Origin of the sequence: Pseudomonas sp. StFLB209 (genome assembly GCF_000829415.1) — a bacterium.
In the GTDB taxonomy this organism is placed as follows: domain Bacteria; phylum Pseudomonadota; class Gammaproteobacteria; order Pseudomonadales; family Pseudomonadaceae; genus Aquipseudomonas.
On record NZ_AP014637.1, the window covers coordinates 1,099,604 to 1,157,274 of the forward strand.

Below are 57,671 nucleotides of genomic sequence, written 5' to 3' on the forward strand. Positions count from 1 at the left end.
CCATCCGCAGGCGCTGGAAATCCTCAAGAACTACCGTTTTCCCGGCAACGTCCGGGAGCTTGAGAATATGCTGGAGCGCGCCTACACCCTGTGCGAAAACGATCAGGTACTCGCCTCGGACCTGCGCCTGAACGACAGCGCACCCACTCAGGACAGTAATGCCCCGAGCCTGGCCAATATCGAAAACCTTGAGGATTATCTGGAGAGCATCGAGCGCCAGCTGATTCTTCAGGCGCTGGAAGAGACCCGCTGGAACCGCACAGCGGCAGCGCAGCGCCTGAACCTGTCGTTTCGCTCGATGCGCTACCGGCTGAAAAAGCTGGGGCTCGATTAAGCCAGGCGGCCTGCCGGCGCATAAGGCGCAGGATCGATCACCGGTTGCTGGTCCAATAACAGGTCGGCCAGCAACTGGCAGGAAGCCGGGGCCAGCACCAGCCCGTTGCGAAAGTGCCCGCAGTTAAGCCACAACCCGGCAAAGCCAGGCAGTTCACCGATAAACGGAATGCCTTGCGGCGAGCCGGGCCGCAAACCGGCCCAGTGGCCGACCACCTCGGCATCGGCCAAAGCAGGCAGCAACTCGATGGCCGACGCCTTGAGACTGTCCAGCGCCGAGCCGGTCGGGGTTTTGTCGAACCCTTCATATTCCAGGGTACTGCCGACCAGAATATGCCCGTCACGTCGGGGTATCGCATAACGCCCCTTGGCCAGCACCATGCTCGGCAAAAAATCCGCCGCGCACTTGAACAGAATCATCTGGCCCTTGACCGGCTCCACTGGCAGCTCGACACCCAGCGGCTTGAGCAACTCGCCGCTCCAGGCACCGGCGGTCAGCACGACACGATCACTGTGGATAACGCCGTCGGCAGTCGCGACGCCGCTGATTCGGCCCTGCTCATGCAGCAACCCGCTCACCTGGCAGTGCTCGCGAATTTGCACCTGAGGCATCGCCTGCAAGGCCGCCCTGAGGGACTTGACCAGCCGGGGATTGCGCACGTTGGCCACGCCACTCATATATATGGCGCGGCGATAACCTGGCCCGAGCACCGGCACGGCATCGTAGACCGCCGACCTGTCGGCGCGGCTCAGCGGCCGTTGCTCACGTTGCGCCCAGTCCAGCGCCTGCTGCTCATCGTCCAGGTCCAGCCAGTACAGGCCGGTCTCGTGAACCTCAGGGTCCAGGCCGGTCTGTTCGAACAACCGGGCGGCCAGTTGTGGATAAAAGTCCTGCGACCAGTGCGCCAGCGCGGTGACCGCCTGGCTATAGCGCCAGGGATAGAGCGGCGAAACAATACCGCCCCCGGCCCAGGAGGACTCGCGGCCCACCTCGGCACGCTCAAGCAGCAGTACCGACTGCCCGGCCTGCGCCAGATTGAAGGCCGTCAACAGGCCTATGACACCACCACCGACCACCACCACTTGCTGGGACATGTTGTTCTCTGATTATTGTGAACGGAGCCGTCAGCGGCTCCAGCATTCTTTGGGTGTTGCCCCGCCGGTTGCGCCGGGATTGGTCCGCGCCCCGGTGTTGGTCAAGGTAAAGACCCCGCACTTGTCGTTGGCCATCATGCCTTTGCCAGTGGCAGCCAGGGTGAAATCCTGAGCGTTGAGAGCGGCGGCAATGGTGTAGTAATCATTGCCGGCCGACACGCTGGGCGGTGAACCGGCCACCGTGTAGGCACCGTTTCTCGAGTAATACCGTTCAAGCGCCTGCGCCTGCTCCGACAACAGCGTGACAATCGCCGAGCGCTGGGTACGCTTCACGTACTCGGTGTAACTGGGGTAAGCGATGGCTGCCAGAATACCGACAATCGCCACGACAATCATGAGTTCAATCAAGGTAAAGCCGTTATCTCTTGAGCGCATGAGTCACCTTCTCTACTGAATCTGTCGCCACATGATGCGTTGAAATACGTTGGCCGGGCCACCGCCAAGCGCGTCATTGCGGATCATGCCGCTGCTGTCAGTGGTTACCATAGCGTCGTTACCACCTGCTGTGCTCGATAGCAACGCATTGACAATCGGGATCCCGCTGCCGACCGCCAGACCACCCACCATGGCATCGGCGCTGGTAATCATCCCGTCACCTGTGGTGTCGAGCACCGGATAGTTGAACATGCCGCCGCTGGCGGCATCGAGCACGAACACCCGGCCGGTACCGGTACTTTCACAAGGATCGGTTGAGTTCACGGCTGCCGTGCTGAAGATGATCCTGCTGCGGCTGCTCTGCGCAGGAAAGATGACCCGTTCCCCCAGATAGGGGGCAGCCGTGGCCAGCGGCAGATACCAGCCTTTGCGGGTCGACCAGTCGACGTTATTTCTGCTGACACTGAAATAGGTCGCGTTGCTGCCAGTCACCGTGCCGGTGATGTTCTGCACCTGCAGGTTGGCCTGGACAAAATTGCCGGTGCCACCGCTGGCATCCCAGATGGCATAGAACGCCTGTTGCGCGGTGGTTTGCTTGTCAGTGGTCTCGCTGAATTTGCCGGTGCCGAAATAGATCAGCTTGCCGTTCTGCGGATGATCAAGAATCAGCGGCTGCACGGTAATAGGCTGGGCAGCCCCTAACGGCGCAGTGAACAGCGGCTGACCGCCAAAAGCCAGGCTCCAGCTGGAGGGGTTGGCAGCGCTCAGGTCGAACTTCCACATACGGCCTTTGAGGTCGCCAGCATAAGCGGCCTGCACCACATTCTGGGCGTTGACCACCAGCTTGACCGACGACAGGCCGTTATCGGTCTCGTTATTCAACTGCGGGGTCTGGATTTCAGCGATGAACGCACCGGTATTGGCGTTGATCACATACAGCGAGGCGCGCTCGGTGAAGCTGCCGTAGCCATTGCCGACCACCATGATGCCCGTGCCATCGGCCATCCGTGCCACCTCAGGCCGGGAATAGGCGTAGCCCAGGTTGTTGAAGCGGTTGCTGGGTGTGGAGGTGTCAGGGGCCTTGACCTCCCAGAGTGCGCTGATGGCGTTGCTGATGCCCTCGAACAGCTTGACTGCAAAATAACCTTTGCCACCGGCCCCGGTACCACCGTAGGCCACGGTGCGCCAGGAACCACCGGCCTGGGTATCGAATACCGCCACCTGACCGTCAACCGTGAACTTGTGCACGCCCGAACCATAGGACGTCGAGGCGATGGTCGACAGTGAAGGCAGCACCGTCGAAGGCATGAACGCATAACGGCGCTGGCCCGAACCGGCATCGAGCACGTTGAAAAAACCGTCGTTGGCATTGACCAGCACGCTGCTGCTCATGTTGGCTGACTTGAGTTGCAGGTAGGCCGTATACGAGGTATCGCCGAGCAGGTCACTGGCGGTCTTGTCACCGGGCAACGCCACCGCCAGCGTGGAGTTGACGATATCGCCCAACAGCAGGCTGCGACTGCGCAACGACGCATTGGCCGTACCCTTGGCCCAGTTGATCAGGTTGGCGCCCGTCACGCCGCTGGGCAGGTTGGCGTTGAGCACCGCCTGTTGCGCCGGCGAGAAGTTGGCGTAATCCAGGCTGATCCGCGCCGGCGTTGTACCGGTACTCCATGACTCAAAGGTCGTCGCGGCGGTGCTGCCGGTCATGGTGGTGTCGGTGGTCCAGATCTGCGAGCCCCGCGCCCCGGTGGTGGCATTGAGGTTGTAGGCGCGCACGGTGCCGTGCCAGTCGGTCGGGTCATAGAATGTCTGGTAGAAGCGGGTGCCGGCCTGCAGTACCGCTGAGTTGGCCGAGGCGCCGCCCCCCGAGCCGACCTTGGCATAAATATCGCCCAGCGCCAGACTCAGGGCGCTGTTCAGGCCAGCGCTGTCGTTGGCCTGGAAGTATTTGCCGCGCCCGTGGTTCTCGTCAGCGGCATCGATCAGCATCTGGTTATCCAGGGTAAAGCCAATCGTATAGGTGCTCATGTTCTGCACCGGGAAGCCGCCGGTGTCCCAGCTCTTGCCGGTCAGGTCGCCACCGGGGGTGCGCGAGTCGCGGCGCATGTCGATGTCATAGGCAAACTTGGCGATGTCATCGAGGTACAGGGTATCGCCCTCGTCATCCCCGGTCAGGTTCGGCCCGTCGTTGCTGATCCGGTCCCAATTGGGCAGCCAGCCGCTGGGGTCATCAGGATCGTTGCTCGGGAAGGTCCGGTCGTAGGTGGGCAAGCCATCAGTGATGACCACGCCATAGTTTTTCTGGCAGCGGTACTGGATGGGGCTGGTGAAGGTCGTTGGCGCCCCACTGTAAGACGGCGAAGGCGACAGGCCGCGCATGTAGCGGGTGACCTGATAATAGGTTTCGGCCAATGGGGTGTTGGCCTCGGCGCGCAGGGCGCCGATCGCATTGCGCAGGTTGTTGTAGTTGGTGTCGGCAGTCTGTTGGCTCACCGCGCTCTGGTAGGCTGTGGCCGGCACCGCTGACAAGTCGGCCACCGATTGCTTGATACTGCCGCCAGGGCCGGGGTCGCCGCTGATGGGCGGGTTGTAACCGGCCAGGCCGATGCGCAGGGCACGGTTGTTCTGCACCAGCCCCTGGGCCACGGAAATCGCGCTATTGAGGCGGCTCTGGGTCGGGATGCCGGAAACGCTGCGGCCGGCGTTGAGTTCCGACACCAGATACGACAAGTAGGTGATCGGATAACGGGTATTGCCCGACCCTGCCGGGTCAGCCAGGGTGATGCAATGGATGGAGTTGGCATTACGGTAGAACGCGTAGGCCCCACCGCTGCAACCGGTTCTGCTCAGGTTGCCGACAAACACGTAATCGGCAGTGCCGTTACTGATCGGGTTGCCCTGGCTGTAGCCGCAGAAAATCAGAAAGCAGCTGTACACCGGTGTGTAGACCGGCCCCCATGTTGCCGAGGGGTTGTAGCCGGACGCCGTGATAATGGTGTCCATACTGCCCGAATTGTCGACCTGAAGCATGACGTTCGGGGTGACCGCAGGCGCACTGAGCAGCGGTACCTGGGCCGGGTTGAATGCGTAGACCGGGGCAGCTACGTATAACCCCAACAGCAGGCCCGCCAGGTACTTACCGGCGCGCGACACCGCCTCAACAATTGGCATAGATACTCTCCAGCACGGTTCGCGAAGCGCCCTGAATGACCACCGCAGTGACCCGGTACATGGTTACCGAGCTACCGGCCTGGCAGGTCGGCGGGCGGCTGATCGGTGTGGTGGTAGTACCCAGGTTCTGAATACCGTAGAAGCCACCACCGGCCGCCACCCACAGCACCCCCGATGCGCCCGTGCCGGCAGTGGTGAGGCTGGTTGACTCGGCTGGCGGCAGACAATTGGCGGGCGAGTTGCACTTGGCCATGCTGAAGTTGCTGGCCATGATCGCCGTCTCCCCCAAGCGCAGCACTGCCTCGGCGGTCTGGAACGAAGTATTGCGCAGGGTGACACTGCCGGCCATCTTCTCCTGCAGGGTGGCGCTTTGCATGGAGGCAATGCCCAGCATCGTCAGCAATAGCAAAAAGATCAGGCTGACCAGCAAGGCCATGCCGTGCTGGCGCTGGATAAACCGGGGCATGCGCTGCAAGCGGTTGGTGTTCATCGCATCCCCCCTCAGAACCGGTTACGCAAGTAGGCGACAGCGCTGTAAGTCTGATTAGCGACCCGCGCCTCCGGGTCTCTCAGGGTCAGGCTCAGGCGCACGCTGCGGATCTCGGCAGAACTGGCCGCGCTAATGACCCGGGTGTAGCTCATGGGGCTGCCGGTCATGCCGAACGATACGTCGAAAGCCACAATATTCTGCAGCAAGGGCTGGGCAGGCTGGGTAGAGGCAGTACCGGCCTTGATGCTCAGGGTGCCGTTATTGGCACTGTAGCTGTAGACCAGTTGCCGCAGCGGGAACGCCGTCTGGCCGGCAGCCGGCGCCCTGGAACCGGCATAAAGCTGAGACGAGGTTTGGCAATCGGAAAGGATGGTCCAGTTCGGCGCGACCCCGGCCGTACCGATGTCGGCGGTGACAATGGTCAGGGTGTTGGTGGTGTTGTCCCAGAGGATCGGGGTGTTAAGCGCCGTCGGCCACTCAATCGCTGGCGGTACCGGGATGTAACTGCCAAAGCTCAGGCAGCCGTACATGCCGGTCATGCGCAGTTCCTGGATCATCTTGCTCAGCACGAAGCGGGCGTCTTCCTGCAGGCGCGCTGCCGAGTTCTGACTGGAAAAGGTCGTGCGCGCGGCAATGAAAATCTGCACCACCCCGAAACTGACCACCAGCCCGAGCGCCAGCGCCACCATGATTTCGATGAGACCGAACCCTTGTGAACGGCGCTTCATGGCGTCACCCCGACCCCGATGCGCGAGGTAAGTACGAAGCTGCGTGCAGCCGCCGCAGCAGGCGTTGCTCCGCTGGCCAGGTCTTCAGGTTGCTGGGCACGGCGGTCATTCCAGTAAATGGTGATGGTGACCTCCTGGCCGTTAATGGCAATCTTGCTTTGCGCGCCATCGGTGCCGGCAAAACCCGTGACATTTTCGCGGAAGTCCGACAGGTCTCTGGAGCGCGCATCGTTTCCGGGCGCTGGCGCCGCCGACAGGCTCGACAACCCATAGCTGGCGAGCACATTCGCGGTGCCATTGGAGGTGGCGTTGCCGATCACGTTGGCCCGGATGCGATCCATCATGTCATAGGCAATGAAGCTGGCCTGGCTGGTCATCGCGGCACTGTCGGTGTACTTGAGCGCATTGAGCTGAATAGCAGCGGCGCCCAGCAGACCGATGGCCAGAATCAGCACCGAGATCAGCACCTCGATCAGGGTCATGCCCGCCTGGGCAGCGCGACAGGTCTTGGTCATCCGCAGCTTCCATTCAAAACGATTCTTCCGGTCAGGCAGACATACAACGCCTTGCTGATCGTGCCGCGAGTGTAGGTCATGGTCACCTGGCTGGCCGGTGTCGCCACCCCGCCGAGGTTGTTGAATTCGATGGCTGCCACATTGCCGGTGGCCAGCGCCGCACCGGCACTCATGCCGCTCAGGGTCCTGAGGGTGGTCGGGTTGGTTTTTGTGTCAGTGATTCGCAGGTCGGCGGTCCAGTCGGCGCCGCTGACCGGCGCGATGCGGATCGTCATGCCACGGTTGATCGCCTCCAGCCGCGCATAATTGAGCGCCCGCTGCAGGTCGCTGACTTCAGTCTCGGCGCGGTTGTTCTGGATCATGCTGCTGAACCCCGGGATGGCAACGGCCGCCAGAATTCCCACCAGAGACACAGTGACTAACAATTCGATCAGGCTGAATCCCTTGGCGGAACGAGGCATTAAGTGTCTCCTTGACGATACGACTATAAAGCGGCTGCAACACCGAACAACCGTTACAAGGATATACGGTCATTTACGACTGACGAGTGTCAGCTTTTCTTCCAGGGAGGGAAGATCGATGAAACAGAGCGGTTTCACGCTATTGGAGCTACTGATTGCCCTGATTGTTCTGAGCATTCTGAGCGGGCTGGCAGCGCCGGGCCTGAGCGACCTGTGGCAAGCGCAACAACGGCTGGTGGCGGCCCGCGAGCTGGCCGGCGGTATACGCGCCGCAAGGGTCGCGGCAATCACCCGCCATCAGCAGGTCAGTATTCAGGCACTTGGGGAGGACTGGAGCCAGGGCTGGCAGATCATCGCCGAGCACAATCAACAACGGCCGGATGGGCCGGTGCTGCTGGAGCGGGTGCTCAATGGCAAGCTGCGGATCGTGGGCAATAGCAAGGTCGCACAGAAGCTCACATTCAGCGAGTTGGGCGGTTTGCGCGGCGGCGGCAACGGCACCATCCACGTGTGCCTCAGAGACCAGCCGGTCAGCCACTACCGGGTGGTGGTGGCGATTACCGGGAATGTGAGGGTGGTGGAGCGGCAAACCGATCAGCCGCTATGCGGCTGAGCTGTACTTTGAGGGCAGACCTTGAGGGCGTATCAGGTCACCGACTTGACCCGCAGCTCTTTAGGCATCGAGAAGGTGATGTTTTCCGGGCGGCCATCGAGTTCCTGAGCGCTGCTGGCGCCCCACTCCTGCAACTGCTGGATCACACCGCGCACCAGCACTTCCGGCGCCGACGCGCCAGCAGTAATACCGATGTTGTGCACCCCGTCGAACCAGCTGCGCTGCATGTCTTCGGCGCCATCGATCAGGTAGGCCGGGGTCGCCATGCGTTCGGCCAGCTCGCGCAGACGGTTGGAGTTGGAACTGTTGGGGCTGCCTACAACCAGCACCACATCGCATTCGTCAGCCAGTTGCTTGACCGCATCCTGGCGGTTCTGGGTGGCGTAGCAGATGTCATCCTTGCGCGGCCCGCCGATAGCCGGGAAGCGCGCCCGCAGGGCGTCGATCACCCGGCTGGTGTCATCCATCGACAGCGTGGTCTGGGTCACAAATGCCAGGCGCTCGGGGTTGCTGACCTCAAGCCTGGCGACATCCTGCTCATCTTCCACCAGGTAGATGGCCCCGCCATTGCTGGCATCGTACTGACCCATGGTGCCTTCGACTTCCGGATGGCCGGCGTGGCCGATCAGGATGCACTCACGGCCATCGCGGCTGTACTTGGCCACCTCGATGTGCACCTTGGTGACCAGCGGGCAGGTGGCATCAAAGACCTTCAGGCCGCGGTTGGCCGCCTCGCTACGCACAGCCTGGGATACACCGTGGGCACTGAAGATGACGATGACGTTATCCGGAACCTGGTCCAGTTCTTCGACGAAAATGGCCCCACGCGAGCGCAGGTCCTCGACGACGAACTTGTTGTGGACCACTTCGTGGCGCACATAGATCGGCGGCCCGAACACTTCCAGGGCCCGGTTGACGATTTCGATCGCACGGTCCACACCGGCACAAAAGCCGCGGGGGTTGGCGAGTCTGATTTGCATGTTGGCCTCGGCAGCCTGTGGCTGTATAGGGTGCGCAGCTTTTGCCGCTCCCGCAGGAGCGGCTTCAGCCGCGAAAAACGTTACGAATCCAGCGCCACGACTTCGAAGATCTGCACTTCGAAATCAAGGGTCTTGCCGGCCAGCGGATGGTTGAAATCGATGGTCACCTGCTGCTCATCGAAGTCTTTCACCACACCCGGCAACTCGGTATTGGCGGCATCGTTGAAAATCACCAGCAGCCCTTCGGACAGTTCCATGCCCTCGAACTGCGAGCGTGGCATGATTTGCACGTTTTGCGGGTTGTGCTGACCAAAGGCACCTTCGGGCGGGATGCGCACGCTTTTGTGATCACCGGCCTTGAAGCCGAAGATCGCCGCTTCAAAGCCTGGCAGCAAGTTGCCGTCGCCGACCTTGAAGGTCGCTGGCGACTTGTCGAAGGTGCTGTCCACGGTGTCGCCGTTTTCCAGGCGCAAGGCAAAGTGCAGCGTCACCTGGGTGTTCTGGCCGATGCGGATATCACCCGCTGATGATTGTTCAGTCATGAACAGCCTCTTCACTTTTCTTGCTCTTGAACATATCCAGCGCCAGCATCACCGCGCCGACGCTGATCGCGCTGTCGGCCACGTTGAACGCCGGGAAGTACCAGCGGTTCTGCCAGTGCACCAGAATGAAGTCGATCACATGGCCCAGCACGACGCGGTCGTAGAGATTGCCGATGGCGCCGCCCAGCACCAGTGCCAGGGCGACCGCCAGCCAGGTCTCATCGCGCCCCAGGCGCTTGAGCCAGACCACCAGCACCGCACTGACCACCAGCGCAATCACGGCGAACAACCAGCGCTGCCAGCCGGCGCCGTCCGCCAGGAAGCTGAACGCTGCGCCGGTGTTATATGCCAGGGTCCAGCTGAAGTAATCCGGAATCACGATGATCTGTTGGTACAGGTTCAACGAGTTCTCGAAGTAGTACTTGCTGACCTGGTCAACGACCAGGACCAGCAGGCTCAGCCATAACCAGGACAGCCGGCCGAACCGGCCGGTGCCCTTATCCAGCCCCGAGTCAGGCATAGTGACGCACCTCGCCGGCACCGCTGATGTTGTCTACGCAGCGGTTGCAGATTTCCGGATGCTCGGCGTGGCTGCCCACGTCTTCGCGGTGATGCCAGCAACGGGCGCACTTGGCGTGCCCGGACTTGACCACTTTGAGCTTGAGCCCTTCGACTTCGGTCACCACCGCATCGGCCGGCGCCGAAACGAACGGCGCGACGGTGGCAGTCGAGGTGATCAGGACGAACCGCAGCTCGTTGCCGAGTTTGGCCAGATCGGCACTCAACGCCTCTTCGGCGTACAGGGTCACTTCGGCCTGCAGGTTGCCGCCGATGGCTTTGGCAGCGCGCAGGTTTTCCATTTCCTTGTTGACCGCAACCTTCACCGCCATGACCCGCTCCCAGTAGGCGCGGTCCAGCTCGAAGCCTGCTGGCAGTTCGCTCAGGCCCTGATACCAGGTGTTGAGCATCACCGACTCGTTGCGCTCGCCCGGCAGGAACTGCCACAGCTCGTCGGCCGTGAACGACAGGATCGGCGCGATCCAGCGCACCAGCGCTTCAGAGATATGGAACAACGCCGTCTGGCAGGAACGCCGCGCAACGCTGTTGGCGCCCGTGGTGTACTGACGGTCCTTGATGATGTCGAGGTAGAAACCGCCCAGCTCCTGCACGCAGAAGTTGTGGATCTTCGAGTAGACGTTCCAGAAGCGGTATTCGCCGTAGTGCTCTTCGAGCTCGCGCTGCAGCAGCAGGGTGCGATCCACCGCCCAACGGTCCAGCGCCAGCATGTCTTCAGCCGGCAGCAGGTCGGTGGCCGGGTTGAAGCCGGACAGGTTCGACAGCAGGAAGCGCGCGGTATTGCGGATCCGCCGGTAGGCGTCGGCACTGCGCTGCAGGATCTGCTCGGAAACGGCCATTTCGCCGGAGTAGTCGGTGGCCGAAACCCACAGGCGCAGGATATCGGCGCCCAGCGTGTCGGTGACCTTCTGCGGCTCGATGGTATTGCCCAGCGACTTGGACATCTTGCGGCCGTTCTCGTCGACCGTGAAGCCGTGGGTCAGCAGCTCGCGGTACGGCGCATGACCGTCGATGGCGCAACCGGTCAGCAACGAGGAGTGGAACCAGCCGCGGTGCTGGTCGGAGCCTTCCAGGTACAGATCGGCGCGCGGGCCGCTGTCGTGGCCGATATTGTGCGAGCCACGCAGTACATGCCAGTGCGTGGTGCCGGAGTCGAACCACACGTCGAGGGTGTCGTTGATCTTGTCGTAGCTGGCCGCTTCGTCACCGAGCAGCTCGGCAGCGTCAAGCTTGAACCAGGCCTCGATGCCTTGCTGCTCGACGCGCTGGGCGACCTGCTCCATCAGCTCGACAGTGCGCGGATGCAGTTCGCCGGTTTGCTTGTGCAGGAAGAACGGAATCGGCACGCCCCAGTTGCGCTGGCGCGAGATGCACCAGTCAGGCCGGTTGGCGATCATCGAATGCAGACGCGCCTGGCCCCAGGCCGGGACGAATTTGGTCTGGTCGATGGCCTTGAGCGAACGCTCGCGCAGGCTGGCACCGGCAGCCGGCTGCTTGTCCATGCCGACGAACCACTGTGCCGTAGCACGGTAGATCAGCGGGGTCTTGTGCCGCCAGCAATGCATGTAGCTATGGCTGATGGTCTCGGTGTGCATCAGGTTGCCGACTTCAGCCAGCTTGTCGACGATGTTCTGGTTGGCCTTGAAGATGAACTGGCCACCGAAGAACTCCAGCGACTCGACATACACGCCGTTGCTCTGCACGGGGCTGAGGATGTCATCGTTGCTCATGCCGTAATGCTTGCACGAATTGAAGTCGTCTACGCCGTAGGCCGGGGCACTGTGTACCACACCGGTGCCGGCACCCAGCTCGACGTACTCGGCCAGGTACAGCGGCGACAGACGGTCGTAGAACGGATGGCGGAAATTGATCAGCTCAAGCGCTTTACCGGTGGCGGTGGCGATCACCGAACCTTCGAGCTTGTAGCGCGCCAGGCACGCCTCGACCAGCTCTTCAGCCAGCACCAGCAGGCGCTCGCCGGTATCGACCAACGCATAGTTGAATTCAGGGTGAACGTTCAGCGCCTGGTTGGCCGGGATGGTCCACGGGGTGGTGGTCCAGATCACGATGGCCGCGGGCTTGGGCAGCGCCGCAAGGCCGAAAGCGGCAGCCAGTTTCGCGTCGTCGGCAATCGGGAAGGCGACGTCGATGGTCGGCGACTTCTTGTCCTGATACTCGACTTCCGCTTCAGCCAGGGCCGAGCCGCAGTCGAAACACCAGTTGACCGGCTTGAGGCCCTTGAATACGAAGCCGCCCTTGACCATTTCGGCCAGTGCGCGGATTTCTCCGGCTTCGTTGGCGAAGTTCATGGTCAGGTAGGGATTGTCCCACTCGCCCAGCACACCCAGGCGGATGAACTCGGCCTTCTGGCCCTCGACCTGCTCGGCCGCATAGGCACGGCACAGCTCACGGGTCTTGTCGGCCGACAGGTTCTTGCCGTGGGTGACCTCGACCTTGTGCTCGATCGGCAGGCCGTGGCAGTCCCAGCCGGGCACGTAAGGCGCGTCAAAACCGGCCAGGGTCTTGGAACGCACGATCATGTCCTTGAGGATCTTGTTCAGTGCATGACCGATGTGAATCTTGCCGTTGGCATAGGGCGGACCGTCGTGCAGGACGAACTTGGGACGGTCCTTGCCAATTTCGCGCAGCTTCTGGTACAGGCCAATGCTGTCCCAGCGCTGCAGGGTTTGCGGTTCGCGCTGGGGCAGGCCGGCCTTCATCGGGAAGGCGGTGTCCGGAAGATTTAGCGTGGCTTTGTAGTCGGTCATTTCAGGCTCTTGGTTAGCGGTTGGCCATGCCAATGGGCACGGGCGGCGGCGACATCCGCATTGATCGCCGTCTTGAGCGCCTCCAGTGAGGCAAAGCGCTGCTCATCACGCAGCTTTTGGTGGAAAACCACCGTCAAACGCCGGCCATAGAGATCACCGGCAAAATCCAGAAGATGCACCTCGAGGTGGGCACTGCCATCGCCGGCCACGGTCGGACGCACGCCAATATTGGCAACCCCCGGCCAGACCTGACCGTCAATCAGGGTGCTGGTCAGATAGACCCCGCTCAGCGGCACGCGGCGGCGCTTGAGCTGCACATTGGCGGTCGGCGTACCGAGCTGGCGGGCCAGCTTCTGGCCATGCAGGACGCGCCCGGAAATCGCGAACGGGCGGCCCAGCAGTTGTTCGGCAAGGTCGAAGTCGGCGCTGGCCAGCGCCTTGCGTACCTTGGTGCTACTGACCCGCAGGCCATCGATCTCGACGGTCTGCGCCGCTTCGACAGTAAACCCGTGGGCGGCGCCGGCACGTTGCAGGAAATCGAAATCACCGGAACGGTCATGGCCAAAACGAAAATCGTCACCCACTTCAAGGTGCTTCACACCGAGGCCATCAAGAACAATGGTCTCGACGAACTCGGTGGCGCTGAGTTGGCTGAAGCGCTGATTGAATGACAGGCACAGGACCCGGTCAACGCCCTCTGCGCGCAACAGCTCGACTTTGTCGCGCAACCGCGCCAGGCGCGGCGGCGCGGTGTCGGGGGCAAAGAACTCGCGCGGCTGTGGCTCGAAGATCACCACGCAGCTGGGCAGGTCCAGTTCGGCGGCGCGCTCACGCAGGCGCGCCAGGATAGCCTGGTGGCCGCGGTGTACACCGTCGAAGTTGCCAATCGTGGCGACGCAACCCCGGTGCTGGGGGCGCAGGTTGTGAAGGCCTCTAACCAGCTGCATAACGCACATCTTGCTCATAAAGTGGCCGATTATACCTACAGAGGGACAAGGACGACAGGCACGTTACGTCTTGATCGCCTTGCGGGCAAAATCCTTCAGGCGAAAACCCAGCAACAGCAGCATGGCAAAGTAGGCCACGACCCCGGCCGCAACCAGAATCCCCAGACGAACGAAGCGTTCGAGCATACCGCCCTCTGCCCAGGCCGGCATCAACTGCATCACCCCCAGCAGCACGCCGGCCATGACAGCGACCGCCACGCACAGTTTGAGCAGGAACAGCGGCCAGCCCGGTTGCGGCTGGAACAACTGCTGACGACGCAGTTGCCAGAACAGTAACAAGGCATTGATCGTCGCGCCGACACTGATCGCCAGCGCCAGGCCGGCATGCTGCAAGGGCCCGATAAACGCCAGGTTGAGCAATTGAGTGACGATCAACGTGAAAATCGCGATTTTCACCGGCGTGCGGATATTCTGTTGCGCGTAGAACCCCGGCGCCAGCACCTTGATCAGGATGATCCCCAGCAAGCCAACCGAATAGGCAATCAGCGCATGCTGGGTCATCAGCGCGTCGTGATCATCGAACTTGCCGTACTGGAACAACGCAACCGTCAGCGGCTCGGAAATCAGCCCCAGCGCCAGGGTGCAGGGCAATACCAGCACAAAGCACAGGCGCAGCCCCCAGTCGAGAATCCGCGAATACTCATGACGGTCACGGTCGGCGTAGGTCTTGGCCAGGATCGGCAACAGGATGGTGCCCAGCGCCACACCCAACACGCCGGACGGCAGCTCCATCAGGCGGTCGGCGTAATACATCCATGACACCGAGCCTGCCACCAGAAAAGAGGCGAATATGGTGTTGATGATCAGCGAAATCTGGCTGACCGACACGCCGAGAATCGCCGGCAGCATCTGCTTCATCACCCGCCAGACACCCGCATCACGCAGGTTCAGGCGCGGCAGCACCAACATCCCGATGCGTTTGAGGTGCGGCAACTGATAAAGCAGCTGCAGCAGGCCACCGGCCAAGACCGCCCAACCGAGCGCCATGATCGGCGGATCGAAGTACGGCACCAGCAACAGTGCAAACACGATCATGCTGACATTGAGCAGGGTCGGCACAAAGGCCGGCACGGCAAAGCGGTTCCAGGTATTGAGAATCGCCCCCGCCAGCGAAGACAGCGAAATCAGCAATATATAAGGAAAGGTCACCCGCAGCAGGTCGGAGGTCAGGGCGAACTTTTCCGGCGTGTCGGCAAAGCCCGGCGCTGTCGCCCAGATGATCCAGGGCGCAAACAGCACACCGAGCAGGGTCACCACCGCCAGGGCCAGGGTCAGTAGCCCCGAGACATAAGCGATGAAGGTGCGGGTCGCCTCCTCGCCCTGCTGGTTCTTGTACTCGGCCAGGATCGGCACGAATGCTTGCGAAAACGCCCCCTCGGCAAAGATTCGCCGCAGCAGGTTGGGCAGCTTGAAAGCGATGAAAAACGCATCGGTGGCCATCCCGGCACCGAACGCCCGGGCGATGATGGTATCGCGCACGAACCCCAGAACCCGGGACAACATGGTGATGGAGCTGACCGCAGCCAGTGACTTGAGCAGATTCATTAGCGCAACAATTCGCCTCGAGCAAAGGACGCTGTTTGCTGTCGTCCATTTATGCGATACTCCGCGGCCCAAAAAAGCCCGAAGCCAAAGTCCGCGAGTGTACAGCCCCGGCGCCGGAAATGAATCACCGGCAAGGTGCAAGACCACTCGGCGCAAACTTGTATCTGCCCTTGACATTCATTGGGCACATCGGCATGATTCGCGGCCTTATTTGTTAGCTATTTCATAACAGTCTTTCGAGGAGCTTGACGGTGGCCAACTCACCTTCCGCCAAAAAACGTGCAAAACAGGCTGAGAAGCGTCGCAGCCACAACGCCAGCCTGCGTTCCATGGTTCGTACCTACATCAAGAATGTAGTTAAAGCCATTGACGCAAAAGACGCAGAAAAAGCACAAGTTGCTTACACTCTGGCTGTGCCTGTCATCGACCGTATGGCCGACAAAGGCATCATCCACAAGAACAAGGCTGCTCGTCATAAGAGCCGCCTGAACGGTCACATCAAGGCCCTGAAAGAAGCCGCCTGATTGACCTGTTCTTGAAAAAACCGACCTGAGGGTCGGTTTTTTTATGCCCGCGTTTTCTATCTGCCCTGCATCAACTGTTGCAGCGGCGCGTACTCGGCATGACTGACCGGCGCCAGCCCAGACGCCCCCTGCGACTTCAGAAAGTCGCCCAGCACCGCCCTGTCGCCCAGCATTACCGAGCCAATAGCACGCTTCAACTCATCACACAGGCTGCCGCTAAAAACGTAGGGGTCGTAGTAAATCGGCTCTGAACGCCACAGCACACGCAAGCTGTCTTGCTGCATGCGCCCCTCGCGCAGATAGGCATCGGCGCGCACACTGGCCACGAACACCGCGTCAATGCGCTTGCCCAGCAACGCATCCAGGGATTTGTCGTGCGAGCCCGAGTAGCTCACCGAACCGAAAAACTGCGCAAGCGGCAGACCGGTCAGCCGGGCAAACTCGGCGTTCGGGATCAGGCTACCCGAGGTACTGACCGGATCACTCAAGGCGACCGTCTTGCCACGCAGCGCCTCAAGGCTGTCGAACTCGCTGGCACGCACCAACAACAGCGCCTGATAATGATGCCCCGGCGGCGTGAAATACCCGCCATCAATGGTCAGGCTGGCAAACGGCTCGATACGCGGGTCACGACCATGCGCCAGGATATAAGAGGCCGGCCCCAGCCAGGCGATATCCACCCCGCCCGAGACGATCGCATCGACAACGCTCTCATAAGAAGAAGACGCGACGATCTCCACCGGCATGCTCAACTTCAGGCTCAACTGATCCAGCAACGGCCGGTACTCATGCAGCAGCACATCCATACCTTTCTTGGGTATGACCGCCACCCGCAAGCTCTTTTGCTGACACTGGGCATAAGCCTGCACAGTGAACAGCCAGAGCAGCAGCAACGTCGACACGACTCTTATTCCACGCATACCTGCTCCGGCTCATCGACTAACGGCACGTACTCACTCAACTGCTGCAACGACAGCGGCCGGCTGAAGTAATAACCCTGGGCGAAATCGCAGCCCACCCGCTTCAGGTAAAGCATCTGCTCGCGGGTCTCCACCCCCTCCGCAACCACCTCAAGTCCCAGGCGCTTGGCCAGGATGAGGGTCGACGACACAATCGGGCTGTCATCCATGACGCCCGACAAGGACGCAATCAGCGCACGATCAAGCTTCAACTTGGTCAATGGCAACGCTTGCAGGTGGGCAAACCCCGCATAACCTTTGCCAAAGTCATCAAGACTGATATTCAAGCCTGCATCACGCAGACGACGAAGATGCTCGACCGCCAGGTTTTCGTCTTCCAGCACGGCCGTTTCGGTAATTTCCAGGTCAAGCCACTCAGGCTTCAGGGCATGCCTGTCGAGTTCATCAAGGACCCTCTGGCTAAAATCGGCCTGACGCAACTGAATGGCCGACACATTGACCGCCAGACGAATCGGCTGCCCTCGCGCACACCACTGCGCCATCATTTCACAGGCAAGACGCAGCACTTCCCAGCCCAGCTCGACGATAAAACCACTGCGCTCGGCCAATGCGATAAACCGATCCGGATAAAGCAACCCGAGCACCGGATGCTGCCAGCGCACCAACGCCTCACAACTGCTGAGCGAGATATCATCCAGGCGCATCTGGGGCTGGTAATGAAGAATGAACTGCCGCCCCTGCAGCGCCTCGACGAAAGCCTGCTCCAACGCAAAACTTTCGCCCTCCTCGACATTCAGCGAGGCATCGAAGAACCGGTACTGGCCGCGCCCGGCCCGCTTGGCCAGATACATGGCTGCATCAGCAGCACGAATCAGCTCATCGACCGCCTGCCCATCACGCGGATACAGGCTTACTCCGACGCTGGGGCTGGTACTGAGCATATGCTCAGCCAGGCTGTAGGGTGCCGACAACTTCTGCACCAACGCACCCACCCAGGCGTCTATCTGCCGCTCATTACGCTCACCGGCCAGCAGCACGACAAACTCATCACCACCAAAGCGCGAGGCTTCGTCTCCAGGCCCAAGCATCCAACTGATCCGCCCGGCGACCGCCTGCAATAGCAAGTCGCCAATCTCGTGGCCCAGCGAATCATTGATCGACTTGAAACGGTCCATGTCGATAAACAGCACCGCCATCAACTGCCCCTTGCCCAGCGCCCGCATGGCGACCTTGAGCAACTGGCGGCGGTTGTGCAAACCACTGAGATGATCAGTGGCGGCCGCATGACTGCTACGCCGGTGTTCCTCTTCAAGCCGGGCAATCAACGCCTGATTGGCTTGCTGGACCTGCTGCAGAGCAACAAAGGCGTCCTGGCGCTTGCGCAGCAGGCGCAGCGTCCACAACAGGCAGCCCAGAAGCAGCAGCGTCATGCTCAGGTTCAGCCATAGCCGACCACGAAACGACTCACGCGAGGCGTGCAGGATTTCGTCGACACCCTGGCTGACCACCACGGTAAAGCCGCGCTCCGGCAGGCGCACATACAGACTCTGGTAATGGCTTGGGCCAGCCTGCTGAAGCAGTTGCCCGGAAAGCTCCTGCACAGTGGCAAAGCCCGGCTCAAGCGCCCCGCCACCCACCACAACCCCACTGCTGTTGATGCGCAGCAACTCCTGACCCGCACCATCGAGCAAGCGCATCATGCCGCTGCGCCCCAGATCAATACGCTCGAACAATGCAGCCAGATAACCGATATCCAGTTGCACGACCAGAATGCGATTGAGCGTACCGTTTGCAGAGTCGACCAACGGCAACATGAATGGTAAGCGCCAACTGGGCAGCGAAGGCGCATCCTGCGCGCGGACAACGAGCGGCAACAGCGGCTTGAGCCCGTATTGCATGGAATGGTCGGCCAATTGCTCAAGCCACAGCACCGGCAAGCGACTCGGTTCATCCATGTGACTGGCAGACAGCAGCCGCCCATCCAGGCCATACAGGCTCATGCGCTTGAACACCGGGTCTTCGGCAAGCATGCGCACCAGCCCCTGCCGGCTATTGGCCGTGCCACCGAAATCGTCACGCACGACCTCACCAATGACCTGGGCCCGATCGACCAGCTGGCGCAGATTCTGCCCGGCTATTGCAGCCAGATTCAGATGCTCTGCCGCCTTGGCAGCCAGCGCTTCATCAGCAGAGGAGGCTTGATGCTGAAAGTGCCGCACCCAGAGAAATGCCAGGGTCACAGCACAAAATGCCAGCAACAACAGCTGCAGAGAGCTGAGCGAGGAAAATGACCTCCGGATCACTGCAAAACATCCATGCCCTGTAATACCGGCAATTTACTACTACGGCATTGCCAAATAATGACGGTTTTGCAGGGTCCGGAGATTGCCGGTCAGGTCAGGTACAACCTGCTAAGGCTTTTCAGCCTCACGCCACGGCAGGATCGGAATCGCAGTCACCGCATTTTGCGGGCTGCCTTCGATAAGGCGGTCGCTGTAGACCAGATACACCAGCGTATTGCGCTTCTCGTCCAAAAAGCGCACCACCTGCATGGTCTTGAACACCAGCGAGGTACGCTCCTTGAACACCTCTTCACCATCCTTGAGCGGCAACTCGAAGCGGATCGGCCCGACCTGACGACAGGCAATCGACGCCTCGGCGCGGTCCTCTGCCAGCCCCAGACTGCCTTTGACCCCACCGGTCTTGGCCCGCGACAAGTAGCAGGTCACGCCCTCGACCTTGGGATCGTCGAATGCCTCGACCACGATCCGGTCGTTGGCGCCGAGCAGTTTAAAAACCGTCGACACCTGACCAATCTCTTCAGCAGCAGCCTGCAAGGACCAGCCCAGCAGCGGCCAGGCCAGCAACAATCCGATTCCCAGCCTGAACACGCGCATGAACCACCTCACACCAGAATCAGATTGTCGCGATGTACCAACTCAGGCTCAGCCATGTAGCCCAACACCCGAACGATGGCATCAGACGATTGACCGATGATCTTCTGCGCCTCGACGGCGCTGTAGTTGCTCAGCCCACGCGCCACTTCACGACCATCCGGCGCCACACAGACAACCATCTCGCCGCGCCGGAAACTGCCCTGGACCAGCTTGACGCCGACCGGCAGCAAGCTCTTGTTATCCGAGGCCAGCGCGCTGACCGCGCCATCATCGAGCACCAGCGTGCCACGGGTCTGCAGATGCCCGGCCAGCCACTGCTTGCGCGCCGCAAGCATTTCGCGCTCCGGCGACAACAGGGTGCCGAGTTGCTCGCCGGCCTTGAGCCGCGCCAACACCTGCTCAATGCGCCCACCGACGATCACGGTGTGCGCACCGGAACGCGCCGCCAGACGCGCAGCGCGCAGTTTGGTCTGCATACCGCCACGCCCCAGCGCACCGCCTGTGCCACCGGCAACGGCGTCCAGCGCCGGATCATCGGCACGCGCCTCAAGAATCAGTTGGGCATCAGGGTTGTTACGCGGGTCGGCATCGAACATGCCGTCACGATCCGTCAGGATGACCAGCAGATCGGCCTCGACCAGGTTTGCCACCAACGCCGCCAGGGTGTCGTTGTCACCGAAGCGGATCTCATCGGTGACCACCGTGTCGTTCTCGTTGATGACCGGCACCACCCCCAGCTCGACCAGCGCACGCAAGGTGCTGCGGGCGTTGAGATAACGCTTGCGGTCCGACAGGTCGTCGTGGGTCAGAAGAATCTGCGCAGTGTGCCGGTCATGCTCGGCAAAGCTCGACTCCCAGGCCTGCACCAGCCCCATCTGGCCGATAGCCGCTGCCGCCTGCAGCTCATGCATGGCACTCGGTCGGGTCGTCCAGCCCAGACGGCTCATCCCGGCCGCCACCGCCCCGGAGGACACCAGCACCAGTTCGACGCCCGCCTCATGCAGCGCCACCATCTGTTCAACCCAGACACTCATTGCCGAGCGATCCAGGCCCTTGCCATCAGCAGTCAGCAAAGCACTGCCAATCTTCACGACCCAGCGCCGGGCACCCGTCACTTTGCTGCGCATCATCATCCAACCTTAGCCAGAGAGTTTTTCAATTCGGCTTTCAGGGCACGAAAACGCCGCTCGAAAGCGGCGTTAGTTTACTGCAAGTTACGACCCGCCATCAGTCACGGACATAAATGATTTCCGGGCCGTCTTCGTCATCCAGATCATCGCCCCAATCGTCGTCATCACTGACATCATCGACGCTTTTCACGCCACTGCGGCGCAGGGCACGCTTGTCGTCCAGCGCCTGCAACTGGGCACGCGCCTCGTCTTCGATGCGCTGATCCAGCTCGGCCAGCTCTTCGGCATAAGCCGGGTCATGGGCCAGGCGATCAGCACGGTCTTCGAGGTAACGCATGATGTCGCGCGACAGACGCTCGGTGCCTTCGCGGGCGATGGCCGAGATCACATAAACCGGGCCGGTCCAGCCCAGCCGCTCGACGATCTCGCGCTTGCGCTGCTCCTGCTCATCTTCGAGCAACTGGTCGCACTTGTTCAGCACCAGCCAGCGGTCGCGATCAGCCAGCGCCGGACTGAAGCGGATCAGCTCATTAATGATCACCTCGGCCGAGTCGGCCGGGCTGGTTTCATCCATCGGCGCCATGTCCACCAGGTGCAGCAACAGACGGGTACGCGCCAAGTGCTTGAGGAAACGAATCCCCAGGCCCGCGCCGTCCGAAGCACCTTCGATCAGCCCCGGAATGTCCGCGATGACGAAGCTCTTCCAGCGGTCGACACTGACCACCCCAAGGTTCGGCACCAGCGTGGTGAACGGATAATCCGCCACCTTTGGCTTGGCGGCCGATACCGAGCGAATGAAGGTGCTCTTGCCAGCATTCGGCAGGCCCAGCAGGCCGACGTCAGCCAGCACCTTGAGCTCCAGCTTCAGGTCACGCTGGTCGCCCGGTTTGCCCGGAGTGGTCTGGCGTGGCGCACGGTTGGTGCTGGACTTGAAACGGGTGTTGCCCAGGCCGTGCCAGCCGCCCTGAGCGACCATCAGCTTCTGACCGGCCTTGGTCAGGTCGCCGATGACCTCCTGGGTACCGGCGTCGATCACCGTGGTGCCGACCGGCACGCGCAGGAACAGGTCTTCACCCTTGGCACCGGTGCAGTCCGTGCTGCCACCGTTGGAACCGCGCTGAGCATCGAAATGCCGCGTGTAGCGGTAATCCACCAGGGTATTGAGGTTTTCGTCAGCGACCATGTACACCGAGCCACCGTCACCACCGTCACCGCCGTTGGGACCGCCGTTCTCGATGAATTTTTCACGCCGGAAGCTCATGCAACCGTTGCCGCCGTCACCGGCCTTTACCCGAATCGATACTTCATCAACAAATTTCATAACGCCTGCTCCCGCCACAAGGACGAGCCGAACCACATGAATTCATAAGCCTCTTGCAAAAATAGCACTGCGACACCGATCAGAAAACGGCGAGCCGAAAGGCCCGTATCACAAGCGCCTGCAAAAACCGTTTTGCAAGAGACTCACCACCACCAAAACGAAAAAGCCCCGTCGCAGGACGGGGCTTTTCATGCAACTGCGTGATTACGCTACCGAGGCTTCAGCCTTCGGAACGATGCTCACGTAACGACGACCGAAGGCGCCTTTGACTTCGAACTTCACAGTGCCTTCCACTTTCGCGAACAGGGTGTGGTCCTTGCCAATGCCAACGCCGTAGCCAGCGTGGAACTCGGTGCCGCGCTGACGAACGATGATGTTGCCCGGAATGATTGCCTGGCCGCCGTAGATTTTAACGCCAAGACGTTTACTTTCTGAGTCGCGACCGTTGCGGGTACTACCGCCGGCTTTTTTGTGTGCCATGAGTCAATTCTCCAAATGAGGATTAGGCTGGATTACGCCTGAATACCGGTGATTTTGATCTCGGTGTACCACTGACGGTGGCCCTGGCGCTTCATGTGGTGCTTACGACGACGGAACTTGATGATACGAACCTTGTCGTGACGACCTTGCGAAACCACTTCGGCTACAACGGTAGCGCCAGCAACAACTGGAGCACCGATGGTGACGTCGTCACCGTTGCCGACCAGCAGAACGCGGTCGAAAGTAACGGATTCGCCAGTGGCGATTTCCAGTTTTTCAACTTTCAGGTATTCACCTGGGGCGACTTTGTACTGCTTGCCGCCGGTAACAATAACTGCGTAAGACATGGTGTCTCTCCGAAAATCCTGCTCACCCAGCTCTTTATAGGAATAGTGTCGGCTGGCATGGCTGCATCAGGCTGGAGACCTCGATGCAATTGCGTAAGGCAGGTAATGCCCAAGAAAGTAAGGGTGCGCGATTGTACGCAAGCGGTGATTAGCTTGCAAGGGCCGGGCTTGCATACCTTGACACACCTGTACCCGCAACCTAGCATGCGGCGCAACCTATGTGGAGCACCTGTCGCTGATGCAACCCCAAGCCTTCTACCGCGCGGTGGCGGACGACTTTACTGCCGTTGACCTGATCATCAAGAAGCAACTGACGTCGCGTGTACCGCTGGTCTCGAAGATCGGCGACTATATTACCTCCGCCGGAGGCAAACGGCTGCGTCCGTTGCTGGTGTTGCTGGGCGGCAAAGCCCTGGGCCATCAAGGCGACGACCTGCGCCTGCTGGCCGCCACCATCGAATTTCTGCACACCGCCACCCTGCTGCATGACGATGTGGTCGACATGTCCGGCATGCGCCGTGGCCGCTCGACAGCCAATGCCCTGTGGGGCAACGCGCCGAGCGTGCTGGTCGGTGACTTCCTGTATTCGCGCTCGTTCGAAATGATGGTCGAACTGGGTTCGATGCCGGTCATGCAGATTCTCTCCAGAGCCACTCGGGTGATTGCCGAAGGTGAAGTGCTGCAGCTGTCGAAAGTACGCGACGCCAGCACCACTGAAGAAATCTACATGGAAGTGATCCGCGGCAAGACCGCCATGCTGTTCGAAGCATCGACCCACAGTGCAGCAGCCCTGTGCGGCGCCAGTGCCGAACAGAGTGAAGCGCTGCGCACCTTCGGCGACCATCTGGGCGTGGCATTCCAACTGGTGGACGACCTGCTCGACTACCGTGGCGACGCCGAAACCCTGGGCAAGAACGTTGGCGACGACCTCGCTGAAGGCAAGCCGACCCTGCCGCTGATCTACACCATGCGTGAAGGCACCGCCGAACAGGCAGCCCTGGTTCGCCAGGCCATTCAGAAAGGCGGCCTGGAAGACCTCGAAAGCATCCGTAATGCCGTAGAAAGCGCAGGCGCCCTGGACTACACCGCGCAACTGGCGCGCGACTACGCAGCCCGCGCCATCGCCTGCCTGGAAGCCTTGCCGCCCAGCGAGTACCGCGATGCGCTGGTTGAACTCAGCGAGTTCGCTGTCGCGCGTACCCACTGACCGTCAGCACGTACCACCAAGAGCCCGTCCTTGTGACGGGCTTTTTATTGCCCGGCGTCAACCGCTCGACAGAAAATGCGAATTAATCTCAATAGAGGCTTGCTATTATCGTAATAGGAATTATTCTCACCTCATCGGAACAGGAGATGGAATATGACTTATTTGATCGATGCATGGCTGGATCGCCCGCACCCTTACCTGCGGATTCTTCATCGCGAGACAGGTGAAGTCTGCGCCGTACTGGAACAGGACGCTCTGGAAGAGTTACGTGAACAAGGTGATCTGGACGTCAATGTCCTCAACTCCAGCGAGCCGGTGGTGCTCAAGGAGCTGGTGCGAAACCTGTTTCTGTTTTGCTATGCGCGAGCGTTGCGCCCGATGGGTGAGTTTGGAACGGCGTGATTAAACTTGACACGCCTGGCTGCTGAACGAGCCGCAACGGCGCGTTCAGCAGACTCGGCAACGGCTTACAGCACAGCCAGCAGCTCGACGTCGAACACCAGCACGCTGTGCGGCGGGATGCTGCCCACGCCTTGCGCGCCGTAGGCCAGTTCGCTCGGCACGTACAGGCGCCATTTGCTGCCGGTACCCATCAGTTGCAGGGCCTCGGTCCAGCCAGCGATCACGCCGCCCACCGGGAATTCGGCCGGCTCACCACGATCGTAGGAGCTGTCGAATACAGTGCCGTCGATCAGGGTGCCGTGGTAGTGCGTACGCACCTGGTCTTCACGGGTCGGCTTGGCGCCATCACCCGCTGTCAGCACTTCGAATTGCAGGCCCGACGCCAGAGTGGTCACGCCTTCACGCTTGGCGTTCTCGGCCAGGTAGGCGACGCCAGCGGCGGCGGCTTTTTCGGCCTTGGCAGCCGCTTCAGCCTGCATGACTTCACGAATCGCCTTGAACGCCGAGGACAGCTCTTCCTGACCCACACGGCTTGGCTGGTTGTTGAAGGCGTCGGTCAGGCCGGTGATGATGGCTTGCAGATCCACACCTGGCGGCGGGTTGTCGCGCAGTTGATCGCCCAACTGGCGGCCAATGCCGTAGCTGACGCGGGTTTCGTCGGTAGACAGATTGACTTCGGACATGATGCTGCTCCGCATGTGGAACGTCCGACTGACCGGCAGGCCACTCGAACACCCCGGATAAAAGGGCGAGCAGCCTAGCATAATTGCGCCGCCAGCCCCTATCGCTGCCAGCGCAACCCTGTCATTAATGCTTGGTGAGCTTGTCCAGATAGCCCATGGCAAATGCCGAAATCACGAAGGTCATGTGAATGATCACGTACCATTTCAGGTGTTCGGTCTCGATATTGCTGGCATCCATGAACACCCGCAGCAGGTGAATGGACGAAATGGCCACGATGGACGCCGCGACTTTCATCTTCAGCGAAGAGGAGTCCATGGTGCCGAGCCAGTTGAGCTTCTCCTTGTGCTCATCGATATCCAGTTGCGAAACGAAGTTTTCGTAGCCGGAAATCATCACCATGACCAGCAGGCCACCCACCAGTGCCATATCAATCAGCGACAGCAGGACCAGGATCAGATCGGCTTCAGCCAGGGAGAAGACATTGGGCAGAACGTGGAAGATCTCCTGGAAGAACTTCAGGCCCAACGCCAGCAAGCCAAGCGACAGGCCGAAATAGATCGGTGCCAGCAGCCAGCGCGACGCATACATGGCATTTTCAAAAAAACGTTCCATTGAAACTCGCAAGGTGTGGGAGAAGACGCGCGAGTATATCAGCGAGAAGTGATGGCTCTTGGCTCGCGACAAAATGTCGCAGCAAACGCCACTGCCCGGCGGCTGCACCGGCCCATCAAGGGCGGCGCCACACTAGAACAACGAGGAATGCTGGCAGTGCGACGGATCGGTATTGAGCCGGCGCAGTTCGCCCTGCAGATGCAGGCTCCAGATCGGGATATCGTCAGAACACTGATAGCCGTTCAACGCCAGACTGTCGGCAATCGCCTGCAGCACGGACTCGGCAGCACGCGCGCCCTGGAAAGGCCCTTGAGCCTTGATGGCCGAAGGTTGTTCACCGGACATGCCCGCCGCGAACAGCAAGGTCCACAGGCCGTTATCGCCCAGTGGCCGGATCACGCATTCGATCCGGGTCACCAGGCCCAGACACTGGCGGGTCAGGCAGAGACGTCGCACCATGGCGAGTTCCTCCTCTTCAAGCTGATTGCCAGCTGCAACGGTGCAGCGGCCTGCCAATCCATTTGGCGACTGTATTGATCCAACAGCATAGAAGAAAAACCCCACGGTAAGCGAGGGATGGATGAACGGATGCCGGAGAATGCGAACTTCGTCCGGCATCACAGCCCATAGGGTCAAGCCTTGAGTTCAGGCTGCAGTTGCGCAGGCTCCTTTTCGAGTTCTTCACTTAGCTCTTCAGCGCTGAGCATCTCGGCGATATCACGCAGCCGCTGAACCACACGGGCGTTGACACTGCCCTCCGGGAACTGGCCATTGTCGTCTGGCGCACCGGCCGGCTCACCGACCAGCAGGCTCAGAGCCTCATCGGCCTGGCTGACGGCGTAGATGTGGAACTGCCCGGCCTTCACAGCCTGCAAGACCCGCTCATCAAGCATCAGGGTCGCGACGTTGGAACGCGGAATGATCGCGCCCTGCTCGCCGGTCAGGCCGCGTGCCTCGCACAGCCGGAAGAAGCCTTCGATCTTCTCGTTGACCCCGCCGACCGCCTGCACTTCGCCAAACTGGTTGATCGAACCGGTAATCGCGAAGCACTGCTTGAGCGGGGTGCGCGACAACGCCGAGATCAGGGTGCAGACCTCGCCCAATGAGGCGCTGTCACCATCGACATAACCGTAAGACTGCTCCAGGGCGATGCTGGCCGAAATCGCCAGCGGGAATTCCTGGGCGTAGCGGCTGCCCAGGTAACCGGTGAGGATCATCACCCCCTTGGAGTGGATCGGCTGGCCAAGGTTGACCTCCCGCTCGATATCCACGATACCGCTGCCACCGGGATACACCGTGGCCGAGATCCGGGCCGGCACCCCGAACGCCGAGTCGCCCACTTCCAGCACGGTCAGGCCGTTGCATTTGCCTACCGCAGCGCCATCGGTGTCGATCAGGATGACCCCGGCCAGCATGTCGTCGAGAATCCGCGCCGAGACCCGCCCGGTGCGGGTGGCCTTGGCCTTGAGGGCCCGTTCGATATGCCCGGCATCGGTGAACTCTTCATTGGCCAGGTGGCGAATGAAGTCGGCTTCGCTGACCAACTGGAACAGGTCGCCGATCTTCGCCGACAAGCGCCCCTGATGCTCGGCCAGCCGTGCGCTGTAGGTGGCCAGACGGGCAACCGCATCAGCGGTCAACGGCGCCATGCCCTCCTCTGTGGTGCGGGTCTTGAGCAACTGGGCGAACTGCTCCAGGGTCTCGTCAACCATCGGGATCTCTTCGTCGAAGTCCACCAGCACCCGGAACATCTCCTGAAAGTCCGGATCCAGGTCCTGCAAGGTGTAGTACAGCGAGCGCGAACCGATGATGACGATCTTGACGCTCCAGGGAATGACCTGAGGGGTAAGGGTAACGGTCGCCACACGGCCCAATTCGCCCAGTGGCGACTCCATCTTCAGCTTGCGCGTCTGCAGGGAACGTTTAAGCGCATCCCAGACGAACGGCTCGCCCAGCAGCTTTTCCGCCTCCAGAATCAGGAAACCGCCGTTGGCGCGGTGCAAGGCGCCGGGGCGCAACTGCCGGTAGCTGGTGTAAAGCGCCCCCTGATCAGTGCTGTACTCGATGCGGCCGAACAGGTTGTCGTAGGTCGGGTGCGACTCGAACACCACCGGTGCACCACCATCATGGGTATGACCCACCACCAGACTGGGGCTGTACTGCTCTTCAAGCATCTTGCGCGCCTGGGCGTCGGTCTTGGCATCGTCAACCAGTTCCTCGACCAGGGTTTTGATCAGGTTGACCTGCAGCGCTTGCAGATAGGCGCACACCGCCGCTGTCTCGGCATACTTCTGCGACAACGGCGCCAGCAATGGCTGCAGGGCCAGAATGATGGTTTCGTCGTTGAGCTGGCGCAGCTGATTGTTGGACTCGCGCTTCCATTGCGGCAGGCTCGACAACTCTTCGTTCAGGCGCTCTTCCAGGTCGGCGATGTCCTCATGGAAACGCTCGCGCTCAGCCTCCGGCAGTTGGGAGAACTCGGCTTCATCCAGTGCCTTGCCGTCGGTCATGGGCGTGAAGGCGATGTTGGAGCTGTCGCGGTACAAGGCAATGCTCTTTTCCAGCGCCAGACGCTCGATCACATCCAGAGCGCGGTCATAGCGCTGGTTGAAGGCGCGGTCGATGGCGCTTTTTTTCTGCTGGTAGGTCGGGTGCTCGAACACCGCCGGAAAGGTTGCCAGCAGGTTATCGATCAACCCGGCGATGTCGGCGATGAACGCCTGCGCACTGCCGGCCGCCAGTTCCACGGCACGCGGCTCGCGGGGTTCGTCGAAGTTATTGACATAGACCCAGTCGGAGGGGGTCTGCAAACGCTTGGCTTCGGCCTTGAGGTAGCGTTTGACGAACGAAAACCGGCCGGTGCCAGGCTCGCCCATGACATACACGTTGTAACCGGGTCGCGGCATCGCCACGCCAAACTGCAGGGCCTCTACGGCACGTTCCTGGCCGAGTACGCCGCGAAAGGGTTCCAGATCATTGGTGGTCTTGAAAGCGAACTGTTCAGCAGAGAATGGACGGGTCAGCGCTTGTGGCGCCAGACGCAGGCTGGCAGCAACGGAATCGGGCATCAGTGTTCCTTACATCAGGCGGGGCAGATGCGGGCATTCTGGCGCTCGCCGGACACCACTTGCAAGACAGTTGCACGCTACCCGCTGCCCATTGCCACCCTCAATAGGCTGACGGATGTCAAAACCTCCCAATAAACCGTAATAAATCACGGAACCCCGCTACGCCGCCTAGACTCCAACCTGCGCATACTGGCCAGTATGGCCTTTTTGCACTAATGCAATGACGCATGCACCCGACCACTCAGGTTGACCAGAAAGAGAATAAAGCTATGAAACGGATTCTTCTTGGAACGCTCTTCGCCGCTGCATCTTTCAACGCCATGGCCCAAGCGCCAGGCGGCCCGGACTGCGGCTGGGGCAACATGCTGTTTGAAGGCCAGCGCGGCACTCCTGCTCACTTCCTGGCGTCCACCACCAACGGCACCTCCGGTAACGCCACCTTCGGCATGACCAGCGGTACCAACGGCTGTTCCACCAATGGCGCGCTGACCTACGGCGGCAAGTCCTGGATTGCCATGAACGGCATGATGGACGAGCTGAGCAAGGACATGGCCATGGGTCAGGGTGAAGCACTGACCACCTACGCGGTGGTTCTGGGTGTTGCGCCACAAGACCGTGCGCGTTTCGCGGCTGTCACTCACGACAACTTCTCGAAGATCTTCAACAAAGCTGACGTCACCGCCGAGGACGTTCACGCCAACACCCTCGATGTGCTGAAAAACGACGCGACCCTGGCCAAGTACGCGACTCAGGCCTGATGCTCGTACCGCTCCCCGGCTCACGGGGAGCGGTTTCCCACTTTTCGAACAGTTGCCCGCCCATGCTCAAACGTCTCGCCTGCCTGACGCTGTTTGTCTGCGCCCCGCTGTGCGCAGCCCCGCAAGTGGCCCCACAAGTCAATAACGAACGTTTGCAGCAACTGGCCAGCGACCCGTTCTGGCTGTCTCTGGGCCACTATGAAAAAACCCGTCTGAGTGGCTGGCGCAGCCACGTCGACGACCCGAAATTCTTTCTTGCCGCCAATGGTGCGCATGACCCATATGCCGAACTGAGTGCAACCCTGGCGGCGATCCGGGCTCCCGAGCTCGATCAGCAGCCCCATGCGCAATGCACTTACCCGGCCCGCACCCGCTGGCTGCGCAATCAGTTGCAGTTGCGCGACCTGCCAGTGGTGGACTGCAAGGAATTCAACGAGTGGTTCAAGGATGTCTCGCCCGACAGCACCACGCTGGTGTTCCCGGCGGCCTACCTGAACAGCCCGTCATCGATGTTCGGCCATACCCTGCTGCGTATCGACCCGGCCAGTGCACGATCCAACAACACCACCCTGCTCAGCTATGCAATCAACTTCGGTGCATACATCGAGGGCTCGGACAACAGCATCCTGTACGCCTGGAAAGGCCTGGCAGGCGGCTATCCGGGCCTGTTCGCGCTGGTGCCCTATCAGGAAAAGCTCGCCGAATACCGCAGCCTGGAAAACCGCGACCTGTGGGAATACCGGCTGAACCTGAGCAAGGAAGAAACCGAGCGTATGGTCGAGCATGTCTGGGAGTTGAAGCAAATTCGCTTCAGCTACTACTTTTTTGACGAAAACTGCTCCTATCGCTTGCTGGAATTGCTGCAAATCGCCCGGCCCGGCCTGCAACTGACCGATCAGTTCGAACTGACGGCGATCCCCACCGACACCGTCAAGGCGGTCAAGGCCGCCGGGCTGGTGGACAAGATCGACTACCGCCCGTCGCGTGAGCGCGAATTGCTCAGCCGCGCCGAGCCACTGGACCACACTGAGCAGCAGTGGGTGCTGGCCGTCAGCGCCGACCCGGCGCAACTGCAAAGTGCCGATTACCTGGCCCTGCCAGCCGAGCGGCGAGCCTTGATTCAGGACGCTGCTTACCGTCTGGAGCGCTACCGTGCCAACGGTCAGGAACGTGACCGTAACAGCGCCCAACGCAGCTTCGAGCTGCTGCGCGCGATCAACCAGAATCCGCCACCGATGCTGCAGATCGACCAGCCGGGCCTGCCCGAAGAAGGTCATCAGTCACGCACCTGGCAATTGGGCGTGGGCAGTCATGCTGACAAGGCGTTTGCCGAGTACGGGCTGCGCATGGCCTATCACGACCTCAACGATAACGCCTACGGCTTCCCGCTGGGTGCGCAAATCGAAATCCTGCAGCTCAAACTGCGCCAGTACGAGGGCAACGACTGGAAACTGCAGCGCCTGGACCTGGCGACCATTCGCTCGCTGACGCCGCGCAATGAATTGCTCAAACCCTGGTCATGGCAGGTCTCCGGCGGTCTGGAGCGCGTGCCGGGCAAGCATGGCGAACAGACGCTGGTCAGCCACGTCAACGGCGGCGGCGGCGCGACCTGGCAACTGAGCGACAACCTGCTGGGCTTCGCCTTGGGTACCGCACGGCTGGAGCATAACAATGACTTCAGCGCCTTTGTCGCGCCCGCCGCCGGCTTCAATACCGGAGTGCTGTGGCGAAACCCGCTGGGCAACCTGAGTGTGGAGGCCAAGGGCGACTATTTCACCAATGGCGAAGTGCGGCGCAGCATCAGCCTGAACCAACAGTGGGAGGTGTCGCGCAATCTGGGCCTGCGCCTGACCGCCCAGCGCGACTTCACCCATCTGGGCGATGCGCAGAACGAGGTGATGCTGCAATTACGCTGGTATCACTACTGAACACTTTTTCGACGAACTGTTGACCGGCTGCGTACCTGGCATTGACTAGACTTTCCTCAGTAACCGAGGAATTCGATCATGAACATGCGTATGGCGTTGTTGGGCCTGATCGTAGTGCTTGCAGGATGCCAGTCGACCCACGAGCAATTGTTGGCCGAGGGTTATCCACCGGCATTCGCCGATGGTTTTCAGGATGGTTGCGGCAGTGGACGACAGGCGGCAGGCTCGATTGGCGGGCAATACCGCAAAAACGTGCCTCGCTACCTCAAAGAAAAGCTGTATGCCCAAGGCTGGGACGATGGTTTGCGTCAGTGCCAGGCGATGCAGGAAAGCCGCGACCGGGAAAGTAACGGCTGGAGCAGTGACCGGGACCGTGCCTGGGAACAGCAGAAGACCCGCGACAAGGCCAGGGCTTATCGTCCCGACTGAGACGAGAAGCACCGCCTGGGGGTCGCAAACGGACATCCACAACACTCACTCGCAGCGCATGCTGAGTCTTGTCCGGGATTCCCGAGCGCTGCGCCCGTAGTCATGCAAACCTGTTTCGCCCGGTCATGCCGAAGGGGCTGTTGACGTTTCAGCGCGCCCCGCAGGGCCGTGGCTTTTTTAGCGCACGCATTGCGACAGAGTGAAGCCTATGCAGGCCGACAAAACAGACCGCGGCGCGGTTGTGATGAAACGTCAACAGCCCCTAACCTTGCATCTACGGGAGGAAAATCATGAGTCGTGCGTTCGTCAACGAAGACAGCAATGCCGAACAGACCAGCCAGCCGGTAGAGCGGCTGGTCAGCGAGAGCCCCAATTACGTCACCGCCCATGGGCTGGTGCAGTTGCAAAACCAGGTTCGTGCGCTGCAGGGGCAGCACCGCGAGCAGACCGAACTGGGCGAGAAGGCTGACAAACAGCGGCTGGTGAATATCGAGCGCGACCTGCGCTACTACACCCAGCGCCAGCAGAGCGCCCTGGTGGTAACCCCGGCGTTATCCACAGAAAAGGTGCAGATCGGCAGTTGGGTGACCTATGCCGATGAACACGACCATCGCCAGCGCGTGCAACTGGTCGGCGAGGACCAGGCCGATGCCGCTCATGGCCTGATCAACTGGGGCTCACCACTGGGCCGTGCCCTGCTCGGTGCGCAACCCGGTGATGAAGTGCTGTGCAAGCGCCCGGCCGGGGATCAACTGATCGAAATACTGGAGATCGAGGCTGACGCAGGCCCGTGACAGCAATACCGGTCAGTCATGGACAACGCGGTCACTGTGGGAGGAGCCAGAGCCACTTAACTGATCGGCATTAGCCCCATACTGTCCACTTAGGTACTGCATGCCCCCGGTGGGAGCGACCTTGGTCGCGAAGAGGCCAGTAAAAACACTACATCTGCTGTGAATGTACCGCCGTCTTCGTCGGCAAGCCGACTCCCACCGGATAAGTTCTGCATGCGTCTGTAGTCGCGAAGAGGCCAGCAAACTCGCTGCATCTGCTGTGAATGTACCGGCCTCTTCGTCGGATTACCGCCCAGACCAAGCTCGCTCCTACCGGAGTACCTAAAGCACTTAACCGAACAGTATTGGCATCAGTCCATGAAAGGCTGAATCAGACCACGCCTTGCGCCAGCATGGCATCGGCGACCTTGACGAAGCCTGCGATGTTGGCACCTTTGACGTAGTTCACGCTGCCGTCAGCTTGCTGGCCGTAATGCACACAGGCATTGTGGATCGACTGCATGATGCCATGCAGCTTGCTGTCCACTTCACCGGCGCTCCACAACAGGCGCATGGCGTTCTGCGACATTTCCAGACCACTGACCGCGACACCGCCGGCGTTGGAGGCTTTGCCCGGCGCGAACAGCGTCCTGGCTTCGATGAACAGGTCAACGGCATCGAGGGTGGTTGGCATGTTCGCGCCTTCAGCCACGCAAATGCAGCCATTGCGCAGCAGGGTCCGGGCGTCTTCGCCGGTCAGTTCGTTCTGGGTGGCGCACGGCAGGGCGATATCGCAGGCCAGGCTCCATGGCGTCTGGCCTTTGCGGAACTCCAGGCCAAAGCGTTCGGCCAGTTCACTGATGCGCCCACGCTTGACGTTTTTCAGCTCCATCAGCGCATCCCACTGCTGATCGTTCAGACCCGCCTCGATGTACAGGGTGCCTTCGGAGTCGGACAACGAGATAACCTTGCCGCCCAGGTCCATGACCTTGCGTGCAGCGTACTGGGCCACGTTGCCAGAACCGGAAATCGCCACCCGGCGACCGTCGATGGCCTTGCCGTCACGCTTGAGCATTTCTTCGGCGAAATACACGCAACCGTAGCCGGTGGCCTCTGGGCGAATCAGGCTGCCGCCGTAGGTCATGCCCTTACCGGTCAGCACCGACGTGAACTGGTTGGCCAGACGCTTGTACTGACCGAACATGAAGCCGATCTCGCGCGCGCCCACGCCAATGTCGCCGGCCGGCACGTCGAGGTCAGCACCGATGTGGCGGTACAGCTCACTCATGAATGCCTGGCAGAAGCGCATGACTTCGGCGTCGCTCTTGCCCTTTGGATCGAAGTCCGAGCCGCCTTTGCCGCCGCCCATGGGGAGCGAGGTCAGGGAGTTCTTCAATACCTGTTCGAAGGCCAGGAACTTGAGTACCGACAGATCCACCGAGGGGTGGAAACGCAGGCCGCCTTTATAAGGGCCGATGGCGCTGCTCATCTGGATGCGATAACCGCGGTTGACCTGAACCTTGCCCTGATCGTCGACCCACGACACGCGAAACAGCACCGCACGCTCCGGCTCGACCATACGTTCGATGATGCCGGCCTCAAGGTAATGCGGATTGGCTTCCAGAAACGGCCAGAGGGTTCGCAGCACCTCTTCCACTGCCTGATGAAACTCGGGCTGGGCAGGATCGCGTTGCTTCAGACGAGCAAGGAAAACATCGACGGATTCGGTCATTGGAACGTCTCGACAGAGTGGCTATTTGTAGGAATTTTCCCGGACTCTACCAACTCAAAACGCACTTAAAAAGTGCGAAATGTCGTTTTTATGAATTTTTCTGGTGCAAATATATAAATAACCGCTGTGAAGACGGAAATCCGAGCACAAAAATGGGGCCATAAAGGCCCCATTCCTGTGCAGCTACAGCCGGCTTATTGGGCCAGCTTCTTGTGCCGGACCCGATGCGGCTGGGTGGCAGCATCGCCCAGGCGCTTCTTGCGATCGGCTTCGTACTCGGTGTAGTTGCCTTCGAAGAACACAATGTTCGAATCGTCTTCGTAAGCCAGGATGTGAGTTGCCACGCGGTCCAGGAACCACCGATCGTGGGAAATCACAATCGCTGCGCCCGGGAAGTCCAGCAGGGCCTCTTCCAGGGAGCGCAGGGTTTCGACGTCGAGGTCGTTGGACGGTTCGTCGAGCAGCAGGACGTTACCGCCCTCCTTCAGGGTCAGGGCCAGGTGCAAACGGCCACGCTCACCACCGGACAGATCCTTGACGAACTTCTGCTGATCGCCACCCTTGAAGTTAAAGCGCCCCACATAGGTACGCGACGGAATCTCGTAGTTGCCGATGCGGATCTGGTCGGAACCGTCGGAGATCTGCTGGAACACGGTCTTGCCGCCATCGAGGTCGTCACGCGCCTGGTCGACACACGCCAGTTGCACGGTTTCGCCGATCGCGATGCTGCCCGAGTCTGGCTGCTCCTTGCCCATGATCATGCGGAACAGGGTCGATTTACCTGCGCCGTTACCACCGATAACGCCGACGATCGCGCCTTTTGGCATGGTGAACGACAGGTTATCGATCAGCACCCGATCACCGTAGCTCTTGGTGACATTCTTGAACTCGATCACGTTGTCGCCCAGCCGCGGACCGGCCGGAATGTAGATCTCGTTGGTCTCGCTGCGCTTCTGGAATTCCTGCGATTGCATTTCTTCGAAGCGTGCCAGACGGGCCTTGGATTTGGACTGGCGGGCTTTGGCGCCTTTGCGCACCCACTCCAGCTCTTCCTTCATGGCTTTTTCGTGTGCGCTCTGTTGCTTGGACTCCTGCTCCAGACGCGCCGACTTGGTTTCCAGCCAGCCCGAGTAGTTGCCTTCGTACGGGATGCCTGCGCCGCGGTCGAGTTCAAGGATCCAGCCAGCGACGTTATCCAGGAAGTAACGGTCGTGGGTAATGGCTACCACAGTGCCCGGGAAGTCGTGCAGGAAGCGCTCCAGCCAGGCCACCGAGTCGGCGTCCAGGTGGTTGGTCGGCTCGTCAAGCAGCAGCATGTCCGGGGCGGACAGCAGCAGGCGGCACAGGGCGACGCGGCGTTTTTCACCACCGGACAACACCGCCACCTTGGCGTCCCAGGCCGGCAGGCGCAGCGCATCGGCGGCGACTTCCAGCTGACGCTCCAGGTTGTGACCATCGGCAGCCTGCAAAATGGCTTCGAGCTTGGCCTGTTCGGCGGCCAGCTTGTCAAAGTCAGCGTCCGGCTCGGCATAGGCGGCATAGACTTCGTCGAGGCGCACCTGGGCGTCCTTGATCACGCTGACCGCTTCTTCAACCACTTCACGGACGGTCTTTTCCGGGTCCAGTTGCGGCTCCTGCGGCAGATAGCCGACATTCAGCTCAGGCATCGGACGGGCTTCACCGTCGAACTCGGTGTCGACGCCAGCCATGATTTTCAGCAGGGTGGATTTACCCGAGCCGTTGAGGCCCAGCACGCCGATCTTGGCGCCCGGGAAGAACGACAGGGAGATGTTTTTGAGAATTTCCCGCTTCGGCGGCACTACTTTGCTCAGCCGATGCATGGTGTAGACGTATTGAGCCAAAACCTGGACCTCGCTCGAAAACGTGATTGAAAGCCTTGCCTGGCAAGCAAAGCCATAAAGAAGCAATTATTCAGATTCAGAGCAGCAAAATTGCGCGGGCCGCGCGACGCGGTCGGAACACCGGGCAGGCTGCATTGCGTACGACAAACAAGCGCCACTCAACTGCGCTCAGGGTCGGCAAGCTTAACCCAAGTCGGCGGACGCTGGCAGGGGGGCTGCCCGGCGACAGCCCGAAATCCGCCGTTACGCCGCAGGCAGATACCGCCCTGGCGATATGACTAAAAAAGGTGCAGAAAACCCCTTGAACAATGCCAGATCCGGCTTAATTCTTTGCCGGTCCTTGCCGAGTAACAGTTACGCGCCTTGAATTGATCAAATGCGAAGTGAAATACGGCAAATACAACCAACCGAACGGGCCGACAAACAGGCGTGACCACCAATAAACGCTGGCACTTAGCCACAACTAAAGGCATGCTAGCCGCCATTTGGGCGCCCGGCTTATAGTGCAGGCTGCATTCGCTGCTTCAGTCCAGTAGTCAGGAACATCGACTTGCCCACACCAACGGCTTCTACATCATCGCGTAGCGTCAAGAATTCCAGTCAACTGCCTGTGCGTGGTTCACTGAAAGGCGCGTTGGCCGCTCTGGTGTTGGTGATGCTCGCCCTGTTGCTGTGGCAATCCTTCGAGCAGTTTCAACAGACTCAAGAGCGTCAGCGCCAGCGCAGCCTGGACTACAGCATGCAGCTGGCAGACCGCCTGAGCCTGAACCTGACACTCAGCGCCCAGGTCAGCGTGAGCCTGCTGGATGAGGCGGTCAGCGTCGGTCAGTCGCTGGAGCAGCCCTCGACCCTGGACAACCTGCGCCAGGCGCTGCCGGCCCTGCAAAGCGTGGCCTGGCTCAGCCCAGCCGGCGATATCATCAAAGACAGTGCAATGGGCGCCGGTGACGCAGCCTTTCTCAAAGAGCAACTGCGCAAAGCCCAAGGCAAGCCGTACTACTACACCAACGCCAGCGACGGCCGGCTGGTTTACCTGTTGGTCCGTCAGGCGGGCGGCATTACCGGTGACTACTGGGCATTGCGTCTGGGCCGGGAGGCACTCAAGCCGCTGACCCAGCAACCGTCCCACGACTTCATGCACCTGTGGCGCCTGGAAAATCGTGACCAGTCGCAGATTATCGCCCGTGACGGGCATCGCAGTAATGGCAACCTGCAAACGGTGCTGCTGCAACCGATCAGCAACAGCGACTGGCAACTGCATGGTTTGTTCGATGCCCGGCAAGAGCGCGAGGCGCTAGTGTTGCCACTGATTTTCAAGTGCGTGCTGGCCATGATGTTTGCCATCCTGCCCTTGATTACCCTGTTTGGCTTGCGTCGCCGCCAGACCCAACTGGTTGAAAGCCGCCGCCGTTATCAGGGTATTTTCGAGGGGGCAGGCGTTGCCATCTGCGTGCTCGACATGTCCGCGCTGTTTACCTTGCTCGACAGCTTGCAAGTGCGCAATGCCGAGGATCTGGACAGGCTGATCAAACACCAGCCCAGCCAGTTCAAACGGCTGCTCCAGCAATTGCACATCACAGAAGTCAATCAGTTCGCGCTGGACCTGCTGGGTATCGAGAACAGTCAGCAGGCCTGGGACTCGCTGATCGACGCAAACCCGAGAAACCCCGCAGGCCCAGGAACACGGATCATCCGCGCGGTCCTTGCCAATGAGCCGAGTCTGGAGCTGGAAATTCGCCTGACCCGTGACGCTGGTGAAGACCAGCATCTCTGGCTGGTCATGCGCCTGCCCGAAGAGCAGAGCGACTACGACTCGGTGATTCTCAGCATTGGCGACATCACTAGCCGCAAGCAGATGGAACTGTCGTTGCTGGACCGCGAAAGCTTCTGGTCCGACGTGGTTCGGACCGTGCCCGATCACCTGTACGTGCAAGACGTGCCCAGCCAGCGGATGATCTACAGCAACCACCATCTGGGGCAGACGCTGGGTTACAGCAAGACTGAACTGCAAAGCATGGGTGAGTTTTTCTGGGAGTTGCTGCTGCACCCCGACGATGCCAGCAACTACCGGGACATGCGCCTGCGCCAACGCCATCATGGGCACAACGAACTGCTGCAATGCGTACTGCGCTTTCGCGACTGCCAACAGAGCTGGCGCCATTTCGATATCCGCGAACAGGCGATGGCCTGGGACAAGGATGACCAGGTCACGCGGATCATCGGTATTGCCAAAGACATCACCCACCAGGTGACCGCCAGCCAGTCGCTGCGCGACAGCGAACAGCGCTACCGGATGCTTGCCGAAAGCATCAGCGACGTTATCTTCTCCACTGATCGGGGTCTGGAACTCAACTACGTCAGCCCGTCAGTCGAAACGGTACTGGGCTACAGCGCCGACTGGATTGTCCGCAATGGCTGGAGCGCGGCGCTGGCTAACCCGCAGCAACTGACCGGCATCTACAGCCTGATCGTTCGTATCCGCAAAATGTTGAACAAGCCGCACGACCTGGAGCGGCTGCGCAACGAAGTGCCGACCCGTCAGTTCGTCTTCGATTGCCTGCGCGCCGATGGCCGCAAGATTCCTATTGAGCTGCGCCTGGTACTGGTCTGGGACGAGCATGGCAGTTTCGAGGGCATCCTGGGCGTCGCCCGCGACGTCAGCCAGCAACGCCGGGCTGAAAAAGACCTGCGCATGGCGGCTACGGTTTTCGAGCACTCGACTTCCGCGATCCTGATCACCGACCCGGCCGGTTACATCGTGCAGGCCAATGATGCTTTCACCCGGGTCAGTGGCTACGAGGTCCACCAGATCCTGGACCAGTTGCCGACCCTGCTGACCGTAGAGCACGAAGAGGCGCACCTGCACCAGGTGCTCCGGCACCTTAACCAGCGCGGCAACTGGGAAGGCGAGGTTCAGCTCAAGCGCCGCAACGGCGAGCAATACCCGGCCTGGGTCGGGATCACCGCAGTCCTTGATGATGAAGGCGACCTGGCCAGCTATGTGTGCTTCTTCAGCGACATCAGCGAGCGCAAGGCCAGCGAGCAGCGCATTCATCGCCTGGCCTACTACGACGCCCTGACCCACCTGCCCAACCGCACCCTGTTCCAGGACCGCCTCCATTCGGCATTGCAGCAGGCCGAGCGCCAGAGCGCCTGGGTGGTGCTGATGTTCCTCGACCTCGACCGTTTCAAACCGATCAACGACTCGCTCGGCCATGCCGCCGGCGACCGCATGCTCAAGGAAATGGCCAGTCGGCTGCTGGCCTGCGTGACTGATGACGATACCGTGGCACGCATGGGCGGCGACGAATTCACCCTGCTGCTGCACTCCGGCGCTACCCGTGAGGTTGCCCTGAACCGCGCCATTCATGTGGCCGAACAGATTCTCAACAGCCTGGTCACGCCGTTTGTTCTGGAGGGCCGCGAGTTCTTCGTCACTGCCAGTATCGGCATTGCCCTGAGTCCCCAGGATGGCCATGAACTGAGCCAGTTGATGAAGAACGCCGACACGGCGATGTATCACGCCAAAGAGCGCGGCAAGAACAACTTCCAGTTTTACCAGGCCGACATGAACGCAACCGCGCTGGAACGCCTGGAGCTGGAAAGCGATCTGCGCCACGCGCTGGAACAGGAAGAGTTCGTGCTTTACTACCAACCGCAGTTCAGCGGCGACGGCAAGCGCCTGACCGGCGCCGAGGCACTGCTGCGCTGGCGCCATCCACGACGCGGGCTGGTGCCACCGAACGACTTCATTCCAGTGCTCGAAGAGCTTGGCCTGGTCATGGAAGTTGGCGACTGGGTACTGGCCGAGGCCTGCCGCCAGCTCAAGACCTGGCACCAGGAACGGGTTCGGGTGCCGAAGGTGTCGGTCAATATTTCTGCCCGTCAGTTTGGCGACGGGCAACTGGGCGAACGCATCGCTGCCACCCTCAGGGACACCGGGCTGCCCCCGGCCTGCCTGGAGCTGGAACTGACCGAAAGTATCCTGATGCGTGAAGTCGGCGAAGCCATGCAGACCCTGGCCGGCCTCAAGAATCTCGGTTTGAGCATCGCGGTTGACGACTTTGGCACCGGCTACTCATCGCTCAACTACCTCAAGCAGTTCCCGATCGATGTGCTCAAGATCGATCGCTCCTTCGTCGATGGTTTGCCCTCGGGCGAGCAGGATGCACAGATTGCCCGGGCGATCATCGCCATGGCGCACAGCCTGAACCTGTCGGTGATCGCCGAAGGCGTGGAAACCCACGAGCAACTGGACTTCTTGCGCGAGCATGGCTGCGACGAGGTACAAGGCTACCTGTTCGGCCGCCCGATGCCGGCCGGGCAGTTCGAGGCCCAGTTCAGCAATGACGCACTGTTCATGCTGGATTGAAGCGGCGGCAGGCGGCTTCAGCCGCGATGGGGTCAGGCCAGGCACAGCAGAGGTGTCGCCTGGTCAATGTTCGCGGATGAATCCGCTCCTACGAGCTTGCAGCTGCTTCACCCGACGGATGAGGCCCTTTCATATGCCAGAGATTCTCTGATGGGGTAGAATGCCCCCCTTTTCCGCTCCAAGCCCTCGAGGACAGCCATGTTCAGCCGTGATTTGACTATCGCCAAGTTCGACCCCGATCTTTTTGCCGCCATGGAACAAGAAGCCGTGCGCCAGGAAGAGCACATCGAGCTGATCGCTTCGGAAAACTACACAAGCCCCGCAGTGATGGAAGCTCAGGGCTCGGCGCTGACCAACAAGTATGCCGAAGGTTACCCGGGCAAGCGTTACTACGGTGGTTGCGAGTACGTCGACATCGTTGAACAACTGGCCATCGACCGCGCCAAAGAGCTGTTCGGTGCCGACTACGCCAACGTCCAGCCGCACGCTGGCTCCCAGGCCAACGCCGCTGTCTATCTGGCGCTGCTGCAGGCCGGCGACACCATCCTGGGCATGAGCCTGGCTCACGGTGGTCACCTGACCCACGGCGCCAGCGTCAGCTCGTCGGGCAAACTGTACAACGCCATTCAATACGGCATCGATGCCAACGGCCTGATCGACTACAACGAAGTCGAGCGCCTGGCTGTCGAGCACAAACCCAAGATGATCGTCGCCGGTTTCTCTGCCTATTCGCAGGTTCTGGACTTCGCTCGTTTCCGCGAAATCGCTGACAAGGTCGGCGCACTGCTGTTCGTCGATATGGCTCACGTCGCCGGTCTGGTCGCCGCTGGCGTCTACCCGAACCCGGTTCCGTTCGCTGACGTGGTCACCACCACGACTCACAAGACCCTGCGTGGTCCACGTGGCGGCCTGATCCTGGCCCGTGCCAACGCCGAGATGGAGAAGAAGCTCAACAGCGCAGTATTCCCGGGCGCCCAGGGCGGCCCACTGGAGCACGTGATCGCAGCCAAGGCGGTGTGCTTCAAGGAAGCCCTGCAACCTGAGTTCAAGGCGTACCAGCAGCAAGTGGTGAAGAACGCCCAGGCCATGGCCAGCGTGTTCATCGAGCGTGGCTTCGACGTCGTTTCCGGCGGCACCCAGAACCACCTGTTCCTGCTGTCTCTGATCAAGCAGGACATTTCCGGTAAAGATGCAGACGCCGCTCTGGGCCGTGCCTACATCACCGTCAACAAGAACTCGGTACCTAACGACCCGCGTTCGCCATTCGTCACTTCGGGCCTGCGTTTCGGCACCCCGGCAGTGACCACTCGTGGCTTCAAGGAAACCGAGTGCAAGGAACTGGCTGGCTGGATCTGCGACATCCTGGCTGACCTGAACAACGAAGCCGTGATTGATGCGGTACGCGAGAAGGTCAAGGCGATCTGTGCACGTCTGCCGGTTTACGGCGCGTAATCGCGTAGCCTGCTGCATGAAAAAGCCCGGCCTTGGCACCGGGCTTTTTTGTGGCCGCGAGTTACTTTGGACGCCGCATACTCGGTGGTGGCTTGCCGACGAAGACGCCAGCACATTCGCAGCAGATGCTGTGACTTTACCGGCCTCTTCGCGAGCAAACTCGCTCCCACAGAGGACATCAAGCACTTAATTGAATAGTATTGGCTTTAGCCGCGAATGGGTCTTTAGGCCGCTGGAAAATCCTTCATCGCGCTGCCTGAACTGCAGGTTTCGCCCTGCTGGGCGAGTGACTTTGGGGCGCCAAAGTCACCAAAGCGCTTGCTCCGGTCTTGGCCCCCTACGGGGGTCCCCTCACTCCGGTGCCGATTTGGCGGTCGGCGCGATGGGCGTCCTGCCCAGCGCACCTAAAACCGGCTTGCGTGCCGGTTTTCCCACCAAATCGACACCTCCAATCGGCCAGCGCCAATCGTCGCGTTCGGCGGTGTCTGTACCCTCTCGGCTCGAAGATCAAAATCAACGGCTCACACCTTACCGCTTGTAGCTTGTAGCTTAAGCTCCAACCAGCGCGGCAAACCCTGCGCGGATCTTCTCCTCGGGCAATTCATCGGCAATGAACACGATCACGCTTTCACGCGCTTCGTCTTCGGCCCATTCGGTGTCCCAGTCGAAACCGTACAGTTTAAGCACGCCCTGAAACACCAGGCGGCGTGGTTCGCCGGCGATGTTGAGCACGCCCTTGTAGCGCAGCAATTGCTTGCCGTGATCTTCCAGCAGGGTGTTCATGAACTCGCTGAGCCGATCGATATCCAGCGGCTGGTCAGTGCGCAGTACCAGGCTGGAGATGCGGTCGCCGTTATTGCCGGCCGGTGCCACGGGACGCAAGGTGATGCCACCGCCCAGGTCGGCATTGAGGTTGAAGCCACGCACGTCCAGTAACTCGGCCAGATCGATACGCCCGTGATCGACCGTACGGATCGGCGCACGACGGTTGATCCGCGCCAGACGGGCACTGAGCGCCTCGAATGTTTCGTCATCGACCAGATCACGTTTGCTGACCAGCAGCCGGTCGGCGAAGCCGATCTGGGCCTGGGCGATGGTCTGGGTCAGGTGCACATCGGCATGCGCCGCGTCGACCAGGGTGATGATGCCGTCGAGGATGTAGCGCTCACGCAGTTCCTCGTCGATGAAGAACGTCTGCGCCACCGGCGCCGGGTCGGCCAGACCGGTGCATTCGATCACCAGCCGGTCGAAAGCGATTTCGCCGCTGTCCAGGCGCTCCAGCAGCAGGTACAGCGCTTTGGTCAGGTCGGTGTGGATGGTGCAGCACACGCAGCCATTGGACAGGGTCATGACCTGGACCGGCTCGTCGCCGAGCAACTGGCTGTCGATACCGGCGTCGCTGAATTCGTTTTCGATCACCGCAATCTTCAGGCCGTGCTCGGCCTTGAGCAGGTGGCGCAGCAAGGTGGTCTTGCCCGCGCCCAGAAAGCCGGTCAGCACGGTAACGGGGATGGGTTGCAACTCGCTCATGGGGGCTCCTTGGCAGAGGCTTGCACTAAAAACAAAACGCGCCACAGGCAGGAACCTGTGGCGCGTCGGGTCAAACAGTCATGTCAGAGGTTCAACAACACTTCGGACCACTCTTGCCACCGTAACGGGCTTCCTGGCGTTCCCGGAAGAACTCCTCGTAGCTCATTACCGGTTTGTCCGGGTGCTTGTTCTGCATATGTTCCACATAGTTGTCGTAGTCGGGCATTCCCACCATCAGGCGTGCAGCCTGACCGAGGTATTTGCCCAGACGACCCAGGTCATTGAACATTGGCAGATCCTCGCATGACGCTCATCACACTTGTGCCCCTGGCGGCATTGGCTGGTACGGCGACTCTTTGTCGCTGCGCTCAGGCTTGCTCCAGGCCTGGCTACCCACTTTCAGGGAGTAGAACAGGATACTGCCGACCACGAACAGGAACAGCACACTGAGGCCTGCGTTGGTGTAGGCGTTCATGATCACGTGCTGCATCTGGTCCATGTTCTTGGCCGGAGCCAGCAGCTGGCCGGCTTCGGCTGCGGTGCTGTACTTCTTGGCCAAGGCCAGGAAGCCTACCGCAGGGTTGGAGTCGAACAGCTTGATCATGCTGGCTGTCACGGTGCAGATCAGCAGCCAGGCGGCCGGTACTGCGGTGACCCAGACGTAGCGCTGACGCTTCATCTTGATCAGTACGACGCTGGCGAGCATCAGAGCGATACCGGCGAGCATCTGGTTGGAGATGCCGAACAGCGGCCACAGGGTATTGATGCCACCCAACGGGTCGATCACGCCCTGGTACAGCAGGTAACCCCACAGCGCCACGCAACCACCGGTGCCGATGATGTTGGCCGTCCACGACTCGGTGCGTTTGAGGGCTGGAACGAAGCTGCCCAGCAGGTCCTGGAGCATGAAGCGGCCGGCACGGGTACCGGCGTCCACTGCGGTCAGGATGAACAGCGCCTCGAACAGAATCGCGAAGTGGTACCAGAAGGCCATGGTGTTTTCACCCGGCAGTACCTGGTGAAGGATCTGCGCGATACCCACCGCCAGGGTCGGCGCACCACCGGCACGGGCCAGAATGGTGTGCTCGCCGATGTCGGCCGCGGTGGCGGTCAGTTGTTCAGGGGTAATCAGGAAGCCCCACTCACTGACCTTGGCAGCCACCGACACGACGTCGCTGCCGACAATCGCCGCCGGGCTGTTCATGGCGAAGTAGACGCCTGGCTCGATGACCGATGCAGCGACCATGGCCATGATTGCCACAAACGACTCCATCAGCATGCCGCCGTAGCCGATGTAACGGGCGTTGACTTCGTTATCCAGCAGCTTGGGGGTGGTGCCCGAAGAGATCAGCGCATGGAAGCCCGATACCGCACCACAGGCAATGGTGATGAACAGGAACGGGAACAGGCTGCCTTTCCAGACCGGACCGGTGCCGTCGGTGAACTGGGTCAGGGCCGGCATTTTCAGCTCAGGTGCCAGAATCAGGATACCGATGGCCAGGCCGACGATGGTGCCGATCTTGAGGAAGGTCGACAGGTAGTCACGTGGCGCCAGCAGCAGCCAGACCGGCAGCATGGCCGCGACGAAACCGTAGCCGACCAGCATCCAGGTGATCTGCACGCCGGTGAAGGTAAAGCGCGGGCCCCAGACCGGATCGGCGGCAACCAGGCCGCCGAACCAGATCGATGCCAGCAGCAGCACGACCCCGATGATCGAGATTTCACCGATGCGACCCGGGCGGATGTAACGCATGTACACGCCCATGAATATCGCAATCGGTATCGTCGCGATCACCGTGAACATGCCCCACGGGCTTTCGGCCAGGGCCTTGACCACGATCAGCGCCAGCACCGCAAGGATGATGATCATGATCAGGAAGCAGCCGAACAAGGCGATGGTGCCGGGAATACGGCCCATTTCCTCGCGGACCATGTCGCCCAGCGAGCGGCCGTTACGGCGCGTCGACAGGAACAGGATCATGAAGTCCTGCACGGCACCGGCCAGCACCACACCGGCGATCAGCCAGAGCGTACCGGGCAGATAGCCCATTTGCGCCGCCAGCACAGGGCCGACCAGCGGGCCGGCACCGGCGATGGCCGCGAAGTGGTGGCCGAACAGGATGTGTTTGTTGGTTGGAACGTAATCCAGACCATCGTTATTGACGACAGCCGGCGTCGCGCGACGCGGGTCCAGCTGCATGACGTGGTTGGCGATGAACAGACTGTAGTAACGGAAAGCGACCAGGTAGATGGCAACCGCTGCCACTACGATCCACAAGGCGTTGATTGCTTCGCCGCGGCGTAGCGCGACGACCCCCAGGGCACAGGCCCCAATGATCGCCAGTAGCACCCAAGGCACATGGCGCATCAAGCTGTTGTTATTTTTCATATTGTTATTCCAGCAAAAGTGACTAGAAACCAGCAGTGCGAGTGTAGCGCTGTCGCAGCGAAAGGCCACCCCCAACCAAGGTATAGACACAAATTAATCAAAACGTAAAAAACCGCGGCCTAGAGCGTCCGGATCACGACTGGCGGGCCTGTCGGCCAGCGCCTGCGGTGCAGGTAGAACTGGTCGGCGCTGCACTTCGGGTTTATCTTGATTGCACACGCGGTCTGTTACCCAGACCTGCCCGCTGACCCGCTCAGCCCGAGGAGTGCACGTGATGACCGATTCCCCCGCAGATCGCCGGCGCTTCAAACGTATTGCCTTCGATGCCAGGACCAGCCTGAGCCAGGATGAGCGGACCTGGGCAGTGCAGTTGCTCGACCTGTCACTCAAGGGGTTACTGATCGAGCGCCCCGAAGCCTGGGACGGCGACACCCGCCGTAACTTTCTGGTCGACATCCACCTGAGCGCCGATGCGACGGTGCGCATGGAAGTTCAGCAAACCCACGACGACAGGCAGCACCTGGGCTTTGTCTGCCAACATATCGGGCTGGAGTCGATCAGCCACCTCAGACGCCTGGTAGAGCTGAATCTGGCGGACCATGACGAGCTCGACCGCGAGCTGGCGGCGCTGATTGAAATCTGAACGGTTTATTCGAACAAGGCATCCAGGGCCTGTTCAAGGCGGGTGACGGCGACGACCTGCAAGCCGGCAAATCCCTCTTTGGGCGCATTGCCCTTGGGTACGATGGCACGCTTGAAGCCGTGCTTGGCTGCCTCCTTCAGACGCTCCTGGCCACTGGGCACCGGGCGCACCTCCCCTGACAACCCAACCTCGCCGAACACCAGCAGGTCATGGGGCAACGGCCGGTTGCGCAGGCTGGACATCACCGCCGCCATCAGCGCCAGGTCGGACGCGGTTTCCAGCACCTTGACCCCACCCACCACGTTGAGGAACACATCCTGATCGTGGGTCGGGATGCCGCCATGGCGATGCAGCACCGCCAGCAGCATGGCCAGGCGATTCTGATCCAGCCCCAGAGTAACCCGGCGCGGGTTGGCCATATGGCTGTCATCGACCAGTGCCTGCACCTCGACCAGCATCGGCCGGGTCCCCTCCCAAGTGGCCATCACTACACTGCCAGACACCTCTTCCTGGGCGCGGCTGAGGAAAATCGCCGACGGGTTGGAGACCTCCTTGAGGCCCCGGTCAGTCATGCCGAACACCCCCAGTTCGTTGACCGCGCCGAACCGGTTCTTCACCGCCCGCAGCAGGCGCAGGCGGCCATCGGCTTCACCCTCGAAGTACAACACGGTATCGACCATATGCTCCAACACGCGCGGGCCGGCCAGCGCGCCCTCTTTGGTGACATGGCCGACCAGAAAGATCGCCGTACCGCTTTGCTTGGCATAGCGCACCAGCAGCGCGGTGCTTTCGCGAACCTGAGCCACACCACCGGGCGCCGATTGCAGCTGTTCGGTAAAGATGGTCTGGATCGAGTCGATGACCATGACCTTGGGTTGCTCGACCCTGGCAGTGGCAATGATCGACTCGATGCTGGTCTCGGTCATCACCCGCAGCTTGTCTTGCGGCAGCCCCAGACGCCGGGCGCGCATGGCCACCTGTTGTTGCGATTCCTCACCGGTGACATACAGGGCCGGCATGCTCTCGGCCAGATGACACAAGGTTTGCAGCAGAATGGTGGATTTGCCGATGCCGGGATCGCCGCCGATCAGGATCACCGAGCCATCGACCATCCCGCCGCCCAGCACCCGGTCCAGCTCGGTGGAGCGGGTAGAAAAACGCGGAATTTCTTCAACACTGACTTCGGCCAGGGTCTTGATCTGGGTCTGCGCCCCGGTCCAGCCACTACGCCCGCTGGGCGCCGCGGCTGCGCCGCTCTCCAGCACGGTTTCGACCAGGGTGTTCCACGCACCGCAGTCGGCACATTGCCCGGCCCATTTGGGAAAAGTCGCACCGCATTCAGTGCAACCGTACAAGCGCTTGGCTTTGGCCATGCAGCAAACCCCGCTGGCAAAAGCCGACATCATAACGCAGCCGGCCAGCAATACAGTTGGCCCGCCCGCCGGTGTTTTTGCACAGTTGGATAAAACTTGTCCGCTCGTGCCCGGTCGATTGCAGGTGCGGGGGGCAAACTGTCCCATGCTCTATTACACTGGAGCCGATCTTCTCATCTGTAACAAGGAATGACCCATGAGCATCGTTAACGAATTCAAAGCCTTCGCCGTCAAAGGCAATGTGGTCGATATGGCCGTGGGTATCATCATCGGTGCCGCGTTCGGCAAGATCGTCTCGTCGTTCGTCGGCGACGTGATCATGCCGCCGTTGGGCCTGCTGATTGGTGGTGTGGACTTCAGCGATCTGGGCGTTACCCTGCGTGCGGCGCAAGGCGATGCACCCGCCGTGGTCCTGGCCTACGGTAAATTCATCCAGACCGTGATCGACTTCCTGATTGTCGCCTTTGCGATCTTCATGGGCGTCAAGGCGATCAATCGCCTTAAACGCGAAGAAGCCAAGGCGCCGACAGTCAACAAGCAGGAGGTGCTGCTGAGCGAGATCCGTGATCTGCTCAAGGAGCAGAACAAACCTGCCGCCCCGGTGACCGTCGATCCGAACAAGCCGTTTTGACATCCTCCCCGCCCTAAAGGGCGGGGATTCCCACAATTGGACGCTCATGCCCGAGCGCGAGAATGTTCTTTGCGGCGTTGACGTCGCGGTCGTGGGTGGCACCGCCCCCACAACAAGTCCATTCCCTTATTCCAAGCCCTGCGATACCTCTGGGCCTCGAGTCCGGCAATTGCTTGCAGCTCGAACAGGTTTGGGTGGTGTTTCTCTCGCTAACAACCTTGAAAACCGTGCCTGCGTGATCGCATTTGTATTCCAGCATGGTTTTCAATTGGCCCCAGCCGGCGTCCAGCACCGACTTGGCCATCCTGGTTTTCGCGAGTTTCAGTGAATTCACATCGCCCACCACAATAACACCACAACGCGCTACCAGCGCGTTGCTGAACTTATGCAGGCAATCCTTGCGGCGGTTCGCAATTTTGGCGTGGATCGCCCGCACACGAGCCTTCTTGCCGGCCCGCTGGGCCGTGCCCAGGGCTCTTTCCAGATCTCGGTAGAACCTACCGCTTTCAAGGCGATCACCGTCGCTGCAGGTGGCCGTGGTTTTCAGTCCGAGGTCGATACCCACCGCGTCCTGGCCTGGCGATAACTGCCGGTCGACCTCGACCACGACGTTGAAATACCAGCGTCCACGGCTGTCTTCGTTGAAGCTACCGGATCTGAATTTAAAGCCCGCCAGGCCGTAGCTGTCCCAGACCTTGAAGTGCTGTTTGTTAAAGACGACCTGGCCGTTTTTCCAGACAGCAGCGCCGACCTTGAAGGGCAGCCAACCCAGACTGCGCCGAGCAGCGCCAGCGTAGCTGACGCTTTTTGAACTGCTTGCGCCGTGTGACATATTCGTCGGCAACAGCCTGCACCGATTGGCTGTGCAGGCTCAGGTCTTTGCCGGCCCCGTTGGTGTACTTGTGAATGTCGAACGACGACAGAAAACGACCACGCTCACGAATCGAGCGACGGCTCAACTCGTTCACGTAGTTCCACACAAAATTCACAGCGCGAGAAGCTTCACGCAGCTGCGCTGCGTGCTTGTCTCGCACTCGAACCTTGAGGGTTTTGGTCGCTTTCATTTCAGTCATGAAATACAGAATAGGGGCGATTTTTGGGATGTTAACCCCTATGACCGCTTTGCGGTGGCGCTTTCATCCCCCACCTGAAGGAAGGGGCTTTTCGCGCCGGCTTGGTAACCCTGCCGGTCGTGGTTACCAGTAGGTTTCCACGGCCACCTGCCCCGGTCGGCGGCTCAGGCTTAGTTGCAGCCCGCGCTGCTTGAGCAACGCGCGGGTCTCGTCGACCATTTCCGGGTTGCCGCACAGCATCACCCGCGAATGCTCAGGCGTCAGCTCAAGCCCTGCGGCAGTTTCCAGGTCGCCGTTTTCGATCAGCGTAGTAATGCGCTCGTTCAGTGCCCCTGGGTGCTGTTCACGGGTCACTACCGGTAGGTACAAGAACTTGTGGGCATATTCAGCCAGGTACTCGCGCTGGGTCAGTTCGTCGATCAACGGCTGATAAGCCAGCTCTTTGGCTTCACGCACGCTGTAGACCAGAATGATGCGTTCGAATTTTTCCCAGACTTCGAAATCCTGAAGGATCGACAGGAACGGCGCCACGCCGGTCCCGGTGGCCAGCAGCCACAGATCGCGACCGTCGACGAAACGATCCAGGGTCAGGTAACCGTATGACTGTTTTTCGACCAGCAGTTGATCGCCTTCGCGCAGACGGCTCAGCTCACTGGTGAACTCACCGTCCGGCACCACGATGGAAAAGTATTCGAGAAACTCGTCATAGGGCGAGGACACCATCGAGTAGGCACGCCACACTGTACTGCCATCAGCCTTGGTGACACCCAGACGGGCAAACTGCCCGGCGCGAAAGCGAAAGCCTGCGTCGCGGCTGGCGCGCAGGGTGAAAAGATTGGCGGTCAACGGGGTAACGCGCTGCAGCGTTTGCCGGGTGAACTTGTCTTCGCTGACGGTCATGGTGTGCTTGCGACTCCTGAACATGAATGGCGGGTCCCAAGTGTCCCGCAAATGCATGCCGATAAACACCACCTGTTTGTAGGGTCTGTCGCAGCCAGACAACCTTAGACTGTTTGGTTCTTGCCGGCCCATCACGACGAGCAGGCCCGATTTCATCCAACTCGATGCAAGCTGAGCAGGCCGCGGCTTCCGCCAGGACACCCTCCTTTGAATACTTAAATAGCCATTACTCCATCCGTCTGGATGGATTTCAGCCCCATGGTTCCCGGGCGCTTTTTCCCTAAACTCAGAGAACCCCCTCACCCGGGATTCGCCAACACAAGCAGGGAGGCGACTATGGAGCCCGCCGCAACCGTATCACCACAACGTTCACCTGCCGTTGTCCTGACGCAGAGAGAAATCGAAATCCTCAAGTGGTCCGCCCAGGGCAAGACAGCCGCCGATATCGCAATCATCCTGCGTTTGAAGGAGCGAACCATCAATTTTCATATTGCCAGTGCCATTCATAAAATGGGTGTCTGCAACAAGACGGCCGCCGCTGTACAGGCCGCCTTGAGCGGAATGTTCTGACCCGACAACTTTGCACCGCAATGGCAGGTGCCAAGGGTAAAAAGCACGTAGAATCACGCCCCTCAAGCCAGCCTGGGTCAAACCGGTCTAGCGTGACACTTGTCGTTTGCCCAGAGTTTCCTGCCATGCCCGTGCTCACCAGCCCTTTTGCCGAACTTGATCTGATCCGTCAGCCCGAACAACCCAACGAACCGCTGCAGGCGTTCGATGCGGCAGATGAGTACCTGCTCAATCATGTAGCCGAACATGGCCTGACCCTGCAGACCCGGGTCCTGGTGCTCAATGACAGCTTTGGCGCGCTGGCGACGAGCCTGGCGCCGCATGCCACGGTATCGAGCAGCACCGACTCGGTTCTCGGTGCACAGGCGCTGGAAATCAACCTGCTGCGCAATGGCCTGAGCGCAGACGCGGTGACCTTGATTCCGGCCAGCGCGCCACTGCAAGGCCCCTTCGACTGGGTGCTGATCCATATCCCCAAGACCCTGGCCCTGCTTGAAGAGCAACTGATCCGCCTGCAAGGCCAGCTAGCGCCCGGTGCCAGGGTCGTGGCAGCGGCGATGGTCAAGCACCTGCCGCGCTCGGCTGGTGAGTTGCTGGAAGAGTATGTCGGCCCGGTCCAGGCTTCACTGGCGGTAAAAAAAGCCCGGTTGCTGTTTGTCACGCCTGAAGACAAAGAGCCCCAGCCTTCGCCCTACCCGACCCGCTACACGCTTGATGAACCGGCGCTGGAGCTGGTTAATCACGCCAATGTGTTCTGCCGCGACGGCCTGGATATCGGCACCCGGGCGTTTCTGCCCTGGCTGCCGAAGAATCTGGGCAAGGCACGGGTGGCCGACCTGGGGTGCGGCAACGGCGTGCTGGCCATTGTCAGTGCACTGAGCAACCCTGAGGCTCAGTACACGCTGGTGGATGAGTCGTACATGGCTGTGCAGTCGGCAGCAGAAAACTGGCAAGCGGCGTGCGGTGACAGGCCGGTGACGCTGCGCGCTGCCGACGGTCTGGCGACTCAGACGCATGATTCGCTGGACGTGGTGCTGTGCAACCCGCCGTTCCACCAGCAGCAGGTGGTGGGAGATTTCCTGGCCTGGCGGATGTTTTTGCAGGCACGTGCGGCGCTGGTGCCGGGCGGGGCGCTGTATATCGTTGGCAACCGTCACTTGGGTTATCACGCCAAGCTGGCGCGGCTGTTCCGCGATGTCGAGCAGGTGGCGGCGACGCCCAAGTTTGTGATTCTCAAGGCGCGGAAGTAGGAGCGGCGGGGCGGCGATCCGCTTTAGTCGCTCACGGGTCTTTAGAGCGATGGAAAATCCTTCATCGCGTTGACTGGGATGCAGGTTTCGCCCTGCGGGCGAACTTCCCTCCGTCCGGCACCCAAGTCGCGATTCGCGTCGTCTGTGCCATCTCGGTTCGAAGATCAAGATCAACGGCAACGGCTTATATGCAGGCAAAAAAAACCCTCCATCACAGCCTGATCAGGAGGGTAAAAAGCCGTGTCCACGAAACACGGGATGGGATAGAGCAATCAGGCAGCAATCAAGGGGTGGTCAGACCCGCTGCGCTCATGAACATGCGCATCAGGCTGGCGACGATGAACAGCGCCAGTACACTGCCGGCCCAGATCCCGGCCAGCCAGGCCAGACGTTGCCAGAGCGGTTTGTTGATGGCCGGGTCGGGATCATGCTGGGGATGTTTATCGGACATGACGGCGCTCCTTTAGTGATAACCGTCTTCTGCGGTCACTTTGCCGCGGAACACGTAGTAGCTCCAGAAGGTGTAGCCCAGGATGAACGGCAGGATGAATAGCGTGCCGACCAGCATAAAGCCCTGGCTTTGCGGCGGCGCGGCGGCTTCCCAGATGCTGATTGATGGCGGCACGATGTTCGGCCACAGGCTGATGCCCAGCCCGCTGTAGCCAAGGAAGATCAGCAGCAGGGTAAGCAGGAACGGCGTGTAGTGGGCATTACGCGCCACCGCCCGGAACAGGCCAACCAGAGTGACCACCACCAGAATCGGTACGGGCATAAACCAGAACAGGTTCGGCAGGCTGAACCAGCGCTCGGCAATCTGCGGATGGGCCAGCGGGGTCCACAGGCTGACGATGCCGATCATCGCCAGCACGGCCAGCGCCAGCGGCCGGGCCAGATCATGCATGGCCTGCTGCAGCGGGCCTTCGGTCTTCATGATCAGCCAGGTACAGCCCAATAGCGCATAAGCCACGATCAGCGCCAGGCCACAGAAAATCGGGAACGGTGCCAGCCAGTCCAGCGAGCCGCCAGCGAACTGCCGGTCGACGACGGGCAAGCCCTCAATGAACGCACCCAGTGCCACGCCTTGAAAGAAGGTCGCCGCCAGGGAGCCGCAGATGAACGCTTTGTCCCACAGGTGCCGCTTGGCCTCTGAAGCCTTGAAGCGGAACTCGAACGCCACGCCGCGAAAGATCAACCCGATCAGCATCAGGATCAATGGCAGGTACAACGCCGACAGCACCACCGAGTAAGCCAGCGGAAAAGCGCCGAACAGACCGGCCCCGCCCAGCACCAGCCAGGTTTCGTTGCCGTCCCACACCGGGGCGACGGTGTTCATCATCACGTCGCGGTCGCTGCTGTCCTTCATGAACGGGAAGAGAATGCCAATTCCCAGGTCAAAGCCGTCCATCACCACGTACATCATGATGCCGAAGATGATGATGACCGCCCAAAGCAACGCAAGATCGAAGCCCATGACTCAGTTGCTCCTGTTCAGGTTGGCGGATGCAGCATCTGGCTGACCGTTTTCATCGGCAGCCGACAGCGGACGTGCCGGGGTACGAGGCTGACCGGGGCCGCCGCTGGGGGCGTGCTCAACATGCGGCTGCGGCCCTTTGCGCACCAGCCGCAGCATGTAGCCCAGACCGGCACCGAACAGCAGGAAGTAAACGACCACGAACAACACCAGGGTGATGCTCATCTGCACCACGCTGTGGTTCGACACCCCGTCGGCGGTACGCATCAGGCCGTAGACCACCCATGGCTGACGGCCGATTTCGGTGGTGAACCAGCCGGCCAGGATGGCGATCAGGCCCGACGGCCCCATCCACAGGGCCAGGTGCAGAAACGGCCGCGACTGGTACAACGTACCGCGCTTGCGCAGCCACAGACTCCACAGCCCGGTAGCGATCATCAGCATGCCCAGACCGACCATGATCCGGAACGACCAGAACACCACGGTGGAGTTGGGCCGGTCCTCAGGTTTGAACTCCTTGAGCGCCGGCACCTGCTTGTCCAGGCTGTGGGTCAGGATCAGGCTGCCCAGATAGGGAATCTCCACAGCAAAGCGGGTTCGCTCCTGCTGCATGTCCGGCCAGCCGAACAGAATCAGCGGGGTCGGCTCGTCACCGACGTTTTCCCAGTGGCCTTCAATCGCCGCGATCTTGGCCGGCTGATACTTGAGGGTGTTCAGGCCATGAAAGTCGCCGACCACCGCCTGGATCGGCGCCACCAGCAGGGCCATCCACATGGCCATCGACAACATCTTGCGCACCGCCGGGTTATCACGGCCGCGCAGCAGGTGCCAGGCCGCCGAAGCACCGACGAAGAAAGCCGTGGCCACGAATGCAGCAATGGCCATATGCGCCAGCCGGTACGGGAATGACGGGTTGAACACCACGGCAAACCAGTCGGTGGGAATCACCCGGCCATCGACGATTTCGAACCCCTGAGGGGTCTGCATCCAGCTGTTGGAGGACAGGATCCAGAACGTCGAGATCAGGGTGCCGACCGCAACCATTATTGTGGAGAAGAAATGCAGGCCACGGCCGACCCGGTTCCAGCCAAACAACATGACGCCTAGGAACCCGGCCTCCAGGAAGAACGCGGTGAGCACTTCATAGGCCAGCAACGGGCCGGTCACTGCACCGGCAAAATCGGAAAAGCGGCTCCAGTTGGTGCCGAACTGATAGGCCATGACCAACCCGGAAACCACACCCATGCCGAAGTTGACGGCGAAGATCTTCAGCCAGTAGTGGTACAGGTCACGGTAGACGTCGTTGCGCGTCTTCAGCCACAAGCCTTCGAGCACGGCCAGATAGCTGGCCAGACCAATGGTGATGGCAGGAAACAGAATATGGAACGAGATCGTGAACGCGAACTGGATCCGGGCCAGGTCGAGTGACTCCAAACCGAACATAAGACTACCTCTCAGATGCTACGGCTGTTGGCCTGGGCCAGCAGCGAGAACCCCACGGTCAGGGCGGTTGCTGCGTGCCGGACGGCTTTTGGGGAAGGCTCTCGGCACAAAGGGTCTGACGGGCGACGCACAACTTCGGTTCGATCGTTGTGACGTGCGTCAATCGGTGAGAGAAGATTAGCCCCTTTACGGGCTTTGACCGGCGTGGTGCGTTGTCGCGTGACCGGTTGTCCCATCCCCTTGGCGTTCGGCTTGAAGAGGTGTACGACGAACGGTCAGCCGTTTCGACGCTTGACATGGATGTTTGCGACGGCCCGTCCAAACACCCCTTTCCACCATGATGGCCCTATGCTATTGAGTAACTTGCCAAAGCCACTCCATCCCCCTGAAGTGTCACAGGACGTGCATGCCCATCACTCATAGCCTCTCCGAACTCTTCGTGCAGTCCATCGAGCAGGCTGGCAACAGCGTGGTAGTCAGCGATGCCGACAACTGCGTGGTGCTGTTCAACCAGGCGGCGGAGTTGTTGTGGGGCCTCAAACGCCACGAAGTCATTGGCCAGGATGCCAAGTGTCTATTGCCGCAGCCGGTGCACGGCTATTACCAGCAACAGGAAAACGGTGATGGTGAACTGCTGATCCTGCGCATCCCGCACCGCGATGGCGGCCAGCACTGGGGCTCGTTGTCGATCTCACGGGTCGCCAGCCATGCACAGACCTACTTCGTCACCTCGATCAAGGACATCACCCGCCAGCACGAGGAGTGCGAGCGGCTGCGGCTGTTGTCGCTGGTAACCGATCACTCTGACAACGCCATTATCATCACCGACGAGAACTGGCGCATCAGCTACGTCAACGCCGGCTTCGAGCGCATGTCCGGTTATCGCTTCGATCAGGTCTGCGGCCAACACCCCGCCGCGATGCTCGCCCCCTATCTGAACCATGAAGTGATACTTGCCGCTCGCCAGACGTTGAGCAGCGGGCAATCGATCAAGACCGATCAATTGACCTGCATACAAAATGGCGAACGGCTGTGGTGCAGCGTAGTGGTCAACCCGATTCTGGATAATCAGGGCCGGCTTCTCAATGCCGTCGGCATCCTGACCGACATCACCAGCACCAAGATGCACGAGATCCTGCAGCACAGCATGCTCAACGCCATGGTCCGGGAAGAGCCGCTCGAAGACCTGATGCTGCTGGCCTGCCGGGAGATCGAACGTATCGCCCCGGAAGTCACCACCTCGATGCTGCTGGTTGATGAAGAAGGGCTGCTGCATCCACTGGCCACCCACAGCCTGCGTGCCAGCTACTGCCAGAGCATGGAAGGCATCAGGATCGGCGAAGGCGTCGGCACCTGCGGCACCGCCGCGTTCCGCGGCCAGCCGGTGATCACCAAGGATATCGCCAGCGACCCGCTATGGGATGGCTACCGACACATCGAACTGCCCGAGGGGCTCAAGAGCTGCTGGTCGACGCCGATCATGGGCGCCAATCAGCGAGCCATTGCCACGCTGGCGTTCTATTTCAAGGAAGTCCGCGGGCCGTCGGAATTCCATCAGCGTCTGGTGGACGTCATCGTGCCGCTCTGTGCGCTGGCCATCGAGCGTGAAAAATCCCGGGCTCACATCAGCCAGCTGGCGTTTTACGACAGCCTGACCGAACTGCCCAACCGCAGCCTGCTGCTGGCCAATACCGAGCAGGCGCTGCACGCTGCGCAACGCAACAAGACCTCCCTGGCCGTGTTGTTCATCGACGTTGATCGCTTCAAGCAGGTCAACGACTCGTTCGGCCATCCGGCGGGCGATGAACTGTTGCAGGTCATTGCTCGCCGCCTGCAGGAAAATCGCAGCCAGAAGGACATCGTCGGGCGCCTGTCCGGTGACGAGTTCGTCGTGGTACTGCCTGACTGCGATAACCAGCGGGTCACCGAGCTGGTCGAGCAGATGAAGCTGACCATCGCCCAGCCTTGCCAGGTCGGCAACAGCCGGGTCTCGCCGTCAGTCAGTATCGGTGTGAGCATGTTCCCGGAAGACGGCCATGACATGGGCACGCTGATCCACCGGGCGGACATGGCCATGTATCAGGCCAAGAATGCCGGGCGCGGGCGGTTCAGCTTCTTCTGCCATGAACTGAACCAGCTGGCCCAGGAACGCCAGGCCATGGAAAACGCCCTGCAACAGGCCTTGCAGGATGGCGCTCTGGAGCTGCACTACCAGCCGCAGATCAATATCGCCGATGG

At 60.7% G+C, this 57,671-nt stretch carries 52 protein-coding genes (2 of these 52 running past the window's edge); 16 read left to right on the top strand and 36 right to left on the bottom strand.

Annotated features, from left to right (window positions below; all coding sequences use genetic code 11):
* A protein-coding gene (locus tag PSCI_RS05105) for a sigma-54-dependent transcriptional regulator (RefSeq protein ID WP_045483644.1) crosses the window boundary here: on the top strand, positions 1-334 show its 3' portion. Its footprint begins 1,007 nt before the window's first position; the window shows 334 of its 1,341 coding nt (coding positions 1,008-1,341); its start codon lies off the left edge, out of view; its stop codon occupies positions 332-334.
* Here the strand turns inward: PSCI_RS05105 and thiO are convergent.
* The 7 genes from thiO to PSCI_RS05140 are packed head-to-tail and all read right to left on the bottom strand — an operon-like array spanning position 331 to position 7,231.
* Positions 331-1,428, bottom strand: coding sequence for a glycine oxidase ThiO (thiO, locus tag PSCI_RS05110; protein WP_045483647.1), 1,098 nt, complete (start codon positions 1,426-1,428; stop codon positions 331-333). The genes PSCI_RS05105 and thiO overlap by 4 nt on opposite strands.
* 30 nt (positions 1,429-1,458) lie before the next feature.
* Positions 1,459-1,863: a type IV pilin protein gene (locus PSCI_RS05115; protein WP_045483649.1), complete on the bottom strand. Its 405-nt coding sequence runs from the start codon at positions 1,861-1,863 to the stop codon at positions 1,459-1,461.
* Between the two features lie 12 nt (positions 1,864-1,875).
* Entirely contained in the window at positions 1,876-5,037 is a 3,162-nt protein-coding gene (locus tag PSCI_RS05120; RefSeq protein WP_045483652.1) for a pilus assembly protein, read from the bottom strand.
* On the bottom strand, positions 5,024-5,527 hold the full coding sequence (locus PSCI_RS05125; RefSeq protein ID WP_045483655.1) for a pilus assembly PilX family protein: 504 nt from the start codon (positions 5,525-5,527) through the stop codon (positions 5,024-5,026). The genes PSCI_RS05120 and PSCI_RS05125 overlap by 14 nt, the downstream gene beginning before the upstream one ends.
* Before the next feature lie 11 nt (positions 5,528-5,538).
* Complete coding sequence (locus tag PSCI_RS05130) at positions 5,539-6,255, bottom strand: PilW family protein (RefSeq protein WP_045483658.1); 717 nt, start codon at positions 6,253-6,255, stop codon at positions 5,539-5,541.
* On the bottom strand, positions 6,252-6,770 hold the full coding sequence (gene pilV, locus PSCI_RS05135; RefSeq protein ID WP_045483661.1) for a type IV pilus modification protein PilV: 519 nt from the start codon (positions 6,768-6,770) through the stop codon (positions 6,252-6,254). Before pilV ends, PSCI_RS05130 begins: the two co-directional genes overlap by 4 nt.
* Complete coding sequence (locus PSCI_RS05140; RefSeq protein WP_045483664.1) at positions 6,767-7,231, bottom strand: GspH/FimT family pseudopilin; 465 nt, start codon at positions 7,229-7,231, stop codon at positions 6,767-6,769. Before PSCI_RS05140 ends, pilV begins: the two co-directional genes overlap by 4 nt.
* Positions 7,232-7,349: 118 nt before the next feature.
* On the opposite strand from PSCI_RS05140, the gene PSCI_RS05145 reads away from it, so the two are divergent.
* A complete protein-coding gene (locus tag PSCI_RS05145) occupies positions 7,350-7,844 on the top strand; it encodes a GspH/FimT family pseudopilin (protein WP_045483666.1) in 495 nt (164 codons plus the stop codon).
* A gap of 32 nt (positions 7,845-7,876) precedes the next feature.
* Here PSCI_RS05145 and ispH read toward each other — a convergent pair whose 3' ends face one another.
* The 6 genes from ispH to murJ form a co-directional block, all read right to left on the bottom strand.
* On the bottom strand, positions 7,877-8,824 hold the full coding sequence (ispH, locus tag PSCI_RS05150) for a 4-hydroxy-3-methylbut-2-enyl diphosphate reductase (protein WP_045483668.1): 948 nt from the start codon (positions 8,822-8,824) through the stop codon (positions 7,877-7,879).
* Between the two features lie 80 nt (positions 8,825-8,904).
* Complete coding sequence (locus tag PSCI_RS05155; RefSeq protein WP_045483670.1) at positions 8,905-9,366, bottom strand: FKBP-type peptidyl-prolyl cis-trans isomerase; 462 nt, start codon at positions 9,364-9,366, stop codon at positions 8,905-8,907.
* A complete protein-coding gene (gene lspA, locus PSCI_RS05160; protein WP_045483672.1) occupies positions 9,359-9,886 on the bottom strand; it encodes a signal peptidase II in 528 nt (175 codons plus the stop codon). Before lspA ends, PSCI_RS05155 begins: the two co-directional genes overlap by 8 nt.
* Complete coding sequence (gene ileS / locus PSCI_RS05165; protein WP_045483675.1) at positions 9,879-12,710, bottom strand: isoleucine--tRNA ligase; 2,832 nt, start codon at positions 12,708-12,710, stop codon at positions 9,879-9,881. The genes lspA and ileS overlap by 8 nt, the downstream gene beginning before the upstream one ends.
* On the bottom strand, positions 12,707-13,657 hold the full coding sequence (ribF, locus tag PSCI_RS05170; protein ID WP_045483678.1) for a bifunctional riboflavin kinase/FAD synthetase: 951 nt from the start codon (positions 13,655-13,657) through the stop codon (positions 12,707-12,709). Before ribF ends, ileS begins: the two co-directional genes overlap by 4 nt.
* 63 nt (positions 13,658-13,720) lie before the next feature.
* Positions 13,721-15,262 carry a murein biosynthesis integral membrane protein MurJ gene (murJ, locus tag PSCI_RS05175; RefSeq protein WP_045483681.1) on the bottom strand — a complete coding sequence of 514 codons (1,542 nt, stop codon included), beginning with the start codon at positions 15,260-15,262 and terminating at the stop codon, positions 13,721-13,723.
* A gap of 251 nt (positions 15,263-15,513) precedes the next feature.
* On the opposite strand from murJ, the gene rpsT reads away from it, so the two are divergent.
* Positions 15,514-15,786, top strand: coding sequence for a 30S ribosomal protein S20 (gene rpsT / locus PSCI_RS05180; RefSeq protein ID WP_045483684.1), 273 nt, complete (start codon positions 15,514-15,516; stop codon positions 15,784-15,786).
* 56 nt (positions 15,787-15,842) lie between these two features.
* Here the strand turns inward: rpsT and PSCI_RS05185 are convergent, their stop codons facing one another.
* The 7 genes from PSCI_RS05185 to rplU form a co-directional block, all read right to left on the bottom strand.
* Complete coding sequence (locus tag PSCI_RS05185) at positions 15,843-16,706, bottom strand: phosphate/phosphite/phosphonate ABC transporter substrate-binding protein (RefSeq protein WP_052483354.1); 864 nt, start codon at positions 16,704-16,706, stop codon at positions 15,843-15,845.
* Positions 16,694-19,009 (bottom strand): putative bifunctional diguanylate cyclase/phosphodiesterase, encoded by a 2,316-nt coding sequence (locus PSCI_RS05190; RefSeq protein ID WP_045483686.1) that lies wholly within the window; start codon positions 19,007-19,009, stop codon positions 16,694-16,696. Before PSCI_RS05190 ends, PSCI_RS05185 begins: the two co-directional genes overlap by 13 nt.
* A gap of 108 nt (positions 19,010-19,117) precedes the next feature.
* Positions 19,118-19,603, bottom strand: coding sequence for a CreA family protein (locus PSCI_RS05195; RefSeq protein WP_045483688.1), 486 nt, complete (start codon positions 19,601-19,603; stop codon positions 19,118-19,120).
* Positions 19,604-19,611: 8 nt separating this feature from the next.
* Positions 19,612-20,730 (bottom strand): glutamate 5-kinase, encoded by a 1,119-nt coding sequence (gene proB, locus PSCI_RS05200; RefSeq protein WP_045493860.1) that lies wholly within the window; start codon positions 20,728-20,730, stop codon positions 19,612-19,614.
* 100 nt (positions 20,731-20,830) lie between these two features.
* Positions 20,831-22,054, bottom strand: a complete 1,224-nt coding sequence (gene cgtA, locus PSCI_RS05205) for an Obg family GTPase CgtA (RefSeq protein ID WP_045483690.1) — start codon at positions 22,052-22,054, stop codon at positions 20,831-20,833.
* A gap of 204 nt (positions 22,055-22,258) precedes the next feature.
* The gene (gene rpmA, locus PSCI_RS05210) at positions 22,259-22,534 is read right to left on the bottom strand and encodes a 50S ribosomal protein L27 (protein WP_045483692.1); all 276 of its coding nucleotides are present in this window, start codon (positions 22,532-22,534) and stop codon (positions 22,259-22,261) included.
* A gap of 32 nt (positions 22,535-22,566) precedes the next feature.
* The gene (gene rplU / locus PSCI_RS05215) at positions 22,567-22,881 is read right to left on the bottom strand and encodes a 50S ribosomal protein L21 (RefSeq protein ID WP_045483694.1); all 315 of its coding nucleotides are present in this window, start codon (positions 22,879-22,881) and stop codon (positions 22,567-22,569) included.
* 238 nt (positions 22,882-23,119) lie between these two features.
* Here rplU and PSCI_RS05220 point away from each other — a divergent pair, with 238 nt between their 5' ends.
* Both PSCI_RS05220 and PSCI_RS05225 read left to right on the top strand, forming a co-directional pair.
* Entirely contained in the window at positions 23,120-24,088 is a 969-nt protein-coding gene (locus PSCI_RS05220; RefSeq protein ID WP_045493863.1) for a polyprenyl synthetase family protein, read from the top strand.
* A gap of 153 nt (positions 24,089-24,241) precedes the next feature.
* Complete coding sequence (locus PSCI_RS05225; protein WP_045483697.1) at positions 24,242-24,490, top strand: PA4570 family protein; 249 nt, start codon at positions 24,242-24,244, stop codon at positions 24,488-24,490.
* Positions 24,491-24,555: 65 nt separating this feature from the next.
* Here PSCI_RS05225 and PSCI_RS05230 read toward each other — a convergent pair whose 3' ends face one another.
* The 4 genes from PSCI_RS05230 to PSCI_RS05245 all read right to left on the bottom strand — a co-directional run bounded on the left by PSCI_RS05230 (position 24,556) and on the right by PSCI_RS05245 (position 28,854).
* Positions 24,556-25,173, bottom strand: a complete 618-nt coding sequence (locus tag PSCI_RS05230; protein ID WP_045483700.1) for an FKBP-type peptidyl-prolyl cis-trans isomerase — start codon at positions 25,171-25,173, stop codon at positions 24,556-24,558.
* A gap of 124 nt (positions 25,174-25,297) precedes the next feature.
* Positions 25,298-25,786 (bottom strand): TIGR00645 family protein, encoded by a 489-nt coding sequence (locus PSCI_RS05235; RefSeq protein ID WP_045483703.1) that lies wholly within the window; start codon positions 25,784-25,786, stop codon positions 25,298-25,300.
* Positions 25,787-25,918: 132 nt separating this feature from the next.
* Entirely contained in the window at positions 25,919-26,245 is a 327-nt protein-coding gene (locus PSCI_RS05240) for a PA4575 family protein (RefSeq protein ID WP_045483706.1), read from the bottom strand.
* A gap of 173 nt (positions 26,246-26,418) precedes the next feature.
* Positions 26,419-28,854 carry a Lon protease family protein gene (locus PSCI_RS05245; protein WP_045483709.1) on the bottom strand — a complete coding sequence of 812 codons (2,436 nt, stop codon included), beginning with the start codon at positions 28,852-28,854 and terminating at the stop codon, positions 26,419-26,421.
* A 269-nt stretch (positions 28,855-29,123) separates the two neighbouring features.
* On the opposite strand from PSCI_RS05245, the gene PSCI_RS05250 reads away from it, so the two are divergent.
* The 4 genes from PSCI_RS05250 (at position 29,124) to PSCI_RS05265 (ending at position 32,763) form a co-directional block, all read left to right on the top strand.
* A complete protein-coding gene (locus tag PSCI_RS05250) occupies positions 29,124-29,612 on the top strand; it encodes a DUF3015 domain-containing protein (RefSeq protein ID WP_045483712.1) in 489 nt (162 codons plus the stop codon).
* A gap of 62 nt (positions 29,613-29,674) precedes the next feature.
* Complete coding sequence (locus PSCI_RS05255) at positions 29,675-31,540, top strand: Lnb N-terminal periplasmic domain-containing protein (RefSeq protein ID WP_045483715.1); 1,866 nt, start codon at positions 29,675-29,677, stop codon at positions 31,538-31,540.
* Positions 31,541-31,618: 78 nt separating this feature from the next.
* Complete coding sequence (locus PSCI_RS05260) at positions 31,619-31,969, top strand: hypothetical protein (protein WP_045483718.1); 351 nt, start codon at positions 31,619-31,621, stop codon at positions 31,967-31,969.
* A gap of 290 nt (positions 31,970-32,259) precedes the next feature.
* A complete protein-coding gene (locus PSCI_RS05265) occupies positions 32,260-32,763 on the top strand; it encodes a GreA/GreB family elongation factor (protein WP_045483721.1) in 504 nt (167 codons plus the stop codon).
* Positions 32,764-33,133: 370 nt separating this feature from the next.
* On the opposite strand, the gene gdhA is transcribed toward PSCI_RS05265, so the two are convergent.
* Together gdhA and ettA are read right to left on the bottom strand one after the other, a co-directional pair.
* The gene (gdhA, locus tag PSCI_RS05270; protein WP_045483724.1) at positions 33,134-34,474 is read right to left on the bottom strand and encodes an NADP-specific glutamate dehydrogenase; all 1,341 of its coding nucleotides are present in this window, start codon (positions 34,472-34,474) and stop codon (positions 33,134-33,136) included.
* A 194-nt stretch (positions 34,475-34,668) separates the two neighbouring features.
* On the bottom strand, positions 34,669-36,336 hold the full coding sequence (ettA, locus tag PSCI_RS05275; RefSeq protein WP_045483726.1) for an energy-dependent translational throttle protein EttA: 1,668 nt from the start codon (positions 36,334-36,336) through the stop codon (positions 34,669-34,671).
* A 550-nt stretch (positions 36,337-36,886) separates the two neighbouring features.
* Between ettA and PSCI_RS05280 the strand changes: the two genes are divergently transcribed.
* Both PSCI_RS05280 and glyA read left to right on the top strand, forming a co-directional pair.
* Entirely contained in the window at positions 36,887-40,708 is a 3,822-nt protein-coding gene (locus PSCI_RS05280) for an EAL domain-containing protein (RefSeq protein WP_045483729.1), read from the top strand.
* 198 nt (positions 40,709-40,906) lie between these two features.
* The gene (gene glyA / locus PSCI_RS05285; protein ID WP_045483732.1) at positions 40,907-42,160 is read left to right on the top strand and encodes a serine hydroxymethyltransferase; all 1,254 of its coding nucleotides are present in this window, start codon (positions 40,907-40,909) and stop codon (positions 42,158-42,160) included.
* A 549-nt stretch (positions 42,161-42,709) separates the two neighbouring features.
* Here the strand turns inward: glyA and yjiA are convergent.
* From yjiA to PSCI_RS05300, 3 genes are all read right to left on the bottom strand, one after another.
* Positions 42,710-43,690: a GTPase gene (gene yjiA / locus PSCI_RS05290; RefSeq protein WP_045483736.1), complete on the bottom strand. Its 981-nt coding sequence runs from the start codon at positions 43,688-43,690 to the stop codon at positions 42,710-42,712.
* A gap of 91 nt (positions 43,691-43,781) precedes the next feature.
* Positions 43,782-43,979, bottom strand: a complete 198-nt coding sequence (locus tag PSCI_RS05295; RefSeq protein WP_045483739.1) for a YbdD/YjiX family protein — start codon at positions 43,977-43,979, stop codon at positions 43,782-43,784.
* Positions 43,980-44,003: 24 nt separating this feature from the next.
* Positions 44,004-46,079: a carbon starvation CstA family protein gene (locus PSCI_RS05300; RefSeq protein WP_045483742.1), complete on the bottom strand. Its 2,076-nt coding sequence runs from the start codon at positions 46,077-46,079 to the stop codon at positions 44,004-44,006.
* 274 nt (positions 46,080-46,353) lie between these two features.
* Between PSCI_RS05300 and PSCI_RS05305 the strand changes: the two genes are divergently transcribed.
* Positions 46,354-46,722, top strand: coding sequence for a PilZ domain-containing protein (locus PSCI_RS05305; protein ID WP_045483745.1), 369 nt, complete (start codon positions 46,354-46,356; stop codon positions 46,720-46,722).
* Positions 46,723-46,727: 5 nt separating this feature from the next.
* Here PSCI_RS05305 and radA read toward each other — a convergent pair whose 3' ends face one another.
* Positions 46,728-48,095 carry a DNA repair protein RadA gene (radA, locus tag PSCI_RS05310; protein ID WP_045493866.1) on the bottom strand — a complete coding sequence of 456 codons (1,368 nt, stop codon included), beginning with the start codon at positions 48,093-48,095 and terminating at the stop codon, positions 46,728-46,730.
* 196 nt (positions 48,096-48,291) lie between these two features.
* On the opposite strand from radA, the gene mscL reads away from it, so the two are divergent.
* A complete protein-coding gene (gene mscL / locus PSCI_RS05315; RefSeq protein WP_045483748.1) occupies positions 48,292-48,726 on the top strand; it encodes a large-conductance mechanosensitive channel protein MscL in 435 nt (144 codons plus the stop codon).
* 13 nt (positions 48,727-48,739) lie between these two features.
* On the opposite strand, the gene PSCI_RS05320 is transcribed toward mscL, so the two are convergent.
* The 3 genes from PSCI_RS05320 to PSCI_RS05325 form a co-directional block, all read right to left on the bottom strand.
* The gene (locus PSCI_RS05320) at positions 48,740-49,498 is read right to left on the bottom strand and encodes an RNA-guided endonuclease InsQ/TnpB family protein (protein ID WP_231906561.1); all 759 of its coding nucleotides are present in this window, start codon (positions 49,496-49,498) and stop codon (positions 48,740-48,742) included.
* On the bottom strand, positions 49,437-49,790 hold the full coding sequence (locus tag PSCI_RS29720) for a hypothetical protein (RefSeq protein WP_231906368.1): 354 nt from the start codon (positions 49,788-49,790) through the stop codon (positions 49,437-49,439). Before PSCI_RS29720 ends, PSCI_RS05320 begins: the two co-directional genes overlap by 62 nt.
* A gap of 132 nt (positions 49,791-49,922) precedes the next feature.
* Positions 49,923-50,699: a ferredoxin--NADP reductase gene (locus tag PSCI_RS05325; RefSeq protein WP_045483751.1), complete on the bottom strand. Its 777-nt coding sequence runs from the start codon at positions 50,697-50,699 to the stop codon at positions 49,923-49,925.
* 336 nt (positions 50,700-51,035) lie between these two features.
* Between PSCI_RS05325 and PSCI_RS28165 the strand changes: the two genes are divergently transcribed.
* Positions 51,036-51,269, top strand: coding sequence for a LuxR C-terminal-related transcriptional regulator (locus PSCI_RS28165; RefSeq protein ID WP_084710201.1), 234 nt, complete (start codon positions 51,036-51,038; stop codon positions 51,267-51,269).
* 125 nt (positions 51,270-51,394) lie between these two features.
* Positions 51,395-52,519 carry a methyltransferase gene (locus PSCI_RS05335; protein ID WP_045483754.1) on the top strand — a complete coding sequence of 375 codons (1,125 nt, stop codon included), beginning with the start codon at positions 51,395-51,397 and terminating at the stop codon, positions 52,517-52,519.
* A gap of 283 nt (positions 52,520-52,802) precedes the next feature.
* On the opposite strand, the gene PSCI_RS28425 is transcribed toward PSCI_RS05335, so the two are convergent.
* From PSCI_RS28425 to PSCI_RS05345, 3 genes are read right to left on the bottom strand one after another with little or no spacing between them, the layout of a single operon-like run.
* Positions 52,803-52,970, bottom strand: a complete 168-nt coding sequence (locus tag PSCI_RS28425) for a DUF2474 domain-containing protein (RefSeq protein WP_084709853.1) — start codon at positions 52,968-52,970, stop codon at positions 52,803-52,805.
* Between the two features lie 12 nt (positions 52,971-52,982).
* Positions 52,983-53,990 carry a cytochrome d ubiquinol oxidase subunit II gene (gene cydB, locus PSCI_RS05340; RefSeq protein ID WP_045483757.1) on the bottom strand — a complete coding sequence of 336 codons (1,008 nt, stop codon included), beginning with the start codon at positions 53,988-53,990 and terminating at the stop codon, positions 52,983-52,985.
* Between the two features lie 3 nt (positions 53,991-53,993).
* Positions 53,994-55,433 (bottom strand): cytochrome ubiquinol oxidase subunit I, encoded by a 1,440-nt coding sequence (locus tag PSCI_RS05345; protein ID WP_045483760.1) that lies wholly within the window; start codon positions 55,431-55,433, stop codon positions 53,994-53,996.
* 406 nt (positions 55,434-55,839) lie between these two features.
* On the opposite strand from PSCI_RS05345, the gene PSCI_RS05350 reads away from it, so the two are divergent.
* On the top strand, positions 55,840-57,671 hold the 5' portion of the coding sequence (locus PSCI_RS05350; RefSeq protein ID WP_045483763.1) for an EAL domain-containing protein. Its footprint extends 676 nt past the window's final position; only the first 1,832 of its 2,508 coding nucleotides appear in the window; the start codon lies at positions 55,840-55,842; the stop codon falls past the right edge of the window.

Bases quoted from the DNA above. Each gene is read 5' to 3' on its own strand.
- PSCI_RS05120 (WP_045483652.1), bottom strand. From the start codon at position 5,037: ATGCCAATTGTTGAGGCGGTGTCGCGCGCCGGTAAGTACCTGGCGGGC.
- PSCI_RS05145 (WP_045483666.1), top strand. From the start codon at position 7,350: ATGAAACAGAGCGGTTTCACGCTATTGGAGCTACTGATTGCCCTGATT.
- PSCI_RS05125 (WP_045483655.1), bottom strand. From the start codon at position 5,527: ATGAACACCAACCGCTTGCAGCGCATGCCCCGGTTTATCCAGCGCCAG.
- PSCI_RS05235 (WP_045483703.1), bottom strand. From the start codon at position 25,786: ATGGAACGTTTTTTTGAAAATGCCATGTATGCGTCGCGCTGGCTGCTG.
- PSCI_RS05250 (WP_045483712.1), top strand. From the start codon at position 29,124: ATGAAACGGATTCTTCTTGGAACGCTCTTCGCCGCTGCATCTTTCAAC.
- PSCI_RS05345 (WP_045483760.1), bottom strand. From the start codon at position 55,433: ATGTTCGGTTTGGAGTCACTCGACCTGGCCCGGATCCAGTTCGCGTTC.
- PSCI_RS05115 (WP_045483649.1), bottom strand. From the start codon at position 1,863: ATGCGCTCAAGAGATAACGGCTTTACCTTGATTGAACTCATGATTGTC.
- PSCI_RS05260 (WP_045483718.1), top strand. From the start codon at position 31,619: ATGAACATGCGTATGGCGTTGTTGGGCCTGATCGTAGTGCTTGCAGGA.
- PSCI_RS05195 (WP_045483688.1), bottom strand. From the start codon at position 19,603: ATGCGCGTGTTCAGGCTGGGAATCGGATTGTTGCTGGCCTGGCCGCTG.
- yjiA (WP_045483736.1), bottom strand. From the start codon at position 43,690: ATGAGCGAGTTGCAACCCATCCCCGTTACCGTGCTGACCGGCTTTCTG.
- PSCI_RS05325 (WP_045483751.1), bottom strand. From the start codon at position 50,699: ATGACCGTCAGCGAAGACAAGTTCACCCGGCAAACGCTGCAGCGCGTT.
- ileS (WP_045483675.1), bottom strand. From the start codon at position 12,710: ATGACCGACTACAAAGCCACGCTAAATCTTCCGGACACCGCCTTCCCG.
- radA (WP_045493866.1), bottom strand. From the start codon at position 48,095: ATGGCCAAAGCCAAGCGCTTGTACGGTTGCACTGAATGCGGTGCGACT.
- PSCI_RS05295 (WP_045483739.1), bottom strand. From the start codon at position 43,979: ATGTTCAATGACCTGGGTCGTCTGGGCAAATACCTCGGTCAGGCTGCA.
- rpmA (WP_045483692.1), bottom strand. From the start codon at position 22,534: ATGGCACACAAAAAAGCCGGCGGTAGTACCCGCAACGGTCGCGACTCA.
- PSCI_RS05265 (WP_045483721.1), top strand. From the start codon at position 32,260: ATGAGTCGTGCGTTCGTCAACGAAGACAGCAATGCCGAACAGACCAGC.
- pilV (WP_045483661.1), bottom strand. From the start codon at position 6,770: ATGACCAAGACCTGTCGCGCTGCCCAGGCGGGCATGACCCTGATCGAG.
- PSCI_RS28425 (WP_084709853.1), bottom strand. From the start codon at position 52,970: ATGTCCGATAAACATCCCCAGCATGATCCCGACCCGGCCATCAACAAA.
- PSCI_RS05220 (WP_045493863.1), top strand. From the start codon at position 23,120: ATGCAACCCCAAGCCTTCTACCGCGCGGTGGCGGACGACTTTACTGCC.
- PSCI_RS05240 (WP_045483706.1), bottom strand. From the start codon at position 26,245: ATGGTGCGACGTCTCTGCCTGACCCGCCAGTGTCTGGGCCTGGTGACC.
- rplU (WP_045483694.1), bottom strand. From the start codon at position 22,881: ATGTCTTACGCAGTTATTGTTACCGGCGGCAAGCAGTACAAAGTCGCC.
- mscL (WP_045483748.1), top strand. From the start codon at position 48,292: ATGAGCATCGTTAACGAATTCAAAGCCTTCGCCGTCAAAGGCAATGTG.
- PSCI_RS05300 (WP_045483742.1), bottom strand. From the start codon at position 46,079: ATGAAAAATAACAACAGCTTGATGCGCCATGTGCCTTGGGTGCTACTG.
- PSCI_RS05245 (WP_045483709.1), bottom strand. From the start codon at position 28,854: ATGCCCGATTCCGTTGCTGCCAGCCTGCGTCTGGCGCCACAAGCGCTG.
- PSCI_RS05140 (WP_045483664.1), bottom strand. From the start codon at position 7,231: ATGCCTCGTTCCGCCAAGGGATTCAGCCTGATCGAATTGTTAGTCACT.
- gdhA (WP_045483724.1), bottom strand. From the start codon at position 34,474: ATGACCGAATCCGTCGATGTTTTCCTTGCTCGTCTGAAGCAACGCGAT.
- ribF (WP_045483678.1), bottom strand. From the start codon at position 13,657: ATGCAGCTGGTTAGAGGCCTTCACAACCTGCGCCCCCAGCACCGGGGT.
- PSCI_RS05335 (WP_045483754.1), top strand. From the start codon at position 51,395: ATGCCCGTGCTCACCAGCCCTTTTGCCGAACTTGATCTGATCCGTCAG.
- PSCI_RS05130 (WP_045483658.1), bottom strand. From the start codon at position 6,255: ATGAAGCGCCGTTCACAAGGGTTCGGTCTCATCGAAATCATGGTGGCG.
- proB (WP_045493860.1), bottom strand. From the start codon at position 20,730: ATGCGCAGCAAAGTGACGGGTGCCCGGCGCTGGGTCGTGAAGATTGGC.
- glyA (WP_045483732.1), top strand. From the start codon at position 40,907: ATGTTCAGCCGTGATTTGACTATCGCCAAGTTCGACCCCGATCTTTTT.
- PSCI_RS05225 (WP_045483697.1), top strand. From the start codon at position 24,242: ATGACTTATTTGATCGATGCATGGCTGGATCGCCCGCACCCTTACCTG.
- lspA (WP_045483672.1), bottom strand. From the start codon at position 9,886: ATGCCTGACTCGGGGCTGGATAAGGGCACCGGCCGGTTCGGCCGGCTG.
- cydB (WP_045483757.1), bottom strand. From the start codon at position 53,990: ATGGGCTTCGATCTTGCGTTGCTTTGGGCGGTCATCATCATCTTCGGC.
- PSCI_RS05155 (WP_045483670.1), bottom strand. From the start codon at position 9,366: ATGACTGAACAATCATCAGCGGGTGATATCCGCATCGGCCAGAACACC.
- cgtA (WP_045483690.1), bottom strand. From the start codon at position 22,054: ATGAAATTTGTTGATGAAGTATCGATTCGGGTAAAGGCCGGTGACGGC.
- PSCI_RS05230 (WP_045483700.1), bottom strand. From the start codon at position 25,173: ATGTCCGAAGTCAATCTGTCTACCGACGAAACCCGCGTCAGCTACGGC.
- PSCI_RS05305 (WP_045483745.1), top strand. From the start codon at position 46,354: ATGACCGATTCCCCCGCAGATCGCCGGCGCTTCAAACGTATTGCCTTC.
- ispH (WP_045483668.1), bottom strand. From the start codon at position 8,824: ATGCAAATCAGACTCGCCAACCCCCGCGGCTTTTGTGCCGGTGTGGAC.
- PSCI_RS29720 (WP_231906368.1), bottom strand. From the start codon at position 49,790: ATGAAAGCGACCAAAACCCTCAAGGTTCGAGTGCGAGACAAGCACGCA.
- PSCI_RS05255 (WP_045483715.1), top strand. From the start codon at position 29,675: ATGCTCAAACGTCTCGCCTGCCTGACGCTGTTTGTCTGCGCCCCGCTG.
- PSCI_RS05185 (WP_052483354.1), bottom strand. From the start codon at position 16,706: ATGCGTGGAATAAGAGTCGTGTCGACGTTGCTGCTGCTCTGGCTGTTC.
- thiO (WP_045483647.1), bottom strand. From the start codon at position 1,428: ATGTCCCAGCAAGTGGTGGTGGTCGGTGGTGGTGTCATAGGCCTGTTG.
- PSCI_RS28165 (WP_084710201.1), top strand. From the start codon at position 51,036: ATGGAGCCCGCCGCAACCGTATCACCACAACGTTCACCTGCCGTTGTC.
- murJ (WP_045483681.1), bottom strand. From the start codon at position 15,262: ATGAATCTGCTCAAGTCACTGGCTGCGGTCAGCTCCATCACCATGTTG.